Raw genomic sequence first — 56,679 nt, 5'->3', positions numbered from 1 at the left:
TTGCGCTGGCCTGGATTCAACGGTCAGGTTATGAGCCCGGCGGAATTTATTCCCCTGGCAGAAAAAGAGGGGATGATTGAGCGCATTACGGATTACGTCGTGGAGGAGGTGTTCAGCGATCTGGGCCATTTTCTTGCCGCTCATCCCGATCTGTATGTCTCGATTAACCTGTCGGCGTCGGATTTTCACTCTTCGCGTCTTATCGCCCTGATCTCCGACAAAGCCCGCTTTTACTCGGTTCGCGCGCAGCAAATCAAAATTGAGGTGACGGAGCGGGGGTTTATTGACGTGCCAAAAACCACGCCGGTCATTCAGGCGTTTCGCCAGGCGGGGTATGAAGTGGCGATTGATGATTTCGGAACCGGTTACTCTAACCTGCATAACCTCTATTCGCTGAACGTCGATATCCTGAAAATCGACAAATCCTTTATCGATACCTTAACCACCAACAGCACCAGCCACCTGATTGCCGAGCACATCATTGAGATGGCGCAAAGCCTGCGGCTGAAAACCATTGCGGAAGGGGTCGAGACGGGGGAGCAGGTGAGCTGGTTGCTGAAGCGTGGCGTGCAGTATTGTCAGGGATGGCACTTCGCGAAAGCGATGCCGCCCCAGGCATTTATGGCCTGGCAGCAGCAACCCTTGCGTTAACACGCATTAATTGAGCTGATGGCGGTAGTCGCTCGGCGTACGGTCAAACTCGCGGCGGAAGACGCGGGAAAAGGTCTGCTGCGACACATAGCCCAGATCCATTGCGATATCAAAAATGGGCCGCTGCGTTGAGCGTAACGCCTGCGCCGCCAGCAGGAGCCTGCGCTGGCGAATGTAATCACCCAGCGTTTGATGCATTACGGTGCGGAACATTCTCTGTAAATACCATTTCGAATAGCCCGACTTCTTAGCGACCACATCAATGTTCAACGGCTGGTCGATATGTTCATCAATCCATTCAATAAGTGTCTGAATAATTTGCTGATGCGACATAAGGTTACCCCTCTGTGGAGACATCTGTCCTGGTTGATTCGTCGTTTTCTCTGCGGGGGAGTATAATTCCTCAAGTTAACTTGAGGTAAAGAGGTTTTATGGAAAAGAGATTACCGCGCATCAAAGCGCTGTTAACCCCCGGTGAAGTGGCTAAGCGAAGCGGTGTGGCGGTGTCGGCACTCCACTTCTATGAAAGCAAAGGGTTAATAAAAAGTATCCGTAACGCCGGAAACCAGCGGCGCTACACCCGCGATGTGCTCCGCTACGTGGCGATCATCAAAATTGCGCAACGTATCGGCATTCCTCTGGCCACCATCGGTGACGCGTTCGGCGTATTGCCGGAAGGGCACTCGCTGAGCGCGAAGGAGTGGAAGCAGCTGTCGTCCCAGTGGCGAGAAGAGCTGGATCGTCGTATTCACACGCTGGTGGCCCTGCGCGATGAGCTGGACGGCTGCATTGGTTGCGGGTGTTTATCACGCAGCGATTGTCCGCTGCGTAACCCGGGTGACAGGCTGGGCGAGCAGGGAACGGGGGCGCGGTTGCTGGAGGAGGATTGAGAGGTGTTTGCCGGATGGCGCTTCGCTTACCCGGCCTACGCTCTCGGTTTTGCAGGTCGGGTAAGGCGCAGCCGCCACCCGGCAACAAGCATAAAGAACTAAAGCGCCACTAAGGGCGCTTTAGTTTTTTCCGGTCTTTGTCTTTCTCTCTATCCCGCTGGCTCACGGGAGGGTTTCCCCCGACATCAGTACCCCTCGTGTCGAGCTTGTGGAGGAGGTTCCGGTTTGTACTGACACTTTAATTCTATGCCCGGCCGCCGTTTTTGCCACCGGAGACGGTGAGATTTTAGCCAAATTTTTTTCGTGAAGTTGTTCAGTTTTCTATAGTTAAAAAGTATGAATCACCGGAGAACATCATGCTAACGGTCCACCACCTTAATCAGTCTCGTTCACATCGCGTCCTCTGGGCGCTGGAAGAGCTGGGTCTGACGTATGAGATTGTGCGCTACCAGCGCGAGAAATCCATGCTTGCACCGGATTCGCTCAAAAAAGTGCATCCGCTGGGGAAATCCCCGGTACTGGAAGATAACGGACTGGTGCTGGCCGAATCAGGCGCGATTCTGGAATATCTTCAGGAAACGTACGATTCGGCGTCACGATTCAAACCGTTAGATCCCGCCCATAAAGTGCAGTATCGCTTCTGGCTGCATTACGCCGAAGGGTCTTTGATGCCGCTCCTGTTAATGAAGCTGGTGTTTAACAGCCTCGGCAAACCACCCGTCCCGTTTGGCCTGCGCACGCTGGGTAAGGCGCTGGGGCAGGGGGTGCAAAAAGCGTATCTCAACCGCCAGCTGGAAACGCATGCGCGCTTTATTAACGATCATCTTGCCGAAAACAGCTGGTTTGCCGGCGACACGCTGACCATGGCTGATATCCAGATGAGTTTTCCCCTCTTCGCCCTGCTGGCGAGAGGCGGCATCGACAATCTCGACCACATAGCGGCGTGGAAACAGAGAGTGGAGGCACGTCCGGGCTGGCAGACAACGCTTGCGAAAGGCGGCCCGCTGACAATCCCCGGCGAGGGATGAAATGTAACGAAATTGCGCATGGACGATAACGTTTGCGCATCCTCTGCTTAATTCTTCATCGTCATGAGGCAATTTTAGCGAAAAACGAGAAAGTTCAGTTGAAAAGGGCGGGTATTAGGCTAGATAATCGTTTGCCTACATTTGACCACCCGTTTTGTAAGCGCGGAGCTAAACGTTTGCTTTTTTTGTGACGCCCCTTTCGTCGCAAACGCAGCACAAGGATTTGACGTTTCGCTGGCAGTGGAGTCTCCACCACGCTTACGGACTTTCAATAAAAATTTTCAGGGGATGTTTTCTATGTCTACGCCATCTGCGCGTACCGGCGGTTCACTTGACGCCATGTTTAAAATTTCTGCTCGCGGCAGCACCGTGCGCCAGGAAGTTGTTGCCGGTCTGACCACGTTTCTGGCGATGGTGTACTCCGTCATCGTGGTGCCAGGCATGCTCGGCAAAGCGGGCTTCCCGCCAGCGGCGGTCTTCGTTGCCACCTGCCTGGTTGCGGGTGTGGGTTCGATTGTGATGGGCCTGTGGGCGAACCTGCCGCTGGCGATCGGGTGCGCCATCTCCCTGACCGCGTTTACCGCCTTCAGCCTGGTGCTGGGCCAGCATATCAGCGTCCCGGTAGCGCTCGGCGCCGTGTTCCTGATGGGCGTGCTGTTCACCGTAATTTCAGCAACCGGCATTCGTAGCTGGATTTTGCGCAACCTGCCGCAGGGCGTGGCGCATGGCACCGGCATCGGTATTGGCCTGTTCCTGCTGCTGATCGCTGCCAACGGCGTGGGTCTGGTCATCAAGAACCCGCTGGACGGCCTGCCGGTTGCGCTGGGTAACTTCGCGAGCTTCCCGGTGATCATGTCGCTGGTGGGTCTGGCGGTGATCATTGGCCTGGAAAAACTGAAAGTGCCGGGCGGCATTCTGCTGACCATTATCGGCGTGTCCATCGTCGGCCTGATCTTCGACCCGACCGTTCATTTCTCCGGGATTTTCGCCATGCCGTCGCTGAGTGATGACAAAGGCAACTCCCTGATTGGCAGCCTGGATATTGTGGGCGCGCTGAACCCGGTGATCCTGCCAAGCGTGCTGGCGCTGGTAATGACCGCGGTGTTTGATGCCACGGGCACCATCCGCGCGGTGGCCGGTCAGGCTAACCTGCTGGATAAAGACGGACAGATTATTGACGGCGGCAAAGCGCTGACCACCGACTCCCTGAGCAGCGTTTTCTCTGGCCTGGTGGGTGCGGCGCCTGCGGCGGTGTACATTGAGTCCGCAGCGGGTACGGCGGCAGGCGGTAAAACCGGCCTGACGGCCATCACCGTTGGCGTGCTGTTCCTGCTGATCCTGTTCCTCTCTCCGCTCTCTTATCTGGTGCCGGCTTACGCGACCGCACCTGCACTGATGTACGTCGGCCTGCTGATGCTGAGCAACGTGGCGAAAATCGATTTCGCGGATTTTGTTGATGCCATGTCAGGCCTGATCACTGCGGTATTCATCGTGCTGACCTGTAACATCGTGACCGGCATTATGATCGGTTTCGCCTCGCTGGTGATTGGGCGTCTGGTCTCCGGTGAGTGGCGTAAGCTGAACATCGGTACCGTGGTCATCGCCGTTGCGCTGGTGGCGTTTTACGCGGGCGGCTGGGCCATCTGAATTGACTTTTTATGCGAAAACGGGTGGCTCAGGCCGCCCGTTTTTATTTTCAGGACTCATCCTGTTGCCTTTTACGTTACTCTGGAGAGGATAGAATAAGAGGCACGACGCCTCAGGTTTGGCATATAAGAAACACAGCAAACAGGGAACGCATGGAAATTTTCTTCACAATACTCATCATGACCCTTGTGGTCTCATTATCCGGGGTGGTTACACGCGTACTGCCCTTCCAGGTCCCCCTGCCTTTAATGCAAATAGCTATCGGTGCGCTGCTGGCGTGGCCGACGTTCGGTCTGCACGTGGAGTTCGATCCGGAACTGTTCCTCGTGCTGTTTATCCCGCCGCTGCTGTTTGCCGATGGCTGGAAAACGCCGACGCGCGAATTTCTGGAGCACGGGCGAGAGATCTTCGGCCTGGCGCTGGCGCTGGTGGTGGTCACCGTGGTCGGGATTGGTTTCCTGATCTACTGGGCCGTACCGGGGATCCCGCTCATACCCGCCTTTGCGCTGGCCGCCGTGCTGTCGCCTACCGACGCCGTGGCGCTGTCCGGCATTGTGGGCGAAGGGCGCATTCCAAAGAAAATCATGGGCATTTTGCAGGGCGAGGCGCTGATGAACGACGCCTCTGGCCTGGTCGCCCTGAAGTTTGCCGTGGCGGTTGCCATGGGCACCATGGTCTTTACCGTCGGCGGTGCGACCCTGGAATTCTTCAAGGTGGCGATTGGCGGTATCCTCGCGGGCTTTGTGGTGAGCTGGCTGTACGGACGCTCGCTGCGCTTCCTCAGCCGCTGGGGTGGCGACGAACCCGCTACGCAGATCGTCCTGCTGTTCCTGCTGCCGTTTGCCTCTTACCTGATTGCCGAACACATCGGCGTGTCGGGTATTCTGGCGGCGGTAGCCGCGGGGATGACCATCACCCGCTCCGGCGTTATGCGCCGCGCGCCGCTGGCGATGCGCCTGCGTGCGAACAGTACCTGGGCCATGCTCGAGTTTGTGTTTAACGGCATGGTGTTCCTGCTGTTGGGCCTGCAACTGCCGGGCATTATGGAATCCTCGCTGATTGCAGCCGAAGCGGATCCAAACGTTGAAGTCTGGATGCTGTTTACCGATATCGTGCTCATCTACCTTGCGCTGATGCTGGTGCGTTTCGGCTGGCTGTGGACGATGAAGAAATTCAGCGTTCGCTTCCTGACCAAAAAGCCGATGGAGTTCGGCTCGTGGACCACGCGCGAGCTGCTGATTGCCTCTTTCGCGGGCGTGCGCGGGGCGATCACCCTTGCTGGTGTGCTCTCCATTCCTCTGCTGCTGCCGACGGGTGACGTCTTCCCGGCGCGCTACGAGCTGGTGTTCCTGGCGGCGGGCGTGATCCTCTTCTCCCTGTTTGTCGGCGTGATTATGCTGCCGATTCTGCTGCAACATATTGACGCAGGGGACTCCTCGCAACAGCACAAAGAAGAGCGGATTGCCCGTGCGGCGACGGCGGAAGTGGCGATTGTCGCCATCGAGAAGATGGAGGAGCGTCTGGCCGCCGATGCCGAAGAGAACATTGATAACCAGCTGCTGAAGGAAGTCAGTTCACGCGTGATCGGTAATTTGCGTCGCCGTGCTGACGGACGTAACGACGTGGAAAGTTCGTTGCAGGAAGAGAACCTCGAACGCCGTTTCCGCCTGGCGGCGCTGCGCTCCGAGCGTGCCGAGCTGTATCACCTGCGCGCCACGCGGCAGATCAGCAACGAGACGCTGCAAAAGCTGCTGCACGATCTGGATCTGCTGGAAGCGTTGTTGATAGAGAATCAGTAGCGCTGTAATTGCCCGGTGGCGCTGCGCTTACCGGGCCTACGTGCTCGATCGGTTCCCTCTCCCTGTGGGAGAGGGTTAGGGTGAGGGTACCCAAAACCCCTCACAGCATTGCAACCACGCCTGTGCGCTGTGCGACAGATAGACCCCTTCACGCCAGATCATCCCCAGCTGCCAGTGCAGGTCGCTCTCCAGCGGGATCCAGCGCAGCGTATTTTTATCCAGCCGCTCGCAGATCGGCTGCGGCAGAATGGCAATCCCCACGCCCGCCTGTACCATCGCCGCCAGAAAATCCCACTGGCCGCTGCGCACCGCAATGCGCGGCTTCACGTTGTGCTGGTTAAACAGCGCCATCAGCTGGCGGCTTAAGGCAAAATCTTCGTTGTAAATCAGCAGCGGGTGTTCGCCGAGCAGCTCGGGTTTTACTGATTCAATCTTCAGCCAGTCGCCGGAGCGCGGCACCAGCACGCACAGCGGGTGGCTGAACAGCGGCAGCGTCGCCAGGCCGCTTTCCTCCTCCACGGGAAGGGCGGTCATGGCCACGTCCAGTTCACCGTTTATCACCGCCTGCTGCACGGTCAGGCCGCCAAATTCAGAAATTTTTAGCTCAACGCCGGGATAGCGCTGGCGAAACAGGCTTATCGGCCCGGCCATCATCATGCCGACCATCGGCGGAATGCCGAGCCGCAGCAGCCCTTTTGTCAGATGGTTGATGTCCCCAAGCTCGGCCTCCAGCTGGCGGAACTCCGCCAGAATTGCCAGCCCGCGCTCGAACACCACGCGACCGGTATCGGTCAGCAGCAGCTTGCGCCCGTCGCGGATCAGTAGGGTACAGTTCAGCTCATCTTCGAGGTTTTTCAGCATCTTGCTGATGGTTGGCTGGGTTACGAATAACTTCTCCGCTGCGCGGGTAAAACTTTGCTGGCGAACCACCTCGACAAAATAGCGCAGCGTTCTTATGTCCATGATTATTCCTCGAAACTATACCTTCGATGATTTTAATTCATTTCAGTCGATACCGTACGCTCACTATACTGGCGCCTCGTCTCATTTCTGAGGAAAACCCCCATGGCCGTGGCGTTAAGCCGTGTTACGCCTGCCGTTGTTCAACGACTCCAGGTACCGGTTCAGGTACTGCTTTACGCGGGACTGTTTGTTTTCGCGGAATATCTTGTCGACTGGCTGCATCTGCCTTTACCCGCCAACCTGGTGGGGATGGTGCTGTTGCTGACGCTGATCCTCTGTCGCGCGTTGCCCCTTAGCTGGGTGCGGGCCGGCGCACGCTGGCTGCTGGCGGAGATGCTGTTGTTCTTTGTGCCGGCCGTGGTGGCGGTGGTGAACTATGCCCAGCTGCTGATGGTCGACGGCTGGCGCATCTTTGCGGTTATCGCCCTGAGCACGATGATGGTGCTGGGCGCCACTGCCTGGGTGGTGGATAAAGTGTATCGCTTTGAAATCAGCAGGCAGAAGCATGACTAACTTTCAGATAAGCGTGCTGTGCCTGATTGCGACAGTCGTCATCTACTTTGCCAACAAGCGCCTGTATCGCCGCTTTCGCGCGCTGCCGCTGATGCCGCTGGTCTTTACGCCGATCCTGCTGGTGCTGATGCTGGTCTTCGGCCATATCTCCTGGCAGAACTACATTGGCGAATCCCACTGGCTGCTGTGGCTGCTCGGCCCGGCGACCATCGCCTTCGCCGTACCCGTTTATGACAACCTCGCCATTATCAGACGCCACTGGATGTCGCTCAGCGCGGGTGTCGTCACCGCGACGGTGGTGGCGGTGTGCAGTTCGGTCTGGCTGGCGCGGCTGTTTACCCTGTCGGATGAAATCCAGCGCAGCCTGGCGGTGCGTTCGGTGACCACGCCGTTTGCGCTGGCAGCCGCCAAACCGCTCGGTGGCCAGCCGGATCTGGTGGCGCTGTTTGTGGTGGTGACGGGCGTCTTCGGCATGGCAGTGGGGGATGTGCTGTTTCTGCGGCTTTCCATTCGCGAAGGGATGGCGAAAGGCGCGGGGTTTGGCGCGGCGTCGCACGGGGCGGGGACGGCACGTTCGTATGAGCTGGGACAGCAGGAGGGCGTGGTCGCGAGCCTGGTGATGATGCTTTCGGGCGTCACGATGGTGCTGATTGCGCCGCTGGTGGCGTGGGTGATGTTTTAAGCTCCCCGGCCAGAGCGACCGGGGAGAAAAGGCTTAGTGCGCGCGGCCCTGCTCAACGCCCAGGCCGGTTTGCGAGCGGATAAACTGGGCGCGGAATTTTTCACGCTCCAGGTTACCCTCCGGTGAATTATCGGTGGCAGAGAAAATCCAGATCCCGATAAACGCCACGGCAATGGAGAACAGCGCCGGGTATTCATACGGGAAGATAGCGCTTTCGTGACCGAGGATCTGCACCCAGATGGTCGGGCCGAGGATCATCAGAATCACCGCCGTCAGCAGGCCCAGCCAGCCGCCGATCATCGCCCCACGGGTGGTCAGTTTTGACCAGTACATGGAGAGCAGAATGATCGGGAAGTTACAGCTTGCCGCAATCGAGAAGGCCAGCCCGACCATAAAGGCGATGTTCTGTTTCTCGAACAAAATCCCCAGCAGGATGGCGACGACGCCCAGCACCAGCACGGTGATTTTGGAGACTTTCAGCTCATCGCGCTCGCTTGCGCCTTTGCGGAAGACGTTGGCGTAGAGGTCATGCGAAACCGCCGACGCGCCGGCCAGCGTCAGCCCTGCAACCACCGCGAGGATGGTGGCAAAGGCCACGGCAGAGATAAAGCCGAGGAACAGGTTGCCGCCCACCGCGTCGGCCAGATGCACCGCCGCCATGTTGTTACCGCCGATAAGCGCGCCCGCCGCGTCTTTAAACGCCGGGTTTGCCCCCACCAGCATGATTGCGCCGAAGCCGATGATAAAGGTCAGAATGTAGAAGTAGCCCATAAACCCGGTAGCGTAGAACACGCTTTTACGCGCTTCACGCGCATCTGACACCGTGAAGAAACGCATCAGGATATGCGGCAGGCCAGCGGTACCGAACATCAGGCCGAGACCGAGCGAGAGCGCGGATATCGGATCTTTCACCAGCCCGCCCGGGCTCATGATCGCTTCCCCTTTCGGGTGGACCGCCATCGCTTCGGTAAACAGATTATTGAAGCTGAACCCGACGTGCTTCATCACCATAAAGGCCATAAAGCTGGCGCCGAACAGCAGTAGTACCGCTTTGATGATCTGTACCCAGGTGGTGGCCAGCATGCCGCCGAACAGGACGTACATCACCATCAGCACGCCGACCAGCACCACCGCGACGTGGTAGTTCAGGCCGAACAGCAGCTCGATCAGTTTGCCCGCGCCGACCATCTGGGCGATCAGATAGAGTGCCACCACCACCAGCGAACCGCAGGCGGAGAGGGTACGAATCGGCCCCTGCTTCAGGCGATAGGAGGCGACGTCAGCAAAGGTATAGCGCCCCAGGTTACGCAGGCGCTCGGCAATCAGGAACAGAATGATTGGCCAGCCCACCAGGAACCCGAGGGAGTAGATCAGGCCGTCATACCCTGAGGTATACACCAGCGCGGAGATCCCAAGGAACGAGGCGGCGGACATAAAGTCCCCCGCGATCGCCAGCCCGTTCTGGAAGCCGGTAATATTGCCGCCCGCGGTGTAGTAATCGTTACGGGAGCGTACGCGTTTCGACGCCCAGTAGGTGATGTACAGCGTCAGCACCACGAAAATCAGGAACATGATAATCGCCTGCCAGTTGGTTGGCTGGCGCTGAACCTCGCCGGTAAGGGCATCTGCCGCATGGGCAGCAAAGGGAAGTGTGGCGGCTAGCGCCGTCAGGACTCGCTTCATGATGCTTTTACCTCGCGCAGAACTTCTCTGTTAAGACGATCGAATTCACCGTTCGCACGCCAGACGTACACACCCGTGAGCACAAACGAAATGATGATCACGCCAATCCCAATCGGAATACCGCGCGTGACGCTGGTACCCTCATGCAGCGGGGTGCCCAGCCAGTGCGGCGCAAAGGCGATCAGCAGAATAAAGCCGACGTAGATAATCAGCATGATGATGGAAAGGATGAAGGCAAACCGTTGCCGTTTTTCGACGAGCTCCCTGTAGTGCGCACTATTCTCTATCTGCTGACAAATATCGTTATTCATCACAGAGTCTCCAGAAGTAAGGTTGGTTTGTTTTTATCCCCTCTCCCCTGTGGGGAGAGGGTGAGGGGAGGAAGGTGCGGTCTGATGCCCTCACCCCGGCCCTCTCCCACGGGGAGAGGGAGAAAACACTAGGAAGGCATTGCGATGGCCTGCTTCTCTTCGAGCAGTTTGTCCACCACGCCAGGATCGGCCAGCGTTGAGGTATCACCGAGGTTACTGGTGTCGCCCGCCGCGATTTTGCGCAGGATACGGCGCATAATCTTGCCGGAACGGGTTTTCGGCAGCGAGTCGGTCCAGTGCAGCACGTCCGGCGTGGCAAGCGGGCCGATCTCTTTACGCACCCAGTTGCGCACCTCGGTATACAGCTCTGGCGACGGCTCTTCGCCGTGGTTCAGAGTGACGTAGGCGTAGATCGCCTGGCCTTTGATGTTGTGAGGAATGCCGACAACCGCCGCTTCGGCAATTTTCGGATGCGACACCAGCGCAGACTCAATCTCCGCCGTGCCCAGACGGTGGCCGGAGACGTTCAGCACGTCGTCCACGCGTCCGGTGATCCAGTAATAACCGTCTTCATCCCGGCGCGCGCCGTCGCCGCTGAAGTACATGTTTTTGAAGGTCGAGAAGTAGGTCTGCTCGAAGCGCTCATGGTCGCCGAACAGGGTACGCGCCTGGCCAGGCCAGGAATCGACGATCACCAGGTTGCCTTCGGTAGCGCCTTCCTGCGGATTGCCTTCGTTGTCCACCAGCGCAGGCTGCACGCCGAAGAACGGACGGGTGGCCGAACCGGCTTTCAGCTGCGTGGCGCCCGGCATCGGGGTGATCATGAAGCCGCCGGTTTCGGTCTGCCACCAGGTATCCATCACCGGGCACTTCTCGTTGCCGATCTTCTTCCAGTACCACTCCCAGGCTTCGGGGTTGATCGGCTCGCCCACGGAGCCGAGGATACGCAGGGAAGAGCGGTCGGTCCCTTCGATAGCTTTATCTCCTTCTGCCATCAGCGCGCGGATCGCCGTTGGCGCGGTGTAGAGAATGTTGACCTGATGCTTATCAACCACCTGGCACATACGCGCCGGGGTCGGCCAGTTCGGTACGCCTTCAAACATCAGCGTTGTTGCGCCGCAGGCCAGCGGGCCGTACAGCAGGTAGCTATGACCGGTGACCCAGCCCACGTCGGCGGTACACCAGTAGATGTCGCCCGGATGGTAGTCGAAAACGTATTTAAAGGTGGTGGCCGCGTAAACCAGATAGCCGCCGGTGGTATGCAGCACGCCTTTCGGCTTACCGGTGGAGCCGGAGGTATAAAGAATAAACAGCGGATCTTCCGCGTTCATCTCTTCAGGCTGATGCTGGTCGCTGGCGTTTTCAATCAGATCGCTCCACCACAGGTCGCGCCCCTCGTGCCAGTCGATTTTGCCGCCCGTGCGTTTGAAGACAATGACGTTACTGATGGATTTCACGTTCGGGTTTTTCAGCGCTTCATCAACGTTTTTCTTCAGCGGAATACCGCGCCCGGCGCGCACGCCCTCGTCAGCGGTGATCACCAGCTTCGAATTTGAGTCGACAATACGCCCGGCAACCGCCTCCGGCGAGAAACCGCCGAAGATAACGGAGTGGATCGCACCGATGCGCGCGCAGGCCAGCATAGCCACGGCGGCTTCCGGCACCATTGGCATATAGATCGCCACCACATCGCCTTTTTTAATGCCCTGGGCCAGCAGCACGTTGGCAAAGCGGCACACGTCGCGATGAAGTTCTTTATACGAGATGTGTTTACTCTGAGAGGCATCGTCGCCTTCCCAGATGATGGCCGTTTCGTTGCCGCGTTCAGCAAGATGGCGGTCCAGGCAGTTCGCCGCCAGGTTCAGCGTGCCGTCTTCATACCATTTAATGGAGACGTTGCCCGGCGCGAAAGAGGTGTTCTTTACCTTCTGATAAGGTTTGATCCAGTCGAGGATGTGGCCCTGCTCACCCCAGAACGCGTCAGGGCTGGAAACGGACTGCTGGTATTTCTCCTGGTATTGCTCCGGGCTTATCAGGCAACGGTCCGCAATGTTTGCGGGAATGTCGTGTTTGTGTATTTGGCTCATGGCTTTTTTTCTCCTTGTAAGATGTTAATAATATGTCGCAAAAACGTTAATAGTAGGGGCTTTACAAGCTTTGTTTAGTATTTGGGCGACAGATCACGCAATGTCTGAAGAGTATGAAAATTGAGCGAATGAAACTTTGAAGGGAAATAATTCACCTGAAGAATTATTCACTTTTTTGAAGTGAAAATATTTTGTATAACAAATGGTTATTTATGCGAATTGCTATAAATTGCCGTCAATGACACTTTTTGCAGTGAAATGCCTTGTTCTTTAAGGCTTGCGCAGCATGCCGTGCAAATGATACTCATACGGCGCGTTAAAAAATCCCATAAACCAACGCAACACAATTCATACCCTTTCAGTATGTCTCCATATTCATGCAGTTTTGATGGTACGGAGATTTCATTGAGGAAGTCAGTTTCTATGAAAAATTTGAAAGTCAGCCTGGCCTGGCAGATCCTGCTGGCCCTTGTGCTGGGCATCTTGCTGGGCAGTTACCTCCATTATCATAGCGACAGCCGCGAGTGGCTGATTGCGAACCTTCTCTCCCCTGCGGGCGATATCTTTATTCATCTGATCAAGATGATTGTTGTGCCGATTGTGATCTCGACGCTGGTGGTCGGTATCGCGGGTGTCGGTGATGCGAAACAGTTAGGCCGCATCGGCGTTAAAACTATTCTCTATTTCGAAGTGATCACCACGGTTGCCATCGTTCTTGGCATCACCCTGGCGAATGTGTTCCAGCCTGGTGCCGGGATCGATATGTCGCAGCTGGCGACGGTGGATATTTCGAAATACCAAAGCACAACCGCCGATGTGCAGAGCCATTCGCATGGACTGATGGGGACTATTCTCTCGCTGGTGCCGACCAACATTATCGCGTCCATGGCGAAGGGCGAGATGCTGCCGATCATCTTCTTCTCGGTACTCTTTGGTCTGGGGCTTTCTTCCCTGCCTGCGACGCACCGTGAACCGCTGGTCACCGTGTTCCGATCTGTCTCCGAAACCATGTTCAAAGTCACCCACATGGTGATGCGTTATGCGCCGGTCGGGGTATTCGCGCTGATTGCGGTGACCGTAGCGAACTTCGGCTTTGCCTCCCTGTGGCCGCTGGCGAAGCTGGTGATTCTGGTGCACTTCGCGATTCTGTTCTTCGCGCTGGTAGTGCTGGGCATTGTGGCGCGCCTGTGCGGGCTCAGCATCTGGATCCTGATCCGCATCCTGAAGGATGAGCTGATTCTGGCCTACTCCACGGCAAGCTCCGAGAGCGTACTGCCGCGTATCATTGAGAAGATGGAGGCCTACGGTGCGCCGGCGTCCATTACCAGCTTCGTGGTGCCAACGGGTTACTCCTTTAACCTGGATGGTTCGACGCTGTATCAGAGTATTGCGGCAATCTTTATCGCGCAGCTGTACGGCATTGACCTGTCGCTGTGGCAGGAGATCGTGCTGGTTCTGACGCTGATGGTGACTTCAAAAGGCATCGCAGGCGTGCCGGGCGTCTCCTTCGTGGTGCTGCTGGCGACGCTGGGCAGCGTCGGTATTCCGCTGGAAGGCCTGGCGTTTATTGCCGGTGTGGACCGTATCCTCGACATGGCGCGTACTGCGCTGAACGTGGTGGGTAATGCGCTGGCGGTGCTGGTAATCTCCAAGTGGGAACACAAGTTCGACCGTAAAAAAGCGCTGGCGTATGAACGCGAGGTGCTGGGTCGTTTTGATAAAACGGCTGACCAGTAACATTCTAAGCCCGGTGGCGCTGCGCTTACCGGGCCTACGGGTTTTGTAGGCCGGGTAAGGCGAAGCCGCCACCCGGCACGTTACTCCCCGCTCAACGCATCAAACTCTTCACACCCGGTATCAAACCCTTCGGTACAGCTCAGGTTTAACCAGTAAAGCGCTTTCTGCTTATTCGGTGTGATAAAGCCTTTCTCACCCTGCCTGAACAGCATTCCTGCCCAGTACTCCGCATAGCCCGTCCGGGACAGAGCCGAACTCCGCTTGAACCACGACGCGGCCTGCACGTCATCCTGAGGGACTTCAACGCCGTTGGCATAGATCAGCCCCAGCAGCTGTTGCGCGTCTACCGCCGAGTCGCTATCGATGTCTTCGGTCGCCGATTGCAGCAGTGCGATGGCCTGCGGGTAGTCGGTTTTGCCCGCCTGCGTGTTCACCAGCACCCGCGCCAGCATGATCGCGCCGCGTTTGCTGCCCGCAATGTTTGCCTGCTGGGCCAGGGCTTTGGCCTGAGCATAGTCGCCCTGCGAAAAGTGGATTTGCGACAGCAGCGCCATGGCGTCGACATCACCGCCTTTTGCCGCTTTTTCCGCCCACAGCGCCGCCTGCGCGCTGTCGCCGGAACTGAACCAGGTATCGGCAAGATAATACTGCGCGCGCGCATCGCCCGCTTCAGCCTGCTTTTTATACTGGCTGCCTATCTCATCGGCATGGGCAAACGCGGTTAAAAATAACAACATCAGAAAAAGGGTTTTCATGGATTCTTATCATCTGGGTACACGCCGCGCAGTATAATCGCGGTGACAGAAGAAAAAAACGGGTGCGTTAAGACCTCAGCATCCCACAAGCCGGGCGGAACACGCGTTCCGCCCGAAGAGGTTAGCCTGCGTTACAGGCTAATTTCGCCGCCACCTCCTGATGTTCACTCTTTATTGAAAACTCGCAGAGCTTATCGCGAGTAATAAAGGTAAAGATCACTATCGTCAGGCAAATAATAAAGACGATGCCTAACGTAGTTTTTAATGGCGTCATGCCTTTTACTCCTTGTGAAAAAAAGAATAAGAGGCTACTCTCAACCTGTTGGTTGTTGAGGGGTAGCCTCGGGTAAATGCAAATTTCCCGGGGCTTTCCACTTTCTGTCCCTCAACAATGCTCAAGACAGAAAGTCTTAAGCACCCGCCGCATATCTTATCTCGCTGAATTAAAATGCAAAGATGTAATTAATTTTCGTGCAAATTACATTTTTTCTGCGAGACATCTTCAGAAATATATATAGATGTAATTAATAGCGATGCCAGAAATAATAATGGGGTGAATATCTCACCCCATTTAGTCAGCGATTAATTAACGGCTTCATCCCATTGCGCTTTCGCGCAGGCGGGCTTTCAGCTTGTTATATTCGTCGATCACATACTGTTCCGCAGCGTGTTGATCCGCTATTGGCTCCACGTTTACGGCGCAGTATTTATACTCCGGCGTTTTGGTTATCGGGCTTAAGTTCTCCGTCACCAGCTCGTTACAGGCGCCAATCCACCACTGGTAGGTCATATAGACTGCCCCTTTGTTTGGACGGTCGCTGACCTGCGCGCGGGTAATGATGCGGCCTTTACGCGAGTTCACCCACACCAGCGCTTCATCTTCAATACCGAGACGTTCGGCATCGGCGGTGTTGATCTGCGCGTAGCCCGGTTCATCCGCCAGCGCCGCCAGCGCGGCGCAGTTACCGGTCATGGAACGGCAGGAGTAGTGGCCCACTTCACGCACGGTGGAGAGCACCATCGGATACTCGTCGGTGAGCTTATCGATCGGCGCGACCCAGTCGCAGGTGAAGAACTGCGCCAGCCCGTTCGGGGTGTCGAACTTCTCTTTAAAGAGGTATGACGTCCCCTGATCGGATTCTGATTCATCCCGGCACGGCCACTGGATGTAGCCCAGCTCACCCATTTTTTCATAGGTTGCCCCATAAAAGTCCGGGCACAGATGCCGCAACTCGTCCCAGATCTCCTGGGTGTTGTTGTAGTGCATCGGGTAGCCCATGCGGGTGGCGATTTCGCTGATGATTTGCCAGTCTGTTTTCAGATCCCACTTCGGCTCGACGGCCTTGAAGAAGCGCTGGAAGCCGCGGTCTGCCGCCGTATAGACACCTTCATGCTCGCCCCAGGAGGTCGACGGCAGAATCACATCCGCCGCCGCCGCGGTTTTGGTCATAAAGATATCCTGAACAATCACCAGCTCCAGATCCTCAAAGCCTTTGCGCACCGCAGACAGTTCGGCGTCGGTCTGGAGCGGATCTTCACCCATGATGTAGGCCGCACGTACTTCACCGTGAGCCGCGCGGTGCGGCAGCTCGCTGATGCGGTATCCGGTGTGTGCCGGCAGACTTTCCACGCCCCAGGCCTTCGCAAACTTCTCGCGGTTTTCCGGGAATTTGACGTACTGGTAGCCCGGATAGGTGTCCGGCAGCGCGCCCATATCACACGCACCCTGCACGTTATTCTGACCACGCACCGGGTTCACGCCCACATGCGCTTTACCCAGATTGCCGGTCAGCATGGCGAGGCTGGTGAGCGAGCGCACGGTTTCCACGCCCTGGTAGAACTGGGTCACGCCCATACCCCACAGAATGGCGGCGGTTTTCGCTCCGGCGTACATCCGCGCCGCCTGGCGGATCTCCTGCGCGCTGACGCCGGTTATCGCCTCTACTGACTCCGGCGTATAGCCTTCGACAATCTTGCGATACTCTTCAAACCCTTCCGTACGGCTCGCGACAAACGCCTGGTCGTAGAGGTTCTCCTCAATAATGACATGCCCCATCGCATTCAACAGCGCGATGTTCGAGCCGTTTTTCAGTGCGATGTGCATATCCGCAATGCGCGCGGTTTCAATTTTACGCGGATCGCAGACGATGATTTTCGCCCCGTTCTGTTTGGCGCGAATAACGTGATTCGCGACGATAGGGTGAGAATCCGCCGGGTTATAGCCGAAGATGAACACCAGATCGGTGTTATCTATCTCATTGATGGCATTACTCATTGCGCCGTTACCGACCGACTGGTGCAGACCTGCAACCGATGGGCCGTGTCAGACGCGAGCGCAGCAGTCGACGTTATTGGTACCAATAACGGCGCGCGCGAATTTTTGCATCACATAGTTGGTTTCATTCCCGGTTCCGCGTGAGGAGCCGGTGGTCTGAATCGCATCCGGGCCATACTTGGCCTTGATGGCGCTGAGGCGCGTGGCGACGTAATCCAGCGCTTCATTCCAGGAGACGGCTTCCAGCTTGCCGCCGCGCTCGCGGCGGATCATAGGGGTTTTCAGGCGCGGCGTGAGGATTTGGGTATCGTTAATAAAATCCCAGCCGTAGTACCCTTTCAGGCACAGCGTGCCCTGATTGGTTTTACCCTGCGCCGCTTCCGCCCGGACGATTTTGCCGTTATCGACCACCAGGTGGATCTTGCAACCTGAGGCACAATAAGGGCAAACCGTGACGACTTTTTTCATCACTTTGCTCCAGTTAAACAGTTCTTACCTGCCCAATATGCAGCTTCTATGCCATGTTTTTACTATGGGTATTTCCTGACTTTACGGCCCTTTGCGGGGCAAAACCCTGACGAAAAACAGCCAATCGTCAAAATTGACGTGTCGAAAGGGCAGGGGATGTGACATGGATTGAATTTCCGTCACGTAAAAAACAATTAGGCTGGAGCCAGCGGCAGAATGGTTCAGACTTAACATAATTCCCTGACGGAAGCATGCGATGAAACCGGCGATTCTGGTGGTTGATGATGATGTCGCAGTCTGCGAACTGCTACAGGATGTGCTCAGCGAGCACGTCTTTACCGTGCTGACGTGTCACACCGGTCAGGACGCGGTGAACCGTGTCCAGCAGGACCCCGGCATTGCGCTGGTTCTGCTGGACATGATGCTGCCGGATATCAACGGATTACAGGTTTTGCTGCAACTGCAAAAGCAGCGACCGTCGCTACCGGTGGTGATGCTGACGGGGCTGGGAAGTGAATCAGATGTGGTCGTCGGGCTGGAAATGGGCGCCGATGATTACATCGGAAAACCGTTCAATCCGCGCGTGGTGGTCGCCCGCGTTAAGGCGGTGCTGCGTCGTACCGGCGCGCTGGACGCGGAGCCTGCCGCGCCGCGCGTTGAAGGTATTACCTTTAACGGCTGGACGCTGGACACCACCCGCTGCGAGCTGAGCGATCCGCAGCGTAATACCGTGCCGTTAACCCAGGGCGAATACGGCCTGCTGCTGGCATTAACGCAAAACGCCCGCCGGGTACTGAGTCGTGAACAGCTGCTGGAGCTGACCCACAGCGAAAGCGCCGAGGTCTTTGACCGCACTATCGACGTGTTGATCATGCGGCTACGGCGAAAAATTGAGGTCAATCCGCACCAGCCTTTGCTGATCAAAACCATTCGCGGTCTGGGCTATGTTTTTGCCACGGACGTTTCCCATCATGAGAAAGCCGCCTGACCGTTCTCCTGAATAAACGCCTGAAGCTCGGCCAGCGTTTTCGCGCCGTCAATCGCATTGGCCGCCAGCAGGCTGGCCCGCGCGCAGGCGTGCGCCAGATAAATACTCTCGGTAAGCGACAGCGATTCATGGCAACCGTATAAAAAGCCTGCGCAAAACGCGTCGCCCGCACCGACGCTGCCGATAATCTCGTCCTGCGTCAGCTTCCACGAAGGAACCCATTGCCCTTTTTCACCCGGCGCTTCACCCCATGCCCCTTCCGGACAGTGGATCACTACCCGCTGCCGCACGCCTGCCGCCAGCAACTGTGCGGCAGCGTCGGCGATATGGACCATGTTCAGCGCACCATGACCGTCGCGGATCTCAAGCCCGCTAAACTCACCGGCTTCCAGCTCGTTAATCACCAGATAATCAAGATGGCGCAGGGCAGGGAGCACCAGCGGCTGATAGCGCGGATCGCCCTTGCGGGAGACCAGATCGAGCGAGGTTTCATACCCCTGATCGCGCATCTGTGCCAGTAACCGCGCGCTGCGGGTGCCAAACTCCTCGTCCGGCATGTCCAGGCTGTCGAGCAGCAGCAGATAGCCGAGATGGAAGATCTTCAGCGATCCGTCTAAACGATCGAAGGCGGGAAGATCCAGCAGGCGGTTGGCGCCCGGCGAGTGGAAAAAGGTGCGCTGTCCGCTGGGGTCGGTCATCACCTGCGACATCGACGTTGGGGCGAACGTTGTACGCTGCACGCGCTGGCGATTGACGTGATACTGGTCGAGCATCGCCAGAATATAGTCTCCGTCGCTGTCTTCCCCAATCAGCCCCACCGCCTGTAACGGCAGGCCGACGTGCATTTTCGCCAGCGTCAGCAGAACGTTGAGCGGCGCACCGCCGGTTGAGCGTTCGCTGTGGGTGATTTCCGCCAGCCAGCCGCGCTCCGGCCACTGCACGATCTGATGAACGTGATCCACCAGCATGTTGCCTGCGGCGATAATCCCTTTGCGTTCCATTATGCCTGCCCCGCGCTGCCGAAGATGCGCATCTGCTCCGCGACCGTATCGGTAATGGCCTCTTCAATGCCCAGCAGCAGTTCGGCAAACTCATCGTACAGCGGCTGGCGGTTTGCCATGCGCTGCTCAACGGCGGCGAGCGCGGCCTGCGACATGCCGGTATAGAAGTTGATTTTATGAATGCCCAGCTCGATGGCGCGGCGGAAGTCGGCATCGCTGATGCCAGAGCCGCCGTGTAACACCAGCGGCAGGCCCGTCTGCTGGCGAATGGCGTCCAGACGGGGGAAATCAAGCTTCGGCTCGCCCTTGTATTTGCCGTGCGCGTTGCCAATGGCGACCGCCAGCGCGTCGATACCGGTTAAATCGACAAACTCGCGCGCCAGCTGTGGGTCGGTAAAGAACGCTTCATCCGCATGCCCATACAGTGCGCCGCCTTCATCTCCGCCGACTGCGCCCAGCTCCGCCTCCACCGAGACGCCCACCGCGTGGCACATCTTCACCACTTCCCGGGTCTGGCGGATATTTTCCTCATAGCTCAGCGTCGAGCCGTCGAACATCACCGAGCTGAACCCTAAGCGCAGGGCGCGCACGACGGCCTCAAAATGCAGCCCGTGGTCGAGGTTCAGCACCACGGGAATATCGTGACGGGCGGCTTCGAACTTCACCGCTTCAACAAGCGACTCCAGAGACACGTACTTAAAATGCACTTCGGCGATGTTGATGATAAACGGCGAGCGTTCCTGTTTCGCCGCGGCAAACAGCGCGCGCAGAAAATGGGAGTCGAGAACGTTGAACGCGCCCAGGGCGTAGCGGTGTTCTCTGGCGTGTGCCAGACCGTCGGCAAGAGAAATCAATGGCATCATTCACTCCTTATATCCGAAACAGGTTGTACTCGTTGCACAGCACCAGCACCGCCGGTTCGTCTTCTTCGATGGTGTTGTAGCGATCGATGGGCTGTAAAAAGTGGTTGTCGTGTTCATCGTCATTGACCGACGACACTTCGCCCACCAGCACGTCGCCAAAGCCGCGTTCACCCCAGAAACTGTGGTACAGGCCGGGCGTCAGGCAGATGCTCTCCCCTGGCGTGAGGCGCAGCTGGCTGCCGGGCGCGTGCGTCTGCCGACAGCCGTCTATCGTGACGATCACGTCGGTGTTTTCGGTCTCCTCATGCGCGCCCGCATTCCATAACTCAATAATCAGATTCCCGCCGCCGCGGTTGATGATGTCCTCCCGCTTGCGCCAGTGGAAATGCATCGGCGTCACCTGGCCGTCGCGCACGTGCATGATTTTTTCGGCATAGCACTTCTCATAAGGCACGCCGTTGGGGGAGCCGTTGCGCAGGGTGAACAGCGTTAACCCCTGTGCGGCAAAGTGGTTGCCGCCAAACGCCGTCACGTCCCAGCCGAGCCTGAGGTCGAACACCTCCTGCCAGGCGGCCTGGTCAAGCTGCTGCCATTTTGTTGGCGGAAAGCTGGCAAACGGCGGGAGATGCACGTCGTGCATGGAGAAGAACTGCCGCGTGTGGCCGAGGATTTCATTGATGTCGGAGCGTTTCATGGGGACTCCTTGAGTTTTATGCCACCCCCTCACCCCGGCCCTCTCCCTCAAGGGAGAGGGGGAGTAAGTTCCCTCTCCCCGTGGGAGAGGGTTAGGGTGAGGGCATCAGGCCGCACCGGGTTTACTTAACCGTCCACCCCTTATACGTGCCGACGTTCTTTTTATCGATCATCGTCACCGGGATCAGCACAGGCTCTTTCGGCGCAGGTTTGCCCTGGAGAATGTCATAGCCAATCTCCACCGCCTTCGCCGCCATCACCTGCGGATCCTGCGCCGGCGTCGCCACAAACAGGGAGTTTTCGCGCTTCAGAGCTTCTTCACCGTCCGGGCTGCCATCCACGCCAACGATAAAGAACTCATTGCGTTGCGCCTGTTTCGCTGCCAGATCGGCGCCGATCGCCGTCGGATCGTTAATTGCGAATACGCCGTCGATCTTCGGATTGGCCGCCAGCAGGGAGGTCATGACCTCCAGTCCGCCTTCGCGGCTGCCTTTGGCGTTCTGATTATCCGAGAGCACTTTGATATCCGGGTGGCGCCTGAACTCGGTCTGGCAGCCCTCCACGCGGTTTTGTACCGCAGAAACCGGCGGCCCGTTGATGATCACCACGTTGCCTTTACCTTTCAGGCGGTCGGTTATGTACTTACAGGCCATCTCCCCCGCCTGGGTGTTATCGGAGGTGATTGTCGCATCGGCCCCTTCCGCCGCCACGTCAACCGCCACGACCACGATCCCTGCCTCTTTGGCGCGTTTTACCGCCGGGCCGATCCCTTTGGAATCCGCGGCGTTGAGGATGATCATGTCCACTTTCGCCGCAATGAAGTTATCGATCTGCGACACCTGCTGGCCCAGATCGTACCCGCTGGAGACCAGCGTCACCTTGACGTTATCTCCCGCCAGCTTGCGCGCTTCCAGCTCGGCGCCTTTGGTGATCTGCACGAAGAACGGGTTAGCCAGGTCGCCCACCGTCACGCCGATGGACTTCAGATCTTTTGCCTGCGCAAACGGGGTTGCGGCCAGCAGCGCGCCAGCACAGAGCGCGGTCACTAAGGGCTTTAATCTCATGCTGTATTCCTCACGTAGGGTATTGTTGTTATGCACTTTGATGGTGTCGGGTACGGTATTTGTCGATCAGCACCGCTATGATGATCACCGCCCCTTTGATCACCAGTTGCCAGAAGTAGGAGACGCCCATCAGCGTCATGCCGTTGTTGAGGGTGGCGATGATCAATGCACCGACCAGCGTGCCGGTGATCGTGCCGATCCCGCCGACGAAGCTGGTTCCGCCGAGGATCACCGCCGCAATCGCATCCAGCTCGTACCCCGTGCCGAGGTTGCCGTTGGCGCTGTAGAGGCGCGAGGCGCTCATCACGCCGCCTAATCCCGAGAGCAGGCCGCTCATGCCGTAGACAAACAGCAGCACCAGCCAGACCTTGATGCCGGTTAAGCGTGCCGCCTGCATATTGCCGCCGACCGCATAGATGTGAACGCCGAGGGTTGTGCGACGCAGAATAAACCAGCACACCACAATCACCGCCAGGGCGATCACCACCAGCCACGGAATCGGGCCGAGGTAGTTGTTGCCGATCCACTCGAAGTTAATGTTGGAGTTAATGACCGTCGTGCCGTCCGCCAGCAGATACGCCGCGCCGCGCAGTGCCGTATAGGTGCCGAGGGTGACGATAAACGGCGGCAGCCCGGCAAAGGCCACCAGCGCGCCGTTGAACAGCCCCAGCACCATACCGAGCATCAGCGCCGCCGGAATGGAGAGCATCGCAAATTCCGGGATAAGCGAGACCACCATCGCCGCTACCGCCGTAGTGCCCAGAATCGAGCCCACAGAGAGGTCAATCCCGCCGGTCAGGATGATGAAGGTCATCCCCGCCGCCAGCACGATGTTGATCGACGCCTGCCGGGTAATATTCAGCAGGTTGCTCTCGGTGAAAAAGTTCGGGGCGATAAAGCCAAATACCGCCACAATCAGGATTAAAATTGGCAAAATGCCGATCGTTTGCATCAGATCGCTCATCAGCATTTTTTTGGCGGAGGCGGATTTCGCCACCTGCTGCGGATGGGTTGGAGTTGTCATAATTACACCGCCTGATGATGTGTGTCGTTCACGCCGGTTGCCAGCGTCATAATGTTTTCCTGAGAGATGTCGCGTCCGTGGAGTTCACCCGCGATGCTGCCTTCCCGCATCACGTACACCCGGTCGCTCATGCCCACCACTTCCGGCAGCTCGCTGGAGATCATCAGAATCGCCACCCCTTTGCGCGCCATCTGGTTCATGATGCGGTAGATCTCGCTTTTCGCGCCGACGTCCACGCCGCGCGTAGGTTCGTCCAGAATCAGAATGCGCGGGCCAATCGCCACCCAGCGGGAGATCAGCAGCTTTTGCTGGTTGCCGCCGGAGAGCCCGCCCGCGCGCACCTGAGAATGCGGCACGCGGATATTGAGCAGGGCGATGGCGTCATCGGAAATAGACTGCGCTTTTTTGCGGTTCAGCCAGCCGAAGGTGGCGTCGCGCTCCAGCGTCGCCATGGTGATGTTCTCCTGCGCCGCCAGCTCCAGAAACAGCCCCTGCTCCTTGCGGTTCTCGGTAAGAAAACCGATGCCGTTTTCAATGGCCGCGCGCGGGGAGTGGATCACCACCGGTTCGCCGTCGACCTCGATCATGCCGCCGGTGGCTTTGCGCACGCCGAAGATCAGCTGCGCCAGCTCGGAGCGACCGGCCCCGACCAGCCCCGCCAGCCCGACGATTTCACCGGAGCGAACCTGCAAACTGCACGGCAGCACTTTTTTGCCATCTGTCAGGTGGTGCACGTTCAGACGCGGGCTGCCGAGCGGAATATCGCGCTCTTTGTTAAACAGATCGCTGAGCGGGCGGCCCACCATCATGCGCACCAACTCAGAGGCATTCAGCTTGTCGCGCGTCAGGCTGCCGACGTACTGCCCGTCGCGCAGGACGCTGACGCGATCGGAAAGCTCATACACTTCCGCCATGCGATGGCTGATGTAGATAATCGCCATCCCTTCATCGCGCAGGCGCAAAATCAGTTCAAACAGGCGGTGCGTTTCGCGCGAAGAGAGGGCGGCGGTGGGTTCATCCATCACCAGAATGCGGCTGTTGCGGTGCAGCGCGCGGGCGATCTCCACCTGCTGCTGCTCGGCGATGGTCAGCTTCATCACCAGGTCGGTGGCGCTGAACTGCGCGCCGAGACGGTCAATCACCGCCTGCGCCTGGGCGGCCATCTCTTTGCGCTGCACCAGCCCGCCGCGCGACAGCTCGCTGCCGAGAAAAATGTTTTCCGCCACGGTCAGGTTAGGAGCAAGCTGCATCTCCTGATAAATCAGGGTAATGCCTGCGGCCAGCGCATCCTTCGGACCTTTGATGTGAAACGGCTGACCGTCGATGAGGATGTCGCCGCTGCTGGCGGTATAAGCGCCTGCGAGGATCTTCATCAGCGTGCTTTTTCCGGCGCCGTTTTCCCCCATCAGCGCGTGGATCTCACCGGGGAAAACCGTCAAATCCACACCCTTGAGCGCGTGGAAATTGCCAAAGGTTTTGGCAATGTGGCGCATCTCTAAAACCGGGGTTCTGCTCATGGCGGATCTCCTGTGAATGTCGATATCTGTACTTCATCACAGGCGCGTAAATGCAAAATGTCAGAAGCTGTTCATATTTGTCATAGTTATGAATAGCTAATCGCCATCACATTTTCCTTTTCCCTCTCCCGGCGGGAGAGGGTCAGGGTGAGGGCACCAAACCGCAGAGGAGCCCAAACCCATGTCTTCACGCCCCCCATTCTTCACCAGCGCCCGCGGTCGCCTGCTGATATTTAACCTGCTGGTGGTGGCGGTAACGCTGATGGTAAGCGGCGTGGCGGTGCTCGGCTTTCGTCATGCCAGCCAGATCCAGGAGCAGGTGCAGCAGCAAACGCTGGATGATATGACTGGCAGCATGAACCTCGCGCGTGATACCGCGAATGTGGCGACGGCGGCGGTGCGGCTGTCGCAGGTAGTCGGTGCGCTGGAGTACAAAGGCGAAGCTGAACGGCTTAAACAGACGCAGATGGCGCTGCGCCACTCGCTGGAGCAGCTTGCCGATGCGCCGCTGGCGCAGCAGGAGCCGGCGCTGGTGGCGCGTATTATCCGCAGGAGCAATGAGTTACAGCAGAGCGTGACGGGAATGCTGGAGCGCGGGCAAAAACGGCATCTGGAGCGTAACGCGCTGCTCAGCGCGCTGTATCAAAGCCAAAGCTATCTGCGTCATTTGCAGGATATCAACCGCCGTTACGCGAGCAATGTGCCAGACGCCCGGCAGCTTGCAGAGATGGACAGGCTGATCGTTGCCGCCATTGATACCCCTTCACCGCGCGCCACGGTGCAGCAGCTGGATGCAGTAACCGCGATGTTACCCGCGAGCGCCCTGCAACCGGTGGTCAACCTGGTGCTCCCGGATTTTAATGATGAGCTGCGCAAGCTCGCGCCACTGTCAAAGCAGCTGGAGGAGAGCGATCTGTCCATCAGCTGGTACATGTTCCACATCAAGGCGCTGGTGGCGATATTAAACCGCGACATCAATCAGTACGTTGAACAGGTGGCGCAGGCCTCCCGGCTGCGTACCGCCCAAAGCCACCAGGAGCTGCGCTCCATCAGCGTGTTTATCAGCGTCTTCGCGGTGCTGGCGCTGATCATCACCGGCTGCGCCTGCTGGTATATTTACCGCAATCTGGGCTCCAACCTGACGGCTATCTCAAGGGCAATGTCGCGCCTCGCTCACGGCGAGCAGGATGTGTCGGTGCCCGCGCTACAGCGGCGTGATGAGCTGGGGGAACTGGCGCGCGCGTTTAACGTTTTTGCCCGCAATACCGCTTCGCTGGAGCACACCACGCGGCTACTGAAGGAGAAGACCTCGCAGATGGAGGTCGACCGCATCGAACGTCAGGGGCTGGAGGAGGCGCTGCTGCACAGCCAGAAAATGAAGGCGGTTGGGCAACTGACGGGCGGGCTGGCGCATGATTTTAATAACCTGCTGGCGGTGATTATCGGCAGTCTGGAGCTGACCGATTCAGCGTCACCGGACGCGCCGCGCATCACTCGTGCGCTCAAAGCCGCAGAACGCGGGGCCATGCTCACCCAGCGTCTGCTGGCCTTCTCGCGCAAGCAATCCCTGCAACCTCATGCGGTAGAGATGAAGCCGCTGCTGGAGAACCTGAGCGAGCTGATGCGGCACTCGCTTCCCGCCACGCTGACGCTGGATATTGAAGCGCAAACCCCGGCCTGGCCCGCATGGATTGACGTCAGCCAGCTGGAAAACGCCATTATCAACCTGGTAATGAACGCCCGTGATGCAATGGAGGGGCAAAATGGTGTGATCAAAATCCGCACCTGGAACCAGCGTGTGACCCGCAGCGACGGGCGCAGGCAGGATATGGTCGCGCTGGAGGTGATTGACCACGGCTGCGGGATGTCGCAGGAGGTGAAATCGCAGGTCTTTGAACCGTTCTTCACCACCAAACAGACCGGCAGCGGCAGCGGGTTAGGGCTGTCGATGGTGTACGGCTTTGTGCGTCAGTCCGGGGGGCGCGTTGAGATCGAAAGCGCGCCGGGGCAGGGAACCACCGTGCGGCTCCAGCTGCCGCGCTCGACGCTGCCCGCTTTCTCCGATGATGCCGCGCTGGCGACCACGGCCCCGGCAGAGAGTGAGCTGCTTGTGCTGGTCCTGGAAGATGAGGCGGGCGTGCGGCAGACCCTGTGCGAGCAACTGCACCAGCTTGGCTACCTGACGCTTGAAGCCGAAAACGGCGAGCAGGCGCTGAACATGCTGGACGCATCACCGGATATCGGCATGTTTATCAGCGACCTGATGTTGCCGGGCGGCCTGAGTGGTGCGGAGGTGATCGGCCATGTACGCAGCCACTATCCGCAGTTGCCGGTGCTGCTGATCAGCGGGCAGGATTTGCGCCCGGCGCATAACCCGCAGCTGCCGGACGTTCAGTTACTGCGAAAACCTTTCACCCGCGCACAGCTGGCGCAGGCGCTGCGCAAGGTGATGGCAGGAACCGGCAGCGAGCCAGGGTAGCGGCCCCCTGAGCGCCGTTAAAAGACGACGACGAGGCAGGGATAAATTTCACGGACTCATGCGGCAGCGGGCGGCGCAAATGCTGCTTTATCCCGACAATCAGCGCTTCGCGCGGAAAGCCAGGCATATCCATTACGCCGCCTCCGAGGATCACCGCATCCGGATCGAACAGATTTACACTGGTGGCAATGGCGCGGGCTGCATGATTCAGGAGTTGCTGTACGAAGGGGTCATCGGGTACGGCTGAAAAGATATCTCCCATCGCATACTCGCGGGGCTGCTGTTCGTACCACTGTTTCAATACGATACCGGAACAAACCGTTTCCAGACATCCCGGGTTGCCACAACCACAGTGCCGCGTCATATCCCCCTGTGGAATATGCCCGAGCTCGCCCGCTACGCCGTGCGCGCCCGTCCATGGAGCACCGTTTAGCCAGATGGCAAATCCCATGCCGGTGCCAAGGTAGGCCGCCAGAACCTCTTGCTGCTGGAGATTGTGTTGCACCACGTCAAACGAAAGCTGAAGGTTAACGTCGCGGGAAAATTCGACCGGGCAGCCTAGCGCATCTTCAAGTTTTCCCGCCAGATCGCGGAGCTCATTCGCCTGCAAAGGCAGATTTGGCGTCGAAATAATGGTGCGTTTGTCTTTGCCGACCAGTGCCGGAAAGCCCATGACCAGACCGCGACAGTGAACCTGTAAATGACGCAGCTGAGCCGTGATCATTTCCGTCACGCCGCACACCACACCAGAGCGGATAACCTCCGCGGTGCGCTGTTTTTCACAATGCAACACCGCACCGTCGGCCGTTTGCAGGCAAAAACGGATATGAGTGGCCCCCATATCCACTCCGGCGACGACATCAGGCTGTTTTTGCATGAGGAACAACCTCGTTTCGTGCCGACAGGATCTGCCCGGCCATAAGCTGCCATGCATCCCCGATATTCTCTGCATGGTTGAACAGACCAGACGTTCCGACGATAAAGACATCTGCGCCGGCGGCCATCAGTTTTTTATAGGTGGCCTGATTGCATGAGCCATCGATCTCAATCTCATAGCTCAGCCCTTCGCGTTCGCGCCAGGCTTTCAGCTCGGCAATTTTCTCCAGCATTTCCGGAATGAACGGCTGCCCGGCAAAGCCTGGATCGACGGTCATCACGGTGATTTTGTCCGCCTTATGAATATAGTATTTCATTGCCTCAACCGGGGTTTCCGGGTTGAGGATGAGTCCCACCTTCATACCGTGACGACGGATCTCTTCAATCAGGCGGAAAGCCTGACCGTTGATGGTCTCCGGGTGCAGTGTGATGAAGTCTGCTCCGGCCTGCGCCAGCTGGCTTATGTAGTCCTGCGGGCGAGTCACCATCAGGTGACAGTCCAGTGGTTTGGTGGCGAGCTTCTTCACCTGGCCGACAAAGAACGGAGACAGCGTCAGATTAGGCACAAAGTGGCCGTCCATGATGTCGATATGGAAGTAGTCCGCGTGCTGGTCAATAAATTCGATCTGTTCTTTGAATTTCAGCAGATCCATACACATCAGGGAGGGTGAAATTTTCATAGTGATTTCCTTACTTACTGATCAATCTGTCGAGGGCAACAGCGGCGATAATCAACCCGCCCATTACCACCAGCTGGTAGTAGGTTTGTACCTGTAAGATATTGAGTCCGTTATTGATGGTGCCGATGATGAGACCACCAATCACGACCGAGAAGATGCGGCCTTTACCGCCGAAGAAGCTGGTTCCGCCGATGATAGCGCTGGCGATGGCGTATGTTTCAAATCCCATCCCGGCCAGCGGCTCCGCTGCGCCCAGACGCGCAGTCGACACCACGCCCGCCAGCCCGGCGCATACGCCAGAAATAATGAACACCACCAGAATATGAAACTTCACGTCGATGCCGGAGTAGAACGCCGAGTTTTTGTTACCGCCCAGGGCGTAGATATTGCGCCCCAGCCGCATACGGGTGGTGAGGAACCAGAGGATCGCCGCGACGATCAGCGAGAAGATGACCGGTACGGGTATCCCGAGGACGCTGGCAGCGAAGAAGTTTACAAAGTCGAACGAGAAGCCATAGACGGAGTTAGCATCGGAAATCACCAGCGTGATGCCGCGAAAAATGGCGTTAGTACCGAGAGTGATAATGAACGGATGTAGCCCGGTCCAGTTGACCAGACAGCCATTGATCGCCCCCAGCGCGCCGCCGACCAGTACGCCGCCAATCAGTGCTGCAAAAAACGGGTCGACACCAGCCAGCATCAGTTTGGCAGTCACCATGCCGGAGAGTGCCAGAATGGCTCCGACGGACAGATCAATACCCGCGACAAGGATGGCAAAGAATTCGCCCATCCCGATCAGCACCGTTACCGAGCTCTGGACAAAAATCTGCGTGATGTTGTTGGTGGTGAGGAAGTACTCCGATGACAGCGTGCCAAAGATGGCGACTATAATCGCGAGGATAAAAAAGGTACCGTACTTGTCCCAGAACAGCGCGAAGTTAAATGGCTTTTTCTCCGCCATATCGCCTTTCACTCTTGTGGTAATGCCCATGGCATGATCTCCTCTTCGCTCATGTCGTCGCGATTGGTCAGGATTTGCGTCAGCCGCCCTTCGCAGAACACGGCGATGCGGCCGCAGACGGCGATAATTTCAGGTAATTCAGATGACACCATCAGGATGACCTTGCCTTCGTCAGCCAGCTGGCGCATCACCTTGTAGATTTCGGCCTTTGCGCCGACGTCGATGCCTCGCGTGGGTTCATCAAAAATGATGACGTCCGGGTTGCAACACAGCCATTTAGAAATCAGCACCTTTTGCTGATTGCCGCCGGAGAGTTCGGTGATGTTTTGCTCTACGCTATGGCACTTCAACGCCAGCAACTGGCGCTGTGCTTCGGCGGTCTTGCGTTCTTCATGCTCGCGAAAGAGCCCCATGGCCCCTTTATAGCCACCGTTTTTCAGGCTCTGGCTGACGGCCATGTTTTGGGCGATAGAGAAATTAGGGAAAAAGCCATTTTCGCGGCGGCTTTCGGTGATGTAGGCCATCCCTTTTTTCAACGCATCCAGAGGCGAACGCGGGGAGATGGTTTTGCCGTTGAGGCGAATTTCACCGCTCGCGCGTTTATCCACGCCGAAGAGACAGTCCATCAGTTCGGTACGTCCCGAGCCGACCAGACCAGCAAAACCCAGTATTTCGCCGCGGTTCACGCTGAACGAAATATCTCGCACTTTTTTCTTGTCCCGGCTGGTGACGTTGTTCACCTCAAACACCGTGTCGCGTTCGATGTTGCCGGTGCTCTCTTTCATGGCGTTAAAGCGGTTTTGCAGTTCGCGGCCGACCATCAGGCGCACAATGTCGTCGTTTGAAACGTCACTCACCAGGCCACTGCATACGCTGGAACCGTCTTTCATTACCGTGTAGCGGTCGCAGATGCGGCGGATTTCCGCGAGCTTATGCGAGATATAGACGATGGCGGTGCCTTCTTTACGCAGCTGATTCATGATCAAGAAAAGATAATCCACCTCTTTATTGGTTAATGAAGATGTGGGTTCATCCATAATGATCACTTTGGCATCGAGCATTAAGGTTTTCGCGATTTCCAGCATCTGTTTATGGCTGATGGATAAATTCGCTACTTTTTCATCTAAATCGACTTTTAATCCGACGCGTAAGAGCATCATCGCACCGCGAATGCGCATCTCTTTCCAGTCAATAATCCTGATGCCACAAACCTTTTTAGTCAGGTGACGGCCTATATATAAATTTTCCAGCACGGTTAATTCATCAATAACGCTGAGTTCCTGATATATAATGCCGATGCCCAGTTGTGCTGCCAGTTTATGATCCAATTTGTCGTAATTCTTTTCATTAATAATAATGGAGCCTTTGGTCGGCTCATGAATTCCCGACAATACTTTCATTAAGGTTGATTTACCGGCACCATTCTCCCCTAATAATGCGTGGATCTCATGAGGGTATATAGTTAAATCAACCGATTTTAATGCGTGAACCGGACCAAAGGATTTGCCGATCCCCGCCATCGAGATATATGGCGTGACCATGTTTATTTCCTTCTCTGTTCACCCTCTCCCTGTGGGAGAGGGCCGGAGTGAGGGCATCAAGCCGCACAGTTCTGCGTTATTTTGTCACCAGAATCGAATCCACCAACTTGAATTCAGGCGTTTTTTCCAGCGGAATGACTTTCCCGGTTTTCGCGGCATCCACCATTAATTTCAGGCCGGTCGCCCCGATGTCCGCCGGGTTTTGTGCGACGGTTGCCGTCATCTGACCGGCTTCGACCATCTTACGCGCCTCTGGAATACCATCGGTGCCGACCACCAGCACTTTGCCGATTTTACCGGCGTTTGCCACCGCCTGCGCCACGCCCATCGCCATGGTATCGTTCGCGCAGTAGAAGGCTTTCAGATTCGGGTTTCGTTGCAGCACGTTGGTTGCCACATCCAGAGCTTTAATGCGATCCCAGTCGGCGGGCTGGCTGGCAACCAGCTTAATTTGGTTTGCTTTTTTGAAGGCTTCTGTTGCGCCATTGCGGCGCGCCTCGCCCGATGCGTTACCGGCTTTACCCTCAATGATTGCGACTTCGCCCCCCTCCGCACCAAGTTTATTGATAATAAAATCGGCCCCTTTTGCGCCGACGGCCACGTTGTCCGTTGTGACAAACCCCTCTACATTGCCACCTGCTTTTTTCAGGTTATCCATATCGATTTTTTCATCGAGATTCACCAGATAGAGACCTTTCTGCCAGGCGCGCGCGACGGGCATGACCAGATTCACGGAGGAGAGTGGGGCAAAAGCGATACCCTTGTATTTTTTATTACTCAGATCTTCGAACAGCTGTAGCTGGGACTGAAAATCCCCTTCTGACGGCGAGGCAAAAATATCAACGCTTACTCCCAGGGTTTTGGCTTCATCTTCAATCCCTTTCTTCATATCCACCCAGAATGGATTGGAGAGCGTTTTTAATACCACCGCATATTCCGCAGCAGCAAACGCGCTGGTGGATAACATTAAGCCCATAGCGGCGCCGCTGAAATATTTCAGATATTTATTCATAGCAGTGTTCTCAATGTAGGATATGTTGTTGTTAATCCCGCCTGAGCAGGATTAACCTTTTAATTTACTTCAGTGCGCCAGGAGAGAAGAAATCCACAATAGCGCCGGTTTTTTGCATATTAAGTGTGGCCTGTTCGATATTTTGTTGTGCAACGGAAACAAATAACGCATCTAATAATGTAAGCTGTAATATACGCGCGGAGGCGTTGCGCCCTAATAACGGGGTCTCTGGTGCTGGCGAACAAATAATATAATCAGCAAGTTTAGCAATCGGCGAATGGTAGCTATGGGTAATACAGATAATTTTGGCGCCGTTCTTTTTTGCTAACTCAACTGCTGCTTTCACATCACTGGTGCGGCCGGAATGGGAGACCATTAGTACCACATCCCCTTCCTTCAGCAGCGATGCCGACATCATCATAATGTGCGCGTCCTGATACGACTGGCAGCGCACGCCGATGCGTAGAAACTTATGCTGGATGTCGGCGCAAATAGCGTTAGAACCCCCCACACCGTACAGATCGCGCTGGTTGGCCTGGGCGAAGAAACGTGCCGCGCGGTGAATTTCATCCACGTTCACTATCGACTGGCCTTCCATAATGGTGCGCAGCGTAATATTGAACACTTTGTTAACCACATCCTGTGGTGCTTCATCAAAAGCGAGTTCCGCAGGTAATACTTGTTCGGATTGCGAGAAGTAGTCGACCAGCGCCGCACGCAGGTTACGGAAACCGCTAAAGCCGAGCAGTTTGGCCACTTTCACGATCATCGCTTCCGACACCATCAGCGTTTCGGCAACGTCTTTAATCGCAGGCGCGCCGCTCAGGTTACCCGGCTGGAGCAGCCAGTCGACGATACGGCTTTCGTTGTCGGTCATGCCTTCCTGCTTCATGCGCAGGTACGGTGCAAGGCCAATGCCGTTAGGCAGCTCTTTTTTAAATTCTGACTGACTCATCGCTCTCTTTTGTCCTTAAAAATGAAGACGACACTATATCACCACACTCTGGCATGAAAATATGCTGGCAACTTCACAATGTTTGAAAATTCATAAAGTTTTATTGTCTGTGAAGTTTTGAGGGGCGGTTGCTTTATGATGCCCTTAAAAATCAATAACATAATTATGACACGTTAACGGATTTTAATGCATGCCGTAAGAAATATACCGTCATGAGAGAGTTGAAATGTCAAAGTCAGGGGTGTAGAACACGCGCAGAACTCGATGGTTTTGAGGTTTTATTGCACAACTGACCGGTCTTAAATCACAACTCCATCGAGTTCGTAAAGTTAACCCACGATGAGGTTTATTATGAAAAAGATTGCATTTGGCTGCGATCACGTAGGTTTTATGCTGAAAGAGGATATTTTGGCCCATCTGCGCGCGCGTGGCATCGACGTGGTGGATAAGGGCACCTGTTCCCCGGAGCGTACTGACTACCCATATTATGCCAGCGCGGTTGCACAGGCTATTATCGATAAGGAGGTGGATGGCGGCATCCTGATCTGCGGAACGGGGGTAGGGATCTCCATTACGGCCAATAAGTTCCCGGGCATCCGCGCAGTGGTCTGTAGCGAACCTTATTCAGCTCAGCTTTCAAGGCAGCATAACAACACGAATGTGCTGGCATTTGGTTCGCGCGTGGTCGGACTGGAGCTGGCAAAAATGATCGTCGATGCCTGGCTAAATGCACCGTTTGAAGGGGGACGACATCAGGCGCGAGTCGATGCGATAGGGGCGATTGAACAGGCCAGGAATTGAGATTCCTCCGCTACCCCGGTTCCCTGCCATTCATTACCGTAAGGCCAGTTCACCTGCGAGTCTGGCCTTATGAAACGTTACTCTACCGCTCTGTTATTGGGTCTGCTGACTTTAACCAGCCAACTGGCGCATGCCGATGTGATTGATGATGCCATTGGCAATATTCAGCAGGCGATCAACGACGCCTATAACCCCGGCAGCAGCAGTAATGATGATGACGACGATCGTTACGATCGCAGCCGTCAAACCGACAGCCGCCAGTACGACGATCGTCGTCGACAGTTAGAAGATCGACGCCAGCGTTTAGACGAGCGTCAGCGGCAGCTGGATGACGATCGGCGTCGGTTAGAAGAGGATGAGCGCCGGTTAGAGGATGATTACGATCGGTGGTAACCCCGGTATTGCAACGCGTAGGCCGGGTAAGGCGCAGCCGCCACCCGGCAAAACCTAATCCAGTACCAGCACCATCCCGTCATACCCCGCTTCAATGCCGGACGGCAGCGGGTTATCCATCATCCACACGTCAAACTGATGGCTGATATGCGTCAGGATCACCTGCGGACAGCCAATCACCTCATTCAGCGCAATCACCGTATTCAAATCACAATGGTTGCGCGGCGTCTCCGGGCGCGGTTCATGGCTACAGTCGATAATCATCGCCTGCGGCTGGTTGTTAAGCAGAAACGTCACCGTTTTATCCGGTAGCCCGGCGGTATCAGAAAGCCACGCGACGCGGCTGTGGGCGGACTCCAGCAGATAGCCGAAGGTCAGTTTTGAATGGTTGAGCGGCAGCGGCGTAACCCGCAAGCCCTGAAGTTCAAACATCACGAACGGCTCGACCGTGTGGCTGAAATCCAGAAGACCCGGATGTTTGAACAGGTCGTCACAGCCTGCGTCGTCCGGCGGACCGTAAACCGGAATGGTCGCCCCCACGCCCCAGCGCAGGGGGAACAGCCCCTGAACGTGATCCATATGATAATGGGTGAGCAAAAACTGCCTGAAACTCCCCGCGGGCCAGTCGTCCATTAGGTGGGGAATACCCGCGTCAAGCAAGGTGACCGCATCGTTGAATTTGACCGCCGCGCTACAGGGGCGACGGCGATAATTTTCCTGCAAACGTGCCCGTCGGCACGCCGCGCAGTCGCAGCCAAACACCGGCACCAGCTGCGCCCCTCCGGTTCCTGTCAGCGTGATCGTCAGACTCATAACGCACCTCTACAGCGGTTTGGTGAAGCGAAAATGGCTCTGCGTATACCCTTCACGAACATAAAATCGGTGTGCGTCCACGCGCTTCACGCTGGTGGACAGCTCGGTCAGCTCGGCGCCTGCCTGTCGCGCGACGTCCTCTGCCCAGGCCAGCAGCTGGCTGCCCACTTTTAATCCGCGCGCCTGCGGCATCACCACCAGCTCCTGGATCTCGCCGATCCAGCGGGCGTGATGCAGGTGAAACTGCATATGCAGGCCGATCATACCGATGATCTGCCCGTCCAGCTCGGCCAGCTGGTAACGCATATTGTGATCCTGCAAGTTGGCCAGATACCCGGCGTGAAACGCCTGATGATCGAACTCGGCCTGCTTAAGTTCGCAGATCAGCGCGTAAACGATCGGCGCATCGTCGGCGGTGGCGGGGCGAAGCTGGCAGTCAGGCATGCTGTTTCTCCTTCTGGCGAATAAGCGATAGAAAGGTCTCGACTGACTGTAGCAAACTTCCGTCGTTATTGAGGAGATGGCAACCCGACGGGGTGTAGCGTGCCGCCCGTTCCAGCCGCTGGTCGATCTCGCGCGCGTTTTCGCGCCCCCGCTTTTGTAGCCGGCTACGGAGAACGTCCGGGGAAACCTGCAAACAGACCGGGAGCAGCGCCGCTTCGTACCGGGCGCGAGCCTGCGGGAGATGCGCCCGCGAGCCGTTAACCAGTACGTCGAACCCCGCATGCAGCCAGAGGTCAATCTCAATACCGACGCCATAGTAGTAACCGTTGGCATGCCAGCTCAGCGCCAGCAGGTTTTGTCCGGCGCGGGTAAAAAACTCCTGCTCGCTCAGGGCGATATGGTTCTCGCTTCCGGCGTTGGCATCGCGCGTGATATAGCGGTGCGCGACCAGCAGCTGTGAATGTTCCCGCTGCCGTAACGCCGACAGCAGGCTGTCCTTCCCGGAGCCGGACGGGCCCATTAACCAGATGAGTCTTCCCATCAGAACACCCTTTTTCCCTGACGCCAGACGTGGTCGATATGAATGTGCTCGCCCTTACGGTGGGCGAGCACCAGATCGGCCCGTTTCCCCTCGGCAATTTCACCGCGATCGTGAAGATTAAGCGCGCTGGCCGGGTTTTTCGTCACCAGGCGAATCGCCTGTGGCAGCGTGAAGCTGTTGTTCTCGTCGTCCGCGACGCGGAAGGCCGCGTCCAGCAGGCTGGCGGGGTAATAGTCAGAGGAGAGGATATCCAGCAGGCCGAGCGAGGCGAGCCTGCTTGCCGCCACGTTGCCGGAGTGCGATCCGCCGCGCACGATATTTGGCGCGCCCATCAGGACGTTCATGCCGTGCTTACGCGATGCCTCTGCCGCTTCAAACGTGGTGGGAAATTCAGCTATCACGCTGCCAAGCTGGTGGGATTCGCGCACGTGATCGTGCGTGGCGTCGTCATGGCTGGCCAGGGCAATATTCCGGTCCCGGCACATCGCGGCAATGGAGAGGCGATTCGGCTGCGACCACTGGGCCGCAAGCTGGAGCTGCTCTTCTTCGTAGCGCGCCATCTCCGCGTCGTTGAGCGAATATTTGCCCTGATAGTATTCGCGATACTTTTCAATGTTGGCGAACTGGCGCTGCCCCGGCGAGTGATCCATCAGGGAAACCAGCGAGACCGGCTCGCGGCCCACCAGCTTCTCAAACAGCGGCAGGGTGGTGTGGTGCGGCAGCTCGCAGCGCAGGTGCAGGCGGTGCTCGGCGCGGTTGAGGCCGCGCTTTTGCGTCTCCTCCACGGCGTTGATCATCTTCTCCAGGTTCTCCAGGCGATCGCCGCCGTCGCGCACGTCGCCAATCGCCACCGCGTCCAGCACCGTGGTGATGCCGCTGGCGACCATCAGCGCGTCGTGGCTGCTCATCGCAGAATGAGCAGGCCAGTCCACCTTTGGGCGCGGGGTGAAGAATTTATCGAGATTATCGGTATGCAGCTCAATCAGCCCCGGCAGCAGCCAGCCGCCTTCGCCGTCCATCGCTTCAGGAGTGCGGCTCCGGGTTTCGGCAAAGGCGCGGATGACACCGTCCCGCACCTCAACCGAGCCGTTCACGACCTCATTTTCCAGCACCAGCCTGACATTATTGATAATCATACGTTTGTCCCCATCGGGTGCAGTCTGTCCGCCACGCGTTGGCGTACGGCGTCGTCGTGGAAGATCCCGACGATCGCCGCGCCGCGCGCTTTGGCCTGTTCGATCAGTTCCATCACCGCTGCGCTGTTCTTACTGTCGAGCGAGGCGGTGGGTTCATCCAGGAGTAAAATCGGGTAATCGACGATAAAGCCGCGGGCGATGTTGACGCGCTGCTGCTCGCCGCCGGAAAAGGTCGACGGGGCGAGGTGCCACAGACGCTCCGGTACGTTGAGGCGCGTCAGCAGGCTGGCGGCTTTAGCGGCGCAGGTTTCGCGCGGCACGCCGAGATCCAGCAGGGGTTGCATGACCACGTCCAGGGCGGAGATCCGCGGGATCACCCGCAGGAACTGGCTGACCCAGCCGATCGTCGAGCGGCGCACTTCCAGCACTTTGCGCGCGGGAGCCTGAACCAGATCGACCCATTCATTGTTATGGCGAATATGAATATGGCCTTCGTCCGGCAGGTAGTTGGCATACAGGGAGCGCAGCAGGGTGGATTTTCCGCTGCCGGAATGGCCATGCAGCACCACGCATTCGCCGTTGCTGACCTCTAACGAGGCATTTTGCAGTACCGGCAGGCGGACGCCGTTTTGCTGGTGGAGCACAAAGGTTTTACTTACGTTTTGTACGTGGATCATGTTGGCCTCGCGATTCGTTTTGCCGGGTGGCGGCTTCGCCTTACCCGGCCTACGGGTGCGGTGTTCGTTTTGCCGGGTGGCGGCTTCGCCTTACCCGGCCTACGGGTGCGGTGTTCGTTTTGCCGGGTGGCGGCTTCGCCTTACCCGGCCTACGGGTGCGGTGTTCGTTTTGCCGGGTGGCGGCTTCGCCTTACCCGGCCTACAAGGTGCGGTGTTCGTAGGCCGGGTAAGCGCAGCGCCACCCGGCAACCGCGCCCTCAGTTCTGCAATACGGACGACACCAGCAGCTGGGTATACGGATGATGGGGATCGTCGAGCACGCGGTCGGTTAACCCACTTTCCACCACCTGACCCTGCTTCATCACCAGCAAGCGGTCTGCCAGCAGGCGCGCGACGCCTAAATCGTGGGTGACAATCACCACCGCCAGGTTTAGCTCCACCACCAGGCCGCGCAGCAGGTCGAGCAGGCGAGCCTGTACAGAGACGTCCAGCCCGCCGGTCGGTTCATCCATAAACACCAGCTTCGGATGGGTGACGAGATTGCGGGCAATCTGTAAACGCTGCTGCATGCCGCCGGAGAAGGTGGTCGGCAGGTCGTCGATGCGCGAGGCGGGAATTTCAACCTCTTCCAGCCAGTGCTGCGCCGTGGCGCGGATGTTGCCGTAGTGGCGCGCGCCGGTGGCCATCAGCCGTTCGCCGATGTTGCCCCCCGCCGAGACCTGGCGGCGCAGGCCATCCATCGGGTGCTGGTGCACCACGCCCCACTCGGTGCGCAGCAGGCGGCGGCGATCGGCTTCGCTCATGCCATACAGCGACATGCCTTCATACAAAATGTCGCCATTCTGCGGCGTCAGGCGCGCGGAGATGGACTTCAGCAGGGTGGTTTTACCGGAGCCGGACTCGCCGACAATGCCCAGCACTTCGCCCGGCCACAGCTCAAACGACACGTCGTTAAAGCCTTTGCCCGGCGCATAAAGGTGAGTCAGGTTATTAACCGAAAGCAGCGGTTTCATTGGCTGTTCGCCTCGCTCTGTTGGCGGCAGTAATCGGTGTCGGAGCAGACAAACATCCGTTTGCCCGTGTCGTCCAGCACCACTTCATCCAGATAGCTATGCTTCGAACCGCAGATGGCGCACGGCTCGTCCCACTCCTGCACCGTAAACGGGTGATCGTCAAAATCCAGACTCTCCACACGGGTGTACGGCGGTACGGCGTAGATGCGTTTTTCACGTCCGGCGCCAAAAAGTTGCAGGGCGGGCATCATGTCCATCTTCGGGTTATCGAATTTCGGGATCGGCGACGGGTCCATCACGTAGCGGCCGTTCACCTTCACCGGGTAGGCGTAGGTGGTGGCGATATGGCCGAAGCGGGCGATGTCCTCATACAGTTTGACCTGCATGATCCCGTACTCTTCCAGGGCGTGCATGGTGCGGGTTTCGGTTTCCCGCGGCTCAATAAAACGCAGCGGCTCCGGGATCGGCACCTGGAAAATCAAAATCTGATCTTCAGTCAGCGGGGTCTCCGGAATGCGGTGACGGGTCTGGATCAGCGTCGCGTCTTCGGTTTTTTCGGTGGTGTTGACGCCCGTTACGCGCTTAAAGAAGTTGCGGATCGACACGGCGTTGGTGGTGTCGTCTGCCCCCTGGTCAATGACCTTCAGCACGTCCGCTTCGCCGATCACGCTGGCGGTGATCTGAATACCGCCGGTGCCCCAGCCGTAGGGCATTGGCATTTCGCGGCCGCCGAACGGCACCTGATAGCCGGGGATCGCCACTGCCTTAAGGATGGCGCGGCGGATCATGCGTTTAGTTTGTTCGTCCAGATAGGCAAAGTTGTAGCCGCTTAAGTTAGCCATTGGCGCGCTCCCGTTGCAGGCGTTTCAGCAGTTCCAGTTCGGCCTGGAAATCGACGTAGTGCGGCAGCTTGAGGTGCGAGACAAAGCCGGCGGCCTCAACGTTATCCGCGTGGGCCAGCACGAACTCTTCGTCCTGTGCCGGGCCTGCAATATGCTCGCCGTAGTCCGGCGCCTGGAGCGCACGGTCAACCAGCGCCATCGCCATCGCCTTGCGCTCGCTCAGGCCATACACCAGCCCGTAGCCGCGGGTAAAGTGCGGATCTTCATTCTCTGGCGCGACAAAACCGTTGACCATTTCGCACTCGGTCATCAGCAGTTCGCCGATGTTCACCGCAAAACCCAGCTCTTCCGGCACGATTTCAATGTCGATATAACCGCTGCGGATCTCTGCCGCGAAGGGGTGGTTGCGCCCATAGCCGCGCTGCGTGGAGTAGGCCAGCGCCAGCAGATACCCTTCATCGCCGCGCATCAGCTGTTGCAGGCGGGACGAGCGCGAACAGGGATAGACCGGCGGCGTGCGGGTGATGTCATCCGGTGTGCTGCCGGTGTCCTCTTCCGCCTTCGCCAGCCCCTGGTTTGCCAGCAGGCTAAAGACGTGCGGGGAGGCGTCTTGTTCAGCGTCAGAGACGCTGAGCTGCGGTGTTTCACCGTTCGCCAGCAGAGTGAAGTCCAGCAGGCGATGGGTATAGTCGTAGGTCGGACCAAGCAGCTGGCCGCCAGGAATATCTTTGTACACCGCAGAAATACGGCGCTCTAATCGCATTTCCGCCGTATTCACCGGCTCGCTAACCGCCAGCTTCGCAAGCGTAGTGCGGTAAGCGCGCAGCAGGAAGATGGCTTCCACGTTATCGCCGCTGGCCTGTTTCAGCGCCAGCGCCGCCAGTTCGCGGTCCGCGATGCCGCCTTCGGTCATCACGCGGTCGACGGCCAGGTTTAACTGCTGTTCAATCTGGGCGACGCTCAGCTCGGGAAGGGCGTCATCCCCCCGGCGTCTGTGCGCCTGCAAGGCATGGGCGGCGGCGATCGCCTTCTCGCCCCCTTTGACGGCAACGTACATCAGCACACCTCCACGTGAGTGGTTCTCGGGATCGCCAGCAGGCGCTCGCCGCAGGTCAGGATCAGGTCGATACCGAGCGGGAACGGATGCGGGCGCTCGGTCAGCTCATGAATGATGCACTCCGGCAGCTGGGGGGCGACCATCCGCTCATCGGCAATCCCTGCACCCGTCAGGCGCAGCATGCGGCCACCGCTCAGGCTGGAGACCTGCAAAATCAGCGTGGCGCTGGTTTCCGGTGCGATGGCGCTGCCTTCGCTCAGGGCGTTAAGCTGTTCATGGCTGATTTGCTCGTCGGCCACGGCGAAGACCGCCTGCTGGGGCTGCTCGACCAGCGGCGCGTTGGTGTGAAAGCGCAGGTTCTGGCTGGCGATATCGTTCAGCAATGCGCCTGACAGCCATACCGGGGTGTCGTTGTCCGCCAGGGTCAGCAGCACGCTGGTCGAGGCGAGGTTCAGCGGCAGCCAGCCCTGGGAGAGCTGGTGCAGCGAGACAATGACGCCCGGCTCGCTCATGGCTTTCAGCAGGCGACGGAAACTCTGTTGGGCATCCTGGACGGCCAGGGTAAAAGCAGGTTGAAGCGTCATGCGTTGTCTCCGCGAACGAGCGTAAAGAAGTCGACCCGGCTGGTATTCACTTCGGCCTGACGCGCGGCAAGGCGTGCGGCGCGGTCGGCTTCCAGCGGGGCAATAAGGGTTTCCATTAACGTCTGAAAATGCGGCTGTTCCTGTAAAAGCGCGTCGATCGCTGCGCAGCGCTCGGCGTGCGTTTTGTCGCGCCCAAGTACGTAGCCGTAGCCCAGCGTGCCGCTTTTCAGGCGGATCACCGCGCGGGTGAGGGTGGCATCGCCGGCGAAGAAGCGCTCGCCGGTGCCGCCCATGCGTGCCTGGATCTGCACCAGGCCGATCTCCGGCGCGCGGATCGTGTCGTAGTCCGGCGTCAGGCCGAGCGCGCTCATGCGGGCAGCCAGCGCATCAGGCTGGCTGTGGGCCAGCACGCGCATCCAGCGCTGACGAGTGGAGGTGTCGAAGTGCATTCAGTGCTCCATGGTAAATTCAATCATGTCGGCGCGGGTCAGGCTGACGGAGTATTCCGTTGCGTTGACGTCGCCGTCACGGTGGTTGAGGGTGCGCACGCAGAGCAGCGGGGCCATGTTGGGGATCTCCAGCACCTTGCTCTCTTTCGCCTGCGCGCGGCGGGCGCTGATGCGCGTCTGGGTGCGTTTGAGCGCGATACCCGTCGCGTCCTGAAGAAAATCATGCAGGGAACCGCTGGCGAAATGTTGCAGCACGGGCCAGAGGGTGAGGTCCGCGAAGTAGTGGTCGATCTGACAGACCGCCACGCCGTTTACCCGGCGCAACGTGCGCAGGTGAACGACGTTGTCGCCCTCCTGAATCCCCAGCGCGTCCGCCACGTGGCGGGAGGCCGGGCGCAGGACTGACAGCAGCTTTTCGCTGGTGGGGTGGCTGCCCTGATCGAGCAGGTTCTGGCTAAAACGCGCCTGGGCATTGAGCGGGTAGTCGAACGGACGCATCAGCACCAGTACGCCGACGCCCTGACGGCGCTGGACCCAGCCGCGCTCCACCAGTTGATCGATGGCGCGACGCAGGGTGTGGCGATTCACTTCGTAGCGGTCGGCAAGCTGCTGCTCAGCGGGCAGGTAGTCTCCGCAGCGGTAGTGCGTGCGCAGCTCCACTTCGAGCTTTGCCGCAATCTCTTGCCAGCGGGTGGGGTAACTGGTCGGATGTCTGGATAAGTGCATACAAATCAAAGCCTCGCTTCTCAGATGAAGTGCTTACGCAAACGTTGAGAGAGGAAATCCAGCAGGCTGACGGTGACGATGATGAGCACCATCAGGGCGCAGGTTTGCTGGAACTGGAAACCACGAATGGCTTCCCACAGGGTGACGCCAATGCCGCCTGCGCCCACCATGCCGACCACGGTGGCGGAGCGAACGTTGGACTCGAAGCGGTACAGGGAGTAGGAGATGAGCAGCGGCATCACCTGCGGCAGGACGCCGTACAGGATCTCTTCGATTTTGTTCGCTCCGGTTGCGCGGATGCCTTCCACCGGGCCGGGCTCGATGGCTTCAACCGCTTCGGAGAGCAGCTTGGAGAGCACGCCGGTGGTGTGGATGAACAGCGCCATCACGCCCGCGAACGGACCCAGGCCGACGGCGACCACGAACAGCATCGCAAAGACCATTTCGTTGATGGCGCGACAGGCGTCCATCAGGCGACGCATCGGCTGGTAGATCCACCACGGCACGATGTTTTCGGCGCTCATCAGGCCAAACGGAATGGAAAGGATCACGGCGAGGGCGGTGCCCCAGACGGCAATTTGCAGGGTGATCGCCATTTCACCGAGGTAGTCCTGCCACTGGCTGAAGTCCGGCGGGAAGAAGTCGGCGGCGAAGGTCGCCATGTTGCCGGAATCTTTGAAGAGCAGCAGCGGATCCATCTCCGCGCCCTTCCAGGAGATAACGAGCACCGCCAGCAGAACGGCCCAGCTTATGAGCGAGAACCAGCTGCGCTTTGGCGGCGGGAGGGTGATGGTTTGCATGTTTTACTCCGCGGGTCTTTGTGTGCCGGATGGCGCTACGCTTATCCGGCCTACGATCTGTTCCCCCTCTCCCTGTGGGAGAGGGCCGGGGTGAGGGCATCAGCGTGCGCATTTCCCCCTCACCCTAACCCTCTCCCTCAAGGGAGAGGGGACGTAAGTTACTGCACCGCTTTATTCACGCTGGTCATGGCACCGAGCGCGGCGGTCAGGCGGTCGAGATCGTCCAGCTGCGCCTGAATTTCCGACACTTTGCTGGTCTTCTCTTCTTCCTTCAGACCCTTGTTATCCTTCACGCCCTGCATCTGCTTGAACAGCGCCAGCTGGCGAATCGGCACCAGCTGCAAATCGCTGGACGCGCGGAACGGCGCCCAGCCCAGACGCGCCAGAACCGCTTTCTCTTCCGGCGTTTTGCCGTAGTTCATAAAGAAGTCGTAGACCTTGTCCTTGGTGCTCTCGGAGAGGTTTTTGCGCCACACGATCGGGTCGCCCGGGATCAGCGGCGATTTCCAGATAACCTTGATTTCCTTCAGCTTGTCCGGCGCGGAGGTCTTCAGCTTGTCGAGGTTTTCAGTGTTGTTGGTGGCGACGTCAACCTGCTTATTCGCCACGGCCAGGGCGTTGGTTTCGTGGCTGGCGTTGACCGTGCGCTTAAAGTCGCTGGCGGAGACGTTGTTTTTCGCGAAGACGTAGTAGCCAGGGACGAGGAAGCCGGAAGTGGAGTTCGGGTCGCCGTTACCAAAGGTCAGCTCTTTGCGTTTGGCGAGCATGTCGTTGAGATTGTTGATCGGGCTGTCTTTGTTAACGATCAGCACGCTCCAGTAGCCCGGGGAGCCGTCTGCCGCAACGGTCTGGGCGAAGACCTGGCCGTTCGCGCGATCTACCGCTTCCATAGCAGAGAGGTTGCCATACCAGGCGATGTCGACTTTGTTGAAGCGCATTCCCTGAATGATGCCCGCGTAGTCCGGGGCGAAGAAGGCGTTTACTTTGATCCCCAGTTTGGTTTCCATATCTTTCAGGAACGGTTCCCACTGCGGCTTCAGGTTTTGCTGTGATTCCGTTGAAATGATGCCAAAGTTCAGCGCTTTTTCCTGTTCCTCAGCGTAAGCAGGGCTTAGCAGGGTGCTGATGCTGAACATGCTGGTGAAGGCCAGCGCGGCAACGGCTTTGTAGTTCATGTCCATTCCTCGTTATGGGGACGTTAAGCAGCCTGCGCGCGCTCTTCGACGCGGTTTACGCTGCGGTAGAGATGATCGAAACGTTCGTTATCAAACTGGTGGCTTGCGCCATCGAAGAACACATGGCCCTGACGCAGGGCGACGATGCGCTCGCAGTAGCGCAGGGCGTAATCCACCTGATGCAGCGTCACCACCACGGTGATGCCGTCGTTCTGGTTGATGTCGCGCAGGGTTTCCATCACGATGCGGGCCGATTCCGGGTCCAGCGAGGCGATAGGTTCATCGGCCAGAATGATTTTGGCTTTCTGCATCAGGGCGCGGGCGATGGCGACGCGCTGCTGCTGTCCGCCGGAGAGCGTGGAGACGCGCTGGTGGGCGAAATGCGCCATGCCGACGCGGGTCAGCGCCTGTAGGGCTTCTTGTTTCTGGGATGGGGAGAACCAGCGCAGGCAGGTGCGCCAGAACGGGGTGCTGCCGAGCGCGCCAATCAGCACGTTCTCGAGCACGGTCAGGCGGTTCACCAGGTTGAACTGCTGAAAGATATAGCCCGTCTGAGCGCGGCTTTTGCGAATATCGCTCGCCAGACGCCCCGCATGTTGCACGGTGTTCCCCAGCAGTTCGACGCGGCTTTCCGGCGTTTTGTCACAGGTAATCAGGCCGCTCAAGTGACGAAGAAGGGTTGATTTACCTGAACCAGACGGTCCCAACAGCGCCACCATTTCGCCCTGCTGGACGGTCAGATCAACGGCATGCAGCGCCTTGTTGTGATGGAAGGTTTTGCTCAGTTTCTCGACGCGAATGACAGTTTGCATGTGCCGGGCCTCACGATAAATGTGGCCTCATGCTGGCGCATCAATATGACATTTGGGTTAAGTCTCGGTTGCGGGAATTTGAAGAGTTGAGGGGAGTTTGATGACAGGCGGAGGCAGACTGCCCACCGCCCGAAAATTAGTGCTGCTGCTTAACGACGTTAATCATCCACGGCACGCCGTATTTGTCGGTGACTTTCCCGAATCCGTGCGCCCAGAAAGTCTCCTGCCAGGCCATTTCGACATTGCCGCCATCAGAGAGGTTGTCGAACCAGCGTTTGCCTTCATCCACGTCCTGCGTGTCGAGCACCAGCGTAAATCCGGCGTACTGCGCGCTGCTGCCGGGTGGCAGACCATCGCTCATCATGATATCGCTGCCGGCAATGCGGACATTAGAGTGGGCGATGGCGGTATCCGGGAAGTTCATGCCTGACGGACAGCCTTCTTCGCTGTTTTCGTCTTTGGGCATTTCGCCGAAGGTGATTTTGTAGAGGAGTTCTGCGCCGATGGCATGCTGATAGAAGGCGGTCGCCTCCGCACAGTTGCCGGCGAAAGAGATGTAGGGACTTAACGGCATAATCTTTACCTCACGTAAGAAAAGCCCGTTAAGTGTAGTTCCCGAACGCCCGGTAAGCGAAGCGTCACCGGGCGGGACAATCAGTTCTTTTTCACGAACTCAGATTTCAGTTTCATCGGACCGAAGCCGTCAATTTTGCAGTCGATATTATGATCGCCTTCAACCAGACGGATATTTTTGACTTTAGTGCCGATCTTCAGCATGGAGGAACTGCCTTTTACCTTCAGATCTTTCACAACGGTAACGCTGTCGCCGTCTGCCAGCAGGTTGCCGTTTGCGTCTTTCACGATCAGCGCATCGCTGTCCTGCGCAGGCTCCGCATCGTTCCATTCATGGGCGCATTCCGGGCAAACGAACATGCCATTGTCTTCATAGGTGTATTCAGAATTGCATTTCGGGCAGTGTGGAAGTTGCATGTTGGTATCCTCAAAAGTGTTAACACGCTGGAAAACGCCAGCTAAATGACGGCAGTGTGCCGAAAAAGGCAGCGAGTATAACGCAAATCCCCACTTTTGTCGGTGATATTGTTTTATAAAAATAGCGCATAAATGCGCAAGCGATGACACGAACTGTCAGTGAATTAAGGGAAGCTTAAGCCCTGAACGGCAGAGATCGTAATCATGCTAAATGTATCGAATATTTTATTACAGCAAATTGCTACGCTGTGCCATTTCGGATAAGGTGAAGGAACAAGCCGTTATTTATCTATCCTCTTCTGACGCCATACATCTTTTGGCGCCAGGGAATACCTCTCTTTTTTGGTGGGTAAATAACGATGATATATCCTGATGTTTCCTGAAAATGCGTTTTGTCTATTCACTTTTGGCTTTCTGGCCAGGGGATGTTTTACACGTATTACGAGGGTGGGTTTTAAATTCTCATTATCTTCAGTTAGTTGTATTAAATGAACATGTTTTCCATACGTGATCATATAAGCCTGAAAAGTATAATTAAAACATCGTGGCTTAATAAAAGTAATAAATTTGCGTTAAGGGAAGGCTTTTATCATGCACACACAGACCATATTTGAATTAAGCCAGGAAGCTGAACGATTGTTACAGCTCGCTCTGAACAATCTTGATTCATTAAAATCTATGCCGATTGCAAAGCTGGATAGCACAGCCGCTGCGATGAGCGGCGTTAATAACAACGTTTTGCCGTTACATTTTAGCGCACGGGGTGTCGACGCTCAGCAGGCGATGCTGAATAACGAATTACGCAAAATAACCCGCCTCGAAATGGTGCTGGCGATTGTGGGTACCATGAAAGCGGGAAAATCGACCACCATTAATGCGATTGTGGGCACGGAAGTGCTGCCGAACCGCAATCGTCCGATGACGGCACTTCCCACGCTGATCCGCCATACGCCGGGCCAGAAGGAGCCGGTACTGCATTTTTTGCACGTTTCGCCCATCGATACCCTGATTACCCAGTTGCAGAAAAAACTGTGCGATAAAGATCGCGGCAAGCTGGCGCGGCGTCTGGAAATCGACAAGGACATGAATACGCTGCTGGAGCGCATAGAAAGAGGTGAGGCGTTTGAAAAACATCACCTGGGCGCGGAGCCCATCTTTCATTGTCTGAAAAGCCTGAACGATCTGGTGCGGCTGTCTCAGGCGCTGGGCGTGGAGTTTCCGTTCTCTGAGTATGCCGCGATAGAACATATTCCGGTGATTGAGGTGGAGTTTGTGCATCTCGCCGGTCTGGATGCGCACCTGGGGCAACTGACGCTGCTCGACACGCCGGGGCCGAACGAGGCCGGTCAGCCGCACCTGCAAAAAATGCTCAGCGAGCAGCTGGCGCGCGCCTCCGCCGTGCTGGCGGTGATGGACTATACACAGCTTAAATCTATTTCTGATGCGGAGGTTCGTCAGGCAATTTCGGCTGCCGGGAAATCCGTACCGCTTTACGCCCTGGTCAACAAATTCGATCAGAAAGATCGTAACAGCGACGATGAAGAGCAGGTGCGGGCGATGATTTCCGGCACGCTGATGAAAGGAAATATTTCTCCGGGGCAAATTTATCCGGTCTCTTCTATGTGGGCCTATCTGGCAAACCGCGCCCGCTATGAGATGAACGTTCATGGGCGCCTTCCCGATCATCAGGATCAGCGTTGGGTACAGGATTTTGCCGAGGCCGCGCTGGGCCGCCGCTGGCGAACGGCCGACCTGGACGATATTGACCATATTCGCCATGCGGCGGATCTGCTGTGGGAGGATTCGCTGTTCGAACAGCCCATCCGCAAACTGATTTACGCGGCTTACGCCAACGCCTCGCTGTTCGCTTTGCGGTCGGCATCGCATAAGCTGCTGAACTATGCGCAAAATGCCAGAGAATACCTGGATTTTCGCCATCAGGGACTGACGGTCGCTTTTGATGAGCTGGAGCTGAATATTGCGCGCCTGGAAGAGGATATGACGATGCTGCGTCAGCGGCAGAGCGTGGTGAGCGATGAGGTCCAGCATGAAGTTGAAGAGGCGCTTAACGCAACGGATGCATTCCTGCTTCGCCAGAAAGGTGAACTTCACCAGGCGCTGGGCGACATTTTTAGCCGCCCGTCTATTCTTGATTTAGCAGGGCGCGAGCCATCCAGTTTGCGTGCAGACGACGCGGATGCGATCCAGCAGCTGGTGCTTGACGATGAAGGGCAGGCGCAGATTGTCCTGAGCAAGATCCGATCGTCATGCGAGCAGATTATGCTGAATGCGCAGAGCAGAATTGGCCGGGAGCTGGCGTTACGCTTCGATCAGCTGGAGTCTACGCTTGCCCGATCGTTGAATGAGGCGATGCGCCCTATCGAGACGCGAATCAAGGAACAGCTCAGTCATGCCGGATTTCGGGCGCGGATTAGCTTCCCGGCGTTTCAGGCAAACCAGCTTAATTTCAATACGCGCGGCTTATTTAATGATGCCATTGTGCAGGACACCCCTCCCGCCAGTCAGCCAGCCGGGGCAGGCAGCGTACGTAATACCGTCTCGCGCTGGCTCAATAATCCCGGCTGGGGCTGGGAAGAGTATGTCGTGACGCGCACACGCTATGTCATCGACATCGTTCAGCTTCATGGCAAATTTACGCAACATATCGATCAGTTTTGCGATCAAATACGTAAAGCTTTGGCCGCGCAGGTCGATGTCTCTGTTACGGCAGGTATGGCAACGTTCTTTGCAGAGTTTTCGTTGTGCCTGACCGGGTTACAGGAAAGCTTGCGTGATAGCCTTGCCGTGCGGCAGCAGAATGAACATTCAACCCGGGCGCTTAGCCAGTTGTTGAAGCAAAGTATGACTACTGCGGCGTGGATTCAGGAAGATACCCGACTGTTACGCGATGATATTCAAACCTTATTCGCGGCAGAGCAACCATGACAACACAGCTACTGGACGGTCCCGGGCGGACGCTGGAGTGTATTCATCCAAAATTTATGGTCGATTTGGTCCAGGGGGCGGACGCTGCACGTCACTCCCTCCTGGGGCCACAGCAACTGCAATTTCGTGAGCGTTTGACGCAGGAGATCATTACGCAGACCCGGCTGCGGCCGTGGGCAATGGCGGGAATGCTCAACGAAAATGCAGCGCTGCGGCTGGGTCTGGCGGAGAAACTGGCCGGTATGCTCGACCCCGGACACCTTGCGCTGACCCGTATGTCCGACAGGCTGGTAGCCCTGCGCCAGCAGGTGAATCCACGCCTCCCTCAACCGCCCGGATTGTTGCAACAGTACGAAGAGCTCTCCTCACATTTCAACCAGCGTGCCGCCTATAAAGAGAAAGCGCTCGCGCAGCGCGGCCTTACGGTTCAGGCGGGTGAGCACAGTGAGCAAATTTTTACCCGCTGGCGAGCCGGGCAGTATGACGGCTGGTCGCTGGCTGGCCGCTGCTTTATCGTGCTGGAAGAGTTGCGCTGGGGGGCGTTTGGCGATGCCTGTCGTCTGGCGAATAGCGATGTGGCGGCCATGCTGAAAGATAATCTGCGCAGCATGGCCGCAAACTATCTGGCACAGGGAATTAATGCTTCTCCCACCACCCGGCATTTTTACCATCAGTGGCTGACGACGCCCGCTTCTCCCGGTCTGATTGATTATAAAGATATGCTGGGGTGGCTGGGGGACTGGTGTCAGGCGGATAAACATCCGGTGAGCTGGTCAGTGACGCAGAGCTGGCAAACGGTCGCGCTGGGAATGCCGAGACTCTGTTCGGCAAAACGGCTGGTGGATGGCATGGTGGAAGAGATATTTGGTACGTGATTGCCCCCTCTTTTTAAGGAGGGGGCGAAAGGGTTAGTGGTGCATTTCTACCGCTTCAGGTTCTGTCCGGGACTCAGGCACATGCCCAAAGCGTCTGGCATACAGTGCCGTGATGACAGGGACCAGAATTGCCGTCACAATCACGCTGGCGGCAACCAGAGCCGTGGCGGAAGCGGCCACGGGTTCAAAGGCCGGGTTAATCTGGGCGATAATTACCGGGTTGGCTACCGCAGCGCCTGCGGCCGAAGAGGCGGCCACGCCCGCGGTTCCGTTGCCGCCTCCGATGACGCGGTCTGCAATAATCAGTGGAATACCCGTGATGACGATGACGGCAACACCCAGCACAATGCCCAGCAGACCGGTTTCCAGAATCACGTTCAGGTTGATGGTATTGCCCAACGCGAAGCCGAAGAACGGGATCAGTACCGGGGTGGCTTTGCTGAAGAAATCACGCAGATCGTGATCGAGGTTGCCCAGCGCAAAACCAATCAGGAACGGCAGGATCGCCCCGACAAAATGGTGTGGTTCAAAAGAGGCAAGGCCGGCAGAACCCAGAATCAACATCGTCATCAGCGGACCCGACTCCAGGGACATCAGCACGAACGCGCCCGATTCTTCTTTGGTGCCATATTGATTCATCAGGCTTGCATAGAGACCGCCGTTGGTCATATCCATTGCTGAGACTATGGCCAGAACAGATAATCCGGCGAAGAAGCCGGTCTGAATTCCATTCTCCGGAATGAACATCGCACAGATCATCGCAACAACCCAGGCGACCGCAATTTTAGTAATGACCAGCGTCCCTGATTTACGTAATACCGTACCTGTTGCACGCAAGTTAATAGATGCGCCGATGCAAAAGAACCAGACTGCCAGAATCGGTACCGTTCCGGTAATCATACCTTTTGTAAAACCGCCAAAATAAGCACCGGTATTCGGGGCTAGCGTATTTAATATCGCGCCAAGTACCAGCGGGACCAGCATCATCCCGCCCGGGATGCGTTCTATTGTTGCTTTAATCTTCATCATTAACCCTCACATCTCGTCCGCATGGCTGGCGGAAAGCTCAAAAAATAGATCAACAAATTCAAACGATTGCCTTTTTTGGGACCAATCGATTCGTTATTTATGCTGTAGAGCGAAATTCAGGTGTTCAGCATTCCTTCATTTGAAAGCTGCTGGGATATCGTGTTCGGATTTATCATGCGATCTTTGGAATTGTGATTCAACAAAAATAAAACGCTGTTTTAGTTATCTTCGTCACATATTGAATGTAAACAGGATTGCCCACTGTTAATAATTGAATTTTGTGTAAATTTGCTGTGAAGAAATGTGCTTGCATTTTGTTTGGGGAAGAATAATAACGGGCGTTAAGATCTGTTTGATAAGGGGGTTTAGAATGACCTTATTTATCGTGAATTGACAAAAGCTGAAGGCAACTTACGAACAGGAAAAATATGTGTGAAGTTGATCACATATATAAACGCTGGTAGGGTAAAAAGGTCTTTAACTGCCCAGACAGGCGTCAACAGGTTCGGTTGTATTGAGGTAAAACGTCAATGTAAGTAAACCTGCTACGCTTGAATAAGGAGATTCGCATGGAGCGGGTCTCTGGTTCACAGCTTGCAAAATGCGCTGTGAAACGGACGGGGCTGAGTCTACGAGGAAAGCTATGCTTAGAAGGAAAAAAGTAAAACCCATCACGCTGCGCGATGTCACCATTATTGATGACGCGAAACTGCGCAAAGCGATTACAGCGGCCTCGCTCGGTAATGCGATGGAGTGGTTCGATTTTGGTGTTTACGGCTTTGTGGCCTATGCACTTGGTAAAGTGTTCTTCCCTGGTGCCGATCCCAGCTTGCAGATGATTGCTGCGCTGGGTACGTTCTCCGTTCCCTTCCTGATTCGTCCTCTCGGTGGCCTTTTCTTCGGCATGCTGGGTGATAAATATGGTCGCCAGAAGATCCTGGCTATTACCATTGTCATCATGTCGATAAGTACATTCTGTATCGGCCTTATTCCGTCGTATGCAACTATTGGTATATGGGCGCCGATTCTGCTATTGATCTGTAAGATGGCGCAGGGCTTCTCCGTTGGTGGCGAATATACCGGCGCATCGATTTTTGTCGCTGAATATTCTCCGGACCGTAAACGTGGCTTTATGGGCAGCTGGCTGGACTTTGGTTCGATTGCCGGTTTTGTCATGGGCGCGGGGGTTGTGGTTCTGATCTCAACCGTAGTGGGTGAAGAGAACTTCCTTGACTGGGGCTGGCGTATTCCGTTCTTCCTGGCGCTGCCGCTGGGCATCATTGGGCTTTATCTGCGTCACGCCCTGGAAGAGACGCCTGCGTTCCAGCAGCACGTTGAAAAGCTGGAGCAGGGTGACCGTGAAGGGTTACAGGATGGCCCGAAAGTGTCGTTCAAGGAGATTGCGACCAAACACTGGCGCAGCCTGCTGACCTGTATTGGTCTGGTGATTTCCACCAACGTGACCTATTACATGCTGTTGACCTACATGCCGAGCTACCTGTCGCATAACCTGCACTACTCGGAAGACCACGGTGTGCTGATTATTATCGCCATCATGGTGGGTATGCTGTTTGTGCAGCCGATTATGGGTCTGCTGAGCGACCGCTTTGGCCGTAAGCCATTCATTATTCTCGGCAGCGTCGCCCTGTTCGCACTGGCAATCCCGGCCTTTATTCTGATTAACAGCAATGTGCTGGGGCTGATTTTCGCCGGTCTGCTGATGCTGGCGGTGATCCTCAACTGCTTCATCGGGGTGATGGCTTCTACGCTGCCGGCAATGTTCCCGACGCATATTCGCTACAGTGCGCTGGCGGCAGCCTTTAATATCTCCGTTCTGATTGCGGGCCTGACGCCGACGCTTGCTGCTTCACTGGTGGAGAGCACGCAGAACCTGATGATGCCTGCTTACTATCTGATGGTCATTGCGGTGATCGGCCTGATTACCGGTATTACCATGAAGGAGACGGCGAATCGTCCGTTGAAAGGGGCAACGCCTGCGGCGTCTGATATTCAGGAAGCGAAAGAGATCCTGCGTGAGCACTACGATAATGTAGAGCAGAAGATTGAAGATATTGACGCAGAGATTGAGGCGCTCCAGACAAAACGCTCTCGCCTTGTCGATCAGCATCCGCGAATTAACGAGTGATAAAAAAACCCGCCGCTGGCGGGTTTTCTTTTATTAGCATCCTGCGGCAATATAGTCGCCGCCGGCGCTGACGGGGATCACCGTCAGGAACAGGATCGTCGCGAACAGTATCAGAACAACCCCTCCGGCAATTTTGACCATCGGCATTACCCAGTTCAGGGACGTGCCGCCGCCAAACCAGGTTACTGTGCGTTCACGCGCGTAACGTACTGCCAGCGACAGCCCCATAATCGACAGCGCCGTGCCCAGCGACATTGTCATCACAGCAGCAATCCCCCAGCTAATAATACCGAGCGCATTCGAGAACATCAGGATCATAATTGCCCCGCTGCACGGGCGTGCGCCAATGGCCAGCACCACGCCCAGACGGGTTTTCCAGTCGCTTTTAGTCAGATCCACCCCTACGCCGTGATGGCCGCAGCCACAGCGTTCATTATGCTGGTGAAGCGGCTTGATGGCGCTAATGGCCATTTTGCGCGGACGCAGGCTGCTGAGCGCCTGATAAATGATAAACGCGCCGAAGACGGCAATCAGCACGGCGCTGATTTTCTCGACGTACCAACGGCTGGTGCTGATATCTCCTGACGCGAGGTTCAATCCAACCGCCAGGATAAAGACAAAGACGATCGCGCTGACGCCCTGCATCATGCTACCGATAAACGGTACGACGCGCGCCGCGAGCTGGCTCTCTTTATTGGTGGTGAGGTACGTGGTGACGATAAATTTGCCGTGCCCAGGTCCAACGGCATGGAGTACACCATAAAGAAACGCACCGGTTAACAACCATAGCCCACCGCTGTACTGATGATTATTAAGTTGCAGCAGATACATCACCAGATATCGGTGCAGGGTGATCTGGGTGGCGAGGCACCACTGAATAAAAGCATTCCAGTGCGTATGCAGTGCAAAACCTGCCATAAGTAACACCAGCACGGCGAGCCCGGCGGTTGGGATACGCCAGTCACGTTGAAGTCGTTGTGTCGTCATGAGGTTGGCCCGCGAGAGAAATATTTGCCGCTAGTATAGTGTTCAAATCGCTGGATCACACCGGGATCGTCAATGGATTGTGGATAAGTCTGTGCGTAAAAAGGTATAAGGCGGGGTTTTGCTGGGGAATACAGCAGTCAGTCATTTTTTTGCAACTTTTCTGTTGCGGTCGCTCGGGAACTCCCTATAATGCGCCTCCATCGACACGGCGGATGTGAATCACTTCACAGACAACCCGGTCGGTTGAAGAGAAAAAATCCTGAAATAACGGGTTGACTCTGAAAGAGGAAAGCGTAATATACGCCACCTCGAGACAGAGCGCTGAAGCGCGTCGCAACTGCTCTTTAACAATTTATCAGACAATCTGTGTGGGCACTCAAAGTGACATGGATTCTTAATGTCCTCGGACACTAAATGAATACCAAGTCTCAACGAGTGAACACGTAATTCATTACGAAGTTTAATTCATTGAGCATCAAACTTTTAAATTGAAGAGTTTGATCATGGCTCAGATTGAACGCTGGCGGCAGGCCTAACACATGCAAGTCGAACGGTAACAGGAAGCAGCTTGCTGCTTTGCTGACGAGTGGCGGACGGGTGAGTAATGTCTGGGAAACTGCCTGATGGAGGGGGATAACTACTGGAAACGGTAGCTAATACCGCATAACGTCGCAAGACCAAAGAGGGGGACCTTCGGGCCTCTTGCCATCGGATGTGCCCAGATGGGATTAGCTAGTAGGTGGGGTAACGGCTCACCTAGGCGACGATCCCTAGCTGGTCTGAGAGGATGACCAGCCACACTGGAACTGAGACACGGTCCAGACTCCTACGGGAGGCAGCAGTGGGGAATATTGCACAATGGGCGCAAGCCTGATGCAGCCATGCCGCGTGTATGAAGAAGGCCTTCGGGTTGTAAAGTACTTTCAGCGGGGAGGAAGGTGTTGAGGTTAATAACCTCAGCAATTGACGTTACCCGCAGAAGAAGCACCGGCTAACTCCGTGCCAGCAGCCGCGGTAATACGGAGGGTGCAAGCGTTAATCGGAATTACTGGGCGTAAAGCGCACGCAGGCGGTCTGTCAAGTCGGATGTGAAATCCCCGGGCTCAACCTGGGAACTGCATTCGAAACTGGCAGGCTAGAGTCTTGTAGAGGGGGGTAGAATTCCAGGTGTAGCGGTGAAATGCGTAGAGATCTGGAGGAATACCGGTGGCGAAGGCGGCCCCCTGGACAAAGACTGACGCTCAGGTGCGAAAGCGTGGGGAGCAAACAGGATTAGATACCCTGGTAGTCCACGCCGTAAACGATGTCGACTTGGAGGTTGTGCCCTTGAGGCGTGGCTTCCGGAGCTAACGCGTTAAGTCGACCGCCTGGGGAGTACGGCCGCAAGGTTAAAACTCAAATGAATTGACGGGGGCCCGCACAAGCGGTGGAGCATGTGGTTTAATTCGATGCAACGCGAAGAACCTTACCTACTCTTGACATCCAGAGAACTTTCCAGAGATGGATTGGTGCCTTCGGGAACTCTGAGACAGGTGCTGCATGGCTGTCGTCAGCTCGTGTTGTGAAATGTTGGGTTAAGTCCCGCAACGAGCGCAACCCTTATCCTTTGTTGCCAGCGGTCCGGCCGGGAACTCAAAGGAGACTGCCAGTGATAAACTGGAGGAAGGTGGGGATGACGTCAAGTCATCATGGCCCTTACGAGTAGGGCTACACACGTGCTACAATGGCGCATACAAAGAGAAGCGACCTCGCGAGAGCAAGCGGACCTCATAAAGTGCGTCGTAGTCCGGATTGGAGTCTGCAACTCGACTCCATGAAGTCGGAATCGCTAGTAATCGTGGATCAGAATGCCACGGTGAATACGTTCCCGGGCCTTGTACACACCGCCCGTCACACCATGGGAGTGGGTTGCAAAAGAAGTAGGTAGCTTAACCTTCGGGAGGGCGCTTACCACTTTGTGATTCATGACTGGGGTGAAGTCGTAACAAGGTAACCGTAGGGGAACCTGCGGTTGGATCACCTCCTTACCTTAAAGAACCTGCCTTTGCAGTGCTCACACAGATTGTCTGATGAAAAACAGCAGTAAAAAACCTCTACAGGCTTGTAGCTCAGGTGGTTAGAGCGCACCCCTGATAAGGGTGAGGTCGGTGGTTCAAGTCCACTCAGGCCTACCAAATTTGCCTCGCAAATTTGAAGAGGTTGTAAACGATGGGGCTATAGCTCAGCTGGGAGAGCGCCTGCCTTGCACGCAGGAGGTCTGCGGTTCGATCCCGCATAGCTCCACCATCTTTTACTGCGAA

At 56.8% G+C, this 56,679-nt stretch carries 53 protein-coding genes, 2 tRNA genes and 1 rRNA gene (1 of these 56 only partly in view); 18 read left to right on the top strand and 38 right to left on the bottom strand.

Annotated elements, in window-relative coordinates; translation table 11 throughout:
* Positions 1-651 carry the final stretch of an EAL domain-containing protein gene (locus SK54_RS00285; protein ID WP_015570189.1) on the top strand. It extends 915 nt beyond the left edge of the window, so the window shows 651 of its 1,566 coding nt (coding positions 916-1,566); its start codon lies beyond the left edge, outside the window; its stop codon occupies positions 649-651.
* Between the two features lie 6 nt (positions 652-657).
* Here the strand turns inward: SK54_RS00285 and soxS are convergent, their stop codons facing one another.
* Positions 658-984: a superoxide response transcriptional regulator SoxS gene (gene soxS / locus SK54_RS00280; protein WP_003860277.1), complete on the bottom strand. Its 327-nt coding sequence runs from the start codon at positions 982-984 to the stop codon at positions 658-660.
* A gap of 98 nt (positions 985-1,082) precedes the next feature.
* Here soxS and soxR point away from each other — a divergent pair, with 98 nt between their 5' ends.
* From soxR to SK54_RS00260, 4 genes are all read left to right on the top strand, one after another.
* Positions 1,083-1,541, top strand: coding sequence for a redox-sensitive transcriptional activator SoxR (gene soxR / locus SK54_RS00275; protein ID WP_003860275.1), 459 nt, complete (start codon positions 1,083-1,085; stop codon positions 1,539-1,541).
* A 356-nt stretch (positions 1,542-1,897) separates the two neighbouring features.
* Positions 1,898-2,569, top strand: a complete 672-nt coding sequence (locus tag SK54_RS00270) for a glutathione S-transferase family protein (RefSeq protein ID WP_017694715.1) — start codon at positions 1,898-1,900, stop codon at positions 2,567-2,569.
* A 297-nt stretch (positions 2,570-2,866) separates the two neighbouring features.
* Complete coding sequence (gene ghxP / locus SK54_RS00265) at positions 2,867-4,216, top strand: guanine/hypoxanthine transporter GhxP (RefSeq protein ID WP_006810466.1); 1,350 nt, start codon at positions 2,867-2,869, stop codon at positions 4,214-4,216.
* 152 nt (positions 4,217-4,368) lie between these two features.
* Entirely contained in the window at positions 4,369-6,015 is a 1,647-nt protein-coding gene (locus SK54_RS00260; RefSeq protein WP_003860270.1) for a Na+/H+ antiporter, read from the top strand.
* A gap of 75 nt (positions 6,016-6,090) precedes the next feature.
* On the opposite strand, the gene SK54_RS00255 is transcribed toward SK54_RS00260, so the two are convergent.
* Positions 6,091-6,978 (bottom strand): LysR family transcriptional regulator, encoded by an 888-nt coding sequence (locus tag SK54_RS00255; RefSeq protein ID WP_045334738.1) that lies wholly within the window; start codon positions 6,976-6,978, stop codon positions 6,091-6,093.
* 102 nt (positions 6,979-7,080) lie between these two features.
* Here SK54_RS00255 and SK54_RS00250 point away from each other — a divergent pair, with 102 nt between their 5' ends.
* Together SK54_RS00250 and SK54_RS00245 are read left to right on the top strand one after the other, a co-directional pair.
* Positions 7,081-7,491 carry a CidA/LrgA family protein gene (locus SK54_RS00250; RefSeq protein ID WP_017382632.1) on the top strand — a complete coding sequence of 137 codons (411 nt, stop codon included), beginning with the start codon at positions 7,081-7,083 and terminating at the stop codon, positions 7,489-7,491.
* Positions 7,484-8,173, top strand: coding sequence for an LrgB family protein (locus SK54_RS00245; RefSeq protein WP_015570195.1), 690 nt, complete (start codon positions 7,484-7,486; stop codon positions 8,171-8,173). Before SK54_RS00250 ends, SK54_RS00245 begins: the two co-directional genes overlap by 8 nt.
* Before the next feature lie 33 nt (positions 8,174-8,206).
* Here the strand turns inward: SK54_RS00245 and actP are convergent, their stop codons facing one another.
* From actP to acs, 3 genes are all read right to left on the bottom strand, one after another.
* Complete coding sequence (actP, locus tag SK54_RS00240) at positions 8,207-9,856, bottom strand: cation/acetate symporter ActP (RefSeq protein WP_017382634.1); 1,650 nt, start codon at positions 9,854-9,856, stop codon at positions 8,207-8,209.
* Positions 9,853-10,167: a DUF485 domain-containing protein gene (locus SK54_RS00235; RefSeq protein WP_017382635.1), complete on the bottom strand. Its 315-nt coding sequence runs from the start codon at positions 10,165-10,167 to the stop codon at positions 9,853-9,855. Before SK54_RS00235 ends, actP begins: the two co-directional genes overlap by 4 nt.
* 128 nt (positions 10,168-10,295) lie before the next feature.
* The gene (acs, locus tag SK54_RS00230; RefSeq protein ID WP_015570198.1) at positions 10,296-12,254 is read right to left on the bottom strand and encodes an acetate--CoA ligase; all 1,959 of its coding nucleotides are present in this window, start codon (positions 12,252-12,254) and stop codon (positions 10,296-10,298) included.
* Between the two features lie 423 nt (positions 12,255-12,677).
* On the opposite strand from acs, the gene gltP reads away from it, so the two are divergent.
* Positions 12,678-13,991 (top strand): glutamate/aspartate:proton symporter GltP, encoded by a 1,314-nt coding sequence (gene gltP / locus SK54_RS00225; protein ID WP_015570199.1) that lies wholly within the window; start codon positions 12,678-12,680, stop codon positions 13,989-13,991.
* Between the two features lie 80 nt (positions 13,992-14,071).
* On the opposite strand, the gene SK54_RS00220 is transcribed toward gltP, so the two are convergent.
* The 3 genes from SK54_RS00220 to fdhF form a co-directional block, all read right to left on the bottom strand.
* Complete coding sequence (locus SK54_RS00220) at positions 14,072-14,746, bottom strand: tetratricopeptide repeat protein (protein WP_015570200.1); 675 nt, start codon at positions 14,744-14,746, stop codon at positions 14,072-14,074.
* Between the two features lie 121 nt (positions 14,747-14,867).
* Entirely contained in the window at positions 14,868-15,020 is a 153-nt protein-coding gene (locus SK54_RS00215) for a Hok/Gef family protein (protein ID WP_023295770.1), read from the bottom strand.
* A gap of 321 nt (positions 15,021-15,341) precedes the next feature.
* Complete coding sequence (fdhF, locus tag SK54_RS00210) at positions 15,342-17,489, bottom strand: formate dehydrogenase subunit alpha (RefSeq protein ID WP_080024796.1); 2,148 nt, start codon at positions 17,487-17,489, stop codon at positions 15,342-15,344.
* Positions 17,490-17,745: 256 nt separating this feature from the next.
* Between fdhF and SK54_RS00200 the strand changes: the two genes are divergently transcribed.
* Positions 17,746-18,477, top strand: coding sequence for a response regulator (locus SK54_RS00200; RefSeq protein WP_015570202.1), 732 nt, complete (start codon positions 17,746-17,748; stop codon positions 18,475-18,477).
* On the opposite strand, the gene SK54_RS00195 is transcribed toward SK54_RS00200, so the two are convergent.
* The 6 genes from SK54_RS00195 to SK54_RS00170 form a co-directional block, all read right to left on the bottom strand.
* Positions 18,459-19,478 carry a carbohydrate kinase family protein gene (locus SK54_RS00195; protein ID WP_023295771.1) on the bottom strand — a complete coding sequence of 340 codons (1,020 nt, stop codon included), beginning with the start codon at positions 19,476-19,478 and terminating at the stop codon, positions 18,459-18,461. The genes SK54_RS00200 and SK54_RS00195 overlap by 19 nt on opposite strands.
* A complete protein-coding gene (locus tag SK54_RS00190) occupies positions 19,478-20,338 on the bottom strand; it encodes a ketose 1,6-bisphosphate aldolase (protein WP_023295772.1) in 861 nt (286 codons plus the stop codon). Before SK54_RS00190 ends, SK54_RS00195 begins: the two co-directional genes overlap by 1 nt.
* Before the next feature lie 10 nt (positions 20,339-20,348).
* Positions 20,349-21,035 carry a D-lyxose/D-mannose isomerase gene (locus SK54_RS00185; protein WP_017382640.1) on the bottom strand — a complete coding sequence of 229 codons (687 nt, stop codon included), beginning with the start codon at positions 21,033-21,035 and terminating at the stop codon, positions 20,349-20,351.
* A gap of 121 nt (positions 21,036-21,156) precedes the next feature.
* Complete coding sequence (locus SK54_RS00180) at positions 21,157-22,098, bottom strand: ABC transporter substrate-binding protein (RefSeq protein WP_003860240.1); 942 nt, start codon at positions 22,096-22,098, stop codon at positions 21,157-21,159.
* A gap of 28 nt (positions 22,099-22,126) precedes the next feature.
* Positions 22,127-23,122 carry an ABC transporter permease subunit gene (locus SK54_RS00175; RefSeq protein WP_003860239.1) on the bottom strand — a complete coding sequence of 332 codons (996 nt, stop codon included), beginning with the start codon at positions 23,120-23,122 and terminating at the stop codon, positions 22,127-22,129.
* A 2-nt stretch (positions 23,123-23,124) separates the two neighbouring features.
* Entirely contained in the window at positions 23,125-24,639 is a 1,515-nt protein-coding gene (locus SK54_RS00170) for a sugar ABC transporter ATP-binding protein (RefSeq protein ID WP_023302933.1), read from the bottom strand.
* A gap of 181 nt (positions 24,640-24,820) precedes the next feature.
* On the opposite strand from SK54_RS00170, the gene SK54_RS00165 reads away from it, so the two are divergent.
* Entirely contained in the window at positions 24,821-27,118 is a 2,298-nt protein-coding gene (locus tag SK54_RS00165) for a hybrid sensor histidine kinase/response regulator (RefSeq protein WP_015570208.1), read from the top strand.
* Here SK54_RS00165 and alsK read toward each other — a convergent pair.
* From alsK to alsR, 6 genes are all read right to left on the bottom strand, one after another.
* The gene (gene alsK / locus SK54_RS00160) at positions 27,051-27,995 is read right to left on the bottom strand and encodes an allose kinase (RefSeq protein ID WP_032620751.1); all 945 of its coding nucleotides are present in this window, start codon (positions 27,993-27,995) and stop codon (positions 27,051-27,053) included. The genes SK54_RS00165 and alsK overlap by 68 nt on opposite strands.
* On the bottom strand, positions 27,979-28,674 hold the full coding sequence (gene alsE, locus SK54_RS00155) for a D-allulose 6-phosphate 3-epimerase (protein WP_015570210.1): 696 nt from the start codon (positions 28,672-28,674) through the stop codon (positions 27,979-27,981). Before alsE ends, alsK begins: the two co-directional genes overlap by 17 nt.
* Before the next feature lie 10 nt (positions 28,675-28,684).
* Complete coding sequence (alsC, locus tag SK54_RS00150; RefSeq protein ID WP_023302935.1) at positions 28,685-29,665, bottom strand: D-allose ABC transporter permease; 981 nt, start codon at positions 29,663-29,665, stop codon at positions 28,685-28,687.
* Positions 29,644-31,176, bottom strand: a complete 1,533-nt coding sequence (alsA, locus tag SK54_RS00145; protein ID WP_048246561.1) for a D-allose ABC transporter ATP-binding protein AlsA — start codon at positions 31,174-31,176, stop codon at positions 29,644-29,646. Before alsA ends, alsC begins: the two co-directional genes overlap by 22 nt.
* 76 nt (positions 31,177-31,252) lie before the next feature.
* Entirely contained in the window at positions 31,253-32,188 is a 936-nt protein-coding gene (gene alsB, locus SK54_RS00140; protein WP_015570212.1) for a D-allose transporter substrate-binding protein, read from the bottom strand.
* A gap of 64 nt (positions 32,189-32,252) precedes the next feature.
* Positions 32,253-33,143: a MurR/RpiR family transcriptional regulator gene (gene alsR / locus SK54_RS00135; protein ID WP_048246559.1), complete on the bottom strand. Its 891-nt coding sequence runs from the start codon at positions 33,141-33,143 to the stop codon at positions 32,253-32,255.
* Between the two features lie 351 nt (positions 33,144-33,494).
* Between alsR and rpiB the strand changes: the two genes are divergently transcribed.
* Positions 33,495-33,944, top strand: a complete 450-nt coding sequence (gene rpiB, locus SK54_RS00130) for a bifunctional allose-6-phosphate isomerase/ribose-5-phosphate isomerase RpiB (protein ID WP_023295775.1) — start codon at positions 33,495-33,497, stop codon at positions 33,942-33,944.
* 69 nt (positions 33,945-34,013) lie between these two features.
* Positions 34,014-34,337 (top strand): DDRRRQL repeat protein YjdP, encoded by a 324-nt coding sequence (gene yjdP, locus SK54_RS00125; RefSeq protein WP_048246557.1) that lies wholly within the window; start codon positions 34,014-34,016, stop codon positions 34,335-34,337.
* Positions 34,338-34,391: 54 nt separating this feature from the next.
* Here yjdP and phnP read toward each other — a convergent pair whose 3' ends face one another.
* The 16 genes from phnP to SK54_RS00045 form a co-directional block, all read right to left on the bottom strand.
* The gene (phnP, locus tag SK54_RS00120) at positions 34,392-35,150 is read right to left on the bottom strand and encodes a phosphonate metabolism protein PhnP (protein WP_047052240.1); all 759 of its coding nucleotides are present in this window, start codon (positions 35,148-35,150) and stop codon (positions 34,392-34,394) included.
* A 9-nt stretch (positions 35,151-35,159) separates the two neighbouring features.
* Positions 35,160-35,594 carry an aminoalkylphosphonate N-acetyltransferase gene (phnO, locus tag SK54_RS00115; protein ID WP_015570217.1) on the bottom strand — a complete coding sequence of 145 codons (435 nt, stop codon included), beginning with the start codon at positions 35,592-35,594 and terminating at the stop codon, positions 35,160-35,162.
* Complete coding sequence (gene phnN, locus SK54_RS00110; protein WP_026080559.1) at positions 35,587-36,138, bottom strand: ribose 1,5-bisphosphokinase; 552 nt, start codon at positions 36,136-36,138, stop codon at positions 35,587-35,589. Before phnN ends, phnO begins: the two co-directional genes overlap by 8 nt.
* Complete coding sequence (phnM, locus tag SK54_RS00105) at positions 36,135-37,271, bottom strand: alpha-D-ribose 1-methylphosphonate 5-triphosphate diphosphatase (protein WP_015570219.1); 1,137 nt, start codon at positions 37,269-37,271, stop codon at positions 36,135-36,137. Before phnM ends, phnN begins: the two co-directional genes overlap by 4 nt.
* On the bottom strand, positions 37,268-37,948 hold the full coding sequence (phnL, locus tag SK54_RS00100) for a phosphonate C-P lyase system protein PhnL (protein WP_017382651.1): 681 nt from the start codon (positions 37,946-37,948) through the stop codon (positions 37,268-37,270). Before phnL ends, phnM begins: the two co-directional genes overlap by 4 nt.
* Positions 37,949-38,205: 257 nt before the next feature.
* Positions 38,206-38,961 carry a phosphonate C-P lyase system protein PhnK gene (gene phnK / locus SK54_RS00095; protein WP_039271996.1) on the bottom strand — a complete coding sequence of 252 codons (756 nt, stop codon included), beginning with the start codon at positions 38,959-38,961 and terminating at the stop codon, positions 38,206-38,208.
* Entirely contained in the window at positions 38,958-39,803 is an 846-nt protein-coding gene (gene phnJ, locus SK54_RS00090) for an alpha-D-ribose 1-methylphosphonate 5-phosphate C-P-lyase PhnJ (RefSeq protein ID WP_006810438.1), read from the bottom strand. The genes phnK and phnJ overlap by 4 nt, the downstream gene beginning before the upstream one ends.
* On the bottom strand, positions 39,796-40,860 hold the full coding sequence (locus SK54_RS00085; protein ID WP_015570222.1) for a carbon-phosphorus lyase complex subunit: 1,065 nt from the start codon (positions 40,858-40,860) through the stop codon (positions 39,796-39,798). The genes phnJ and SK54_RS00085 overlap by 8 nt, the downstream gene beginning before the upstream one ends.
* Positions 40,860-41,444 (bottom strand): phosphonate C-P lyase system protein PhnH, encoded by a 585-nt coding sequence (phnH, locus tag SK54_RS00080; protein ID WP_039271994.1) that lies wholly within the window; start codon positions 41,442-41,444, stop codon positions 40,860-40,862. The genes SK54_RS00085 and phnH overlap by 1 nt, the downstream gene beginning before the upstream one ends.
* Positions 41,441-41,893: a phosphonate C-P lyase system protein PhnG gene (phnG, locus tag SK54_RS00075; protein ID WP_017694700.1), complete on the bottom strand. Its 453-nt coding sequence runs from the start codon at positions 41,891-41,893 to the stop codon at positions 41,441-41,443. Before phnG ends, phnH begins: the two co-directional genes overlap by 4 nt.
* Positions 41,894-42,619, bottom strand: a complete 726-nt coding sequence (gene phnF, locus SK54_RS00070) for a phosphonate metabolism transcriptional regulator PhnF (RefSeq protein ID WP_006810434.1) — start codon at positions 42,617-42,619, stop codon at positions 41,894-41,896.
* A gap of 20 nt (positions 42,620-42,639) precedes the next feature.
* A complete protein-coding gene (gene phnE, locus SK54_RS00065; RefSeq protein ID WP_017382653.1) occupies positions 42,640-43,419 on the bottom strand; it encodes a phosphonate ABC transporter, permease protein PhnE in 780 nt (259 codons plus the stop codon).
* 158 nt (positions 43,420-43,577) lie between these two features.
* Positions 43,578-44,594 carry a phosphonate ABC transporter substrate-binding protein gene (phnD, locus tag SK54_RS00060; RefSeq protein WP_032652248.1) on the bottom strand — a complete coding sequence of 339 codons (1,017 nt, stop codon included), beginning with the start codon at positions 44,592-44,594 and terminating at the stop codon, positions 43,578-43,580.
* Positions 44,595-44,617: 23 nt separating this feature from the next.
* Entirely contained in the window at positions 44,618-45,406 is a 789-nt protein-coding gene (gene phnC / locus SK54_RS00055) for a phosphonate ABC transporter ATP-binding protein (protein ID WP_003860210.1), read from the bottom strand.
* 136 nt (positions 45,407-45,542) lie between these two features.
* Positions 45,543-45,980, bottom strand: coding sequence for a VOC family metalloprotein YjdN (yjdN, locus tag SK54_RS00050; RefSeq protein WP_048246554.1), 438 nt, complete (start codon positions 45,978-45,980; stop codon positions 45,543-45,545).
* 80 nt (positions 45,981-46,060) lie between these two features.
* A complete protein-coding gene (locus tag SK54_RS00045; RefSeq protein WP_003860206.1) occupies positions 46,061-46,396 on the bottom strand; it encodes a zinc ribbon domain-containing protein YjdM in 336 nt (111 codons plus the stop codon).
* Between the two features lie 591 nt (positions 46,397-46,987).
* Here SK54_RS00045 and crfC point away from each other — a divergent pair.
* Together crfC and SK54_RS00035 are read left to right on the top strand one after the other, a co-directional pair.
* A complete protein-coding gene (gene crfC, locus SK54_RS00040) occupies positions 46,988-49,342 on the top strand; it encodes a clamp-binding protein CrfC (protein ID WP_023302944.1) in 2,355 nt (784 codons plus the stop codon).
* A complete protein-coding gene (locus tag SK54_RS00035) occupies positions 49,339-50,217 on the top strand; it encodes a diguanylate cyclase regulator RdcB family protein (protein WP_015570229.1) in 879 nt (292 codons plus the stop codon). Before crfC ends, SK54_RS00035 begins: the two co-directional genes overlap by 4 nt.
* A gap of 33 nt (positions 50,218-50,250) precedes the next feature.
* On the opposite strand, the gene kdgT is transcribed toward SK54_RS00035, so the two are convergent.
* The gene (gene kdgT / locus SK54_RS00030) at positions 50,251-51,243 is read right to left on the bottom strand and encodes a 2-keto-3-deoxygluconate transporter (RefSeq protein WP_017382657.1); all 993 of its coding nucleotides are present in this window, start codon (positions 51,241-51,243) and stop codon (positions 50,251-50,253) included.
* Positions 51,244-51,889: 646 nt separating this feature from the next.
* Here kdgT and proP point away from each other — a divergent pair.
* Positions 51,890-53,392 (top strand): glycine betaine/L-proline transporter ProP, encoded by a 1,503-nt coding sequence (gene proP / locus SK54_RS00025; protein WP_015570231.1) that lies wholly within the window; start codon positions 51,890-51,892, stop codon positions 53,390-53,392.
* A 33-nt stretch (positions 53,393-53,425) separates the two neighbouring features.
* On the opposite strand, the gene SK54_RS00020 is transcribed toward proP, so the two are convergent.
* Positions 53,426-54,379, bottom strand: coding sequence for a nickel/cobalt transporter (locus SK54_RS00020; RefSeq protein WP_047716130.1), 954 nt, complete (start codon positions 54,377-54,379; stop codon positions 53,426-53,428).
* Between the two features lie 485 nt (positions 54,380-54,864).
* Between SK54_RS00020 and SK54_RS00015 the strand changes: the two genes are divergently transcribed.
* The 3 genes from SK54_RS00015 (at position 54,865) to SK54_RS00005 (ending at position 56,665) form a co-directional block, all read left to right on the top strand.
* Positions 54,865-56,406 (top strand): 16S ribosomal RNA (locus SK54_RS00015).
* Between the two features lie 70 nt (positions 56,407-56,476).
* Positions 56,477-56,553, top strand: a tRNA-Ile gene (locus SK54_RS00010).
* A gap of 36 nt (positions 56,554-56,589) precedes the next feature.
* Positions 56,590-56,665, top strand: a tRNA-Ala gene (locus tag SK54_RS00005).
* Positions 56,666-56,679: the final 14 nt, after the last annotated feature.

Source organism: Enterobacter sp. MGH120 (assembly GCF_001037725.1).
Lineage (GTDB): Bacteria > Pseudomonadota > Gammaproteobacteria > Enterobacterales > Enterobacteriaceae > Enterobacter > Enterobacter hormaechei_C.
Note: the sequence above shows the minus strand (reverse complement) of the source record. Positions and strands in the feature narration are given on the sequence as shown.

Coding starts and splice junctions, on each gene's coding strand:
- SK54_RS00255 (WP_045334738.1), bottom strand. CDS start 6,978: ATGGACATAAGAACGCTGCGCTATTTTGTCGAGGTGGTTCGCCAGCAA.
- phnH (WP_039271994.1), bottom strand. CDS start 41,444: ATGACGCTTCAACCTGCTTTTACCCTGGCCGTCCAGGATGCCCAACAG.
- alsK (WP_032620751.1), bottom strand. CDS start 27,995: ATGCAAAAACAGCCTGATGTCGTCGCCGGAGTGGATATGGGGGCCACT.
- SK54_RS00215 (WP_023295770.1), bottom strand. CDS start 15,020: ATGACGCCATTAAAAACTACGTTAGGCATCGTCTTTATTATTTGCCTG.
- actP (WP_017382634.1), bottom strand. CDS start 9,856: ATGAAGCGAGTCCTGACGGCGCTAGCCGCCACACTTCCCTTTGCTGCC.
- alsR (WP_048246559.1), bottom strand. CDS start 33,143: ATGAGTCAGTCAGAATTTAAAAAAGAGCTGCCTAACGGCATTGGCCTT.
- crfC (WP_023302944.1), top strand. CDS start 46,988: ATGCACACACAGACCATATTTGAATTAAGCCAGGAAGCTGAACGATTG.
- acs (WP_015570198.1), bottom strand. CDS start 12,254: ATGAGCCAAATACACAAACACGACATTCCCGCAAACATTGCGGACCGT.
- phnL (WP_017382651.1), bottom strand. CDS start 37,948: ATGATCCACGTACAAAACGTAAGTAAAACCTTTGTGCTCCACCAGCAA.
- phnD (WP_032652248.1), bottom strand. CDS start 44,594: ATGAACTACAAAGCCGTTGCCGCGCTGGCCTTCACCAGCATGTTCAGC.
- SK54_RS00190 (WP_023295772.1), bottom strand. CDS start 20,338: ATGCCATTGATTTCTCTTGCCGACGGTCTGGCACACGCCAGAGAACAC.
- phnP (WP_047052240.1), bottom strand. CDS start 35,150: ATGAGTCTGACGATCACGCTGACAGGAACCGGAGGGGCGCAGCTGGTG.
- alsB (WP_015570212.1), bottom strand. CDS start 32,188: ATGAATAAATATCTGAAATATTTCAGCGGCGCCGCTATGGGCTTAATG.
- kdgT (WP_017382657.1), bottom strand. CDS start 51,243: ATGAAGATTAAAGCAACAATAGAACGCATCCCGGGCGGGATGATGCTG.
- soxR (WP_003860275.1), top strand. CDS start 1,083: ATGGAAAAGAGATTACCGCGCATCAAAGCGCTGTTAACCCCCGGTGAA.
- phnK (WP_039271996.1), bottom strand. CDS start 38,961: ATGAAACCGCTGCTTTCGGTTAATAACCTGACTCACCTTTATGCGCCG.
- SK54_RS00175 (WP_003860239.1), bottom strand. CDS start 23,122: ATGACAACTCCAACCCATCCGCAGCAGGTGGCGAAATCCGCCTCCGCC.
- SK54_RS00185 (WP_017382640.1), bottom strand. CDS start 21,035: ATGAAACGCTCCGACATCAATGAAATCCTCGGCCACACGCGGCAGTTC.
- SK54_RS00220 (WP_015570200.1), bottom strand. CDS start 14,746: ATGAAAACCCTTTTTCTGATGTTGTTATTTTTAACCGCGTTTGCCCAT.
- SK54_RS00020 (WP_047716130.1), bottom strand. CDS start 54,379: ATGACGACACAACGACTTCAACGTGACTGGCGTATCCCAACCGCCGGG.
- phnE (WP_017382653.1), bottom strand. CDS start 43,419: ATGCAAACCATCACCCTCCCGCCGCCAAAGCGCAGCTGGTTCTCGCTC.
- phnO (WP_015570217.1), bottom strand. CDS start 35,594: ATGCCTGACTGCCAGCTTCGCCCCGCCACCGCCGACGATGCGCCGATC.
- phnJ (WP_006810438.1), bottom strand. CDS start 39,803: ATGGCTAACTTAAGCGGCTACAACTTTGCCTATCTGGACGAACAAACT.
- yjdN (WP_048246554.1), bottom strand. CDS start 45,980: ATGCCGTTAAGTCCCTACATCTCTTTCGCCGGCAACTGTGCGGAGGCG.
- SK54_RS00035 (WP_015570229.1), top strand. CDS start 49,339: ATGACAACACAGCTACTGGACGGTCCCGGGCGGACGCTGGAGTGTATT.
- alsA (WP_048246561.1), bottom strand. CDS start 31,176: ATGGTCACGCCATATATCTCGATGGCGGGGATCGGCAAATCCTTTGGT.
- phnG (WP_017694700.1), bottom strand. CDS start 41,893: ATGCACTTCGACACCTCCACTCGTCAGCGCTGGATGCGCGTGCTGGCC.
- SK54_RS00165 (WP_015570208.1), top strand. CDS start 24,821: ATGTCTTCACGCCCCCCATTCTTCACCAGCGCCCGCGGTCGCCTGCTG.
- SK54_RS00180 (WP_003860240.1), bottom strand. CDS start 22,098: ATGAGATTAAAGCCCTTAGTGACCGCGCTCTGTGCTGGCGCGCTGCTG.
- soxS (WP_003860277.1), bottom strand. CDS start 984: ATGTCGCATCAGCAAATTATTCAGACACTTATTGAATGGATTGATGAA.
- SK54_RS00250 (WP_017382632.1), top strand. CDS start 7,081: ATGGCCGTGGCGTTAAGCCGTGTTACGCCTGCCGTTGTTCAACGACTC.
- SK54_RS00260 (WP_003860270.1), top strand. CDS start 4,369: ATGGAAATTTTCTTCACAATACTCATCATGACCCTTGTGGTCTCATTA.
- phnM (WP_015570219.1), bottom strand. CDS start 37,271: ATGATTATCAATAATGTCAGGCTGGTGCTGGAAAATGAGGTCGTGAAC.
- SK54_RS00270 (WP_017694715.1), top strand. CDS start 1,898: ATGCTAACGGTCCACCACCTTAATCAGTCTCGTTCACATCGCGTCCTC.
- rpiB (WP_023295775.1), top strand. CDS start 33,495: ATGAAAAAGATTGCATTTGGCTGCGATCACGTAGGTTTTATGCTGAAA.
- phnC (WP_003860210.1), bottom strand. CDS start 45,406: ATGCAAACTGTCATTCGCGTCGAGAAACTGAGCAAAACCTTCCATCAC.
- SK54_RS00195 (WP_023295771.1), bottom strand. CDS start 19,478: ATGGAACGCAAAGGGATTATCGCCGCAGGCAACATGCTGGTGGATCAC.
- SK54_RS00245 (WP_015570195.1), top strand. CDS start 7,484: ATGACTAACTTTCAGATAAGCGTGCTGTGCCTGATTGCGACAGTCGTC.
- gltP (WP_015570199.1), top strand. CDS start 12,678: ATGAAAAATTTGAAAGTCAGCCTGGCCTGGCAGATCCTGCTGGCCCTT.
- alsE (WP_015570210.1), bottom strand. CDS start 28,674: ATGAAAATTTCACCCTCCCTGATGTGTATGGATCTGCTGAAATTCAAA.
- yjdP (WP_048246557.1), top strand. CDS start 34,014: ATGAAACGTTACTCTACCGCTCTGTTATTGGGTCTGCTGACTTTAACC.
- alsC (WP_023302935.1), bottom strand. CDS start 29,665: ATGGGCATTACCACAAGAGTGAAAGGCGATATGGCGGAGAAAAAGCCA.
- SK54_RS00200 (WP_015570202.1), top strand. CDS start 17,746: ATGAAACCGGCGATTCTGGTGGTTGATGATGATGTCGCAGTCTGCGAA.
- SK54_RS00085 (WP_015570222.1), bottom strand. CDS start 40,860: ATGTACGTTGCCGTCAAAGGGGGCGAGAAGGCGATCGCCGCCGCCCAT.
- SK54_RS00170 (WP_023302933.1), bottom strand. CDS start 24,639: ATGAGCAGAACCCCGGTTTTAGAGATGCGCCACATTGCCAAAACCTTT.
- proP (WP_015570231.1), top strand. CDS start 51,890: ATGCTTAGAAGGAAAAAAGTAAAACCCATCACGCTGCGCGATGTCACC.
- ghxP (WP_006810466.1), top strand. CDS start 2,867: ATGTCTACGCCATCTGCGCGTACCGGCGGTTCACTTGACGCCATGTTT.
- phnF (WP_006810434.1), bottom strand. CDS start 42,619: ATGCACTTATCCAGACATCCGACCAGTTACCCCACCCGCTGGCAAGAG.
- SK54_RS00235 (WP_017382635.1), bottom strand. CDS start 10,167: ATGAATAACGATATTTGTCAGCAGATAGAGAATAGTGCGCACTACAGG.
- SK54_RS00045 (WP_003860206.1), bottom strand. CDS start 46,396: ATGCAACTTCCACACTGCCCGAAATGCAATTCTGAATACACCTATGAA.